The 55,986-nt window shown below is 60.2% G+C and carries 58 protein-coding genes (2 of these 58 running past the window's edge); 12 read left to right on the forward strand and 46 right to left on the reverse strand.

The genetic code is table 11. From position 1 onward, the window contains the following. From AC1DXW_RS07920 to AC1DXW_RS07935, 4 genes are all read left to right on the forward strand, one after another. On the forward strand, positions 1–125 hold the final stretch of the coding sequence (locus AC1DXW_RS07920) for an N-acetylglutaminylglutamine amidotransferase (RefSeq protein ID WP_477754909.1). The gene continues 1,648 nt to the left of window position 1, outside the view; only the last 125 of its 1,773 coding nucleotides appear in the window; its start codon lies off the left edge, out of view; it ends in the stop codon at positions 123–125. A 3-nt stretch (positions 126–128) separates the two neighbouring features. Beyond that, on the forward strand, positions 129–1,877 hold the full coding sequence (gene ngg / locus AC1DXW_RS07925) for an N-acetylglutaminylglutamine synthetase (protein ID WP_477754908.1): 1,749 nt from the start codon (positions 129–131) through the stop codon (positions 1,875–1,877). Between the two features lie 157 nt (positions 1,878–2,034). Then, positions 2,035–3,225, forward strand: a complete 1,191-nt coding sequence (locus tag AC1DXW_RS07930; protein WP_477754907.1) for an osmoprotectant NAGGN system M42 family peptidase — start codon at positions 2,035–2,037, stop codon at positions 3,223–3,225. Positions 3,226–3,439: 214 nt separating this feature from the next. Further along, positions 3,440–3,667 carry a YheU family protein gene (locus AC1DXW_RS07935; protein WP_056727184.1) on the forward strand — a complete coding sequence of 76 codons (228 nt, stop codon included), beginning with the start codon at positions 3,440–3,442 and terminating at the stop codon, positions 3,665–3,667. Between the two features lie 5 nt (positions 3,668–3,672). On the opposite strand, the gene csrA is transcribed toward AC1DXW_RS07935, so the two are convergent. From csrA to AC1DXW_RS07950, 3 genes are all read right to left on the reverse strand, one after another. Then, positions 3,673–3,858 (reverse strand): carbon storage regulator CsrA, encoded by a 186-nt coding sequence (gene csrA / locus AC1DXW_RS07940; protein WP_477754906.1) that lies wholly within the window; start codon positions 3,856–3,858, stop codon positions 3,673–3,675. 153 nt (positions 3,859–4,011) lie between these two features. Beyond that, positions 4,012–4,344, reverse strand: a complete 333-nt coding sequence (locus tag AC1DXW_RS07945) for a YnfA family protein (protein WP_223508037.1) — start codon at positions 4,342–4,344, stop codon at positions 4,012–4,014. A 64-nt stretch (positions 4,345–4,408) separates the two neighbouring features. Continuing rightward, positions 4,409–5,224 (reverse strand): SDR family oxidoreductase, encoded by an 816-nt coding sequence (locus tag AC1DXW_RS07950; protein ID WP_218427556.1) that lies wholly within the window; start codon positions 5,222–5,224, stop codon positions 4,409–4,411. A 277-nt stretch (positions 5,225–5,501) separates the two neighbouring features. Between AC1DXW_RS07950 and AC1DXW_RS07955 the strand changes: the two genes are divergently transcribed. Then, entirely contained in the window at positions 5,502–5,660 is a 159-nt protein-coding gene (locus tag AC1DXW_RS07955; RefSeq protein WP_477754914.1) for a DUF3309 family protein, read from the forward strand. A 62-nt stretch (positions 5,661–5,722) separates the two neighbouring features. Here the strand turns inward: AC1DXW_RS07955 and AC1DXW_RS07960 are convergent, their stop codons facing one another. From AC1DXW_RS07960 to AC1DXW_RS08005, 10 genes are all read right to left on the reverse strand, one after another. Further along, positions 5,723–7,816 carry an LTA synthase family protein gene (locus AC1DXW_RS07960; RefSeq protein WP_477754905.1) on the reverse strand — a complete coding sequence of 698 codons (2,094 nt, stop codon included), beginning with the start codon at positions 7,814–7,816 and terminating at the stop codon, positions 5,723–5,725. A 337-nt stretch (positions 7,817–8,153) separates the two neighbouring features. Beyond that, complete coding sequence (locus AC1DXW_RS07965; RefSeq protein ID WP_477759901.1) at positions 8,154–8,759, reverse strand: START domain-containing protein; 606 nt, start codon at positions 8,757–8,759, stop codon at positions 8,154–8,156. 96 nt (positions 8,760–8,855) lie between these two features. After that, positions 8,856–9,110, reverse strand: coding sequence for a YkgJ family cysteine cluster protein (locus tag AC1DXW_RS07970; protein WP_108215386.1), 255 nt, complete (start codon positions 9,108–9,110; stop codon positions 8,856–8,858). A 166-nt stretch (positions 9,111–9,276) separates the two neighbouring features. Beyond that, on the reverse strand, positions 9,277–9,759 hold the full coding sequence (locus AC1DXW_RS07975) for a translation initiation factor 2 (RefSeq protein ID WP_477753719.1): 483 nt from the start codon (positions 9,757–9,759) through the stop codon (positions 9,277–9,279). Positions 9,760–9,839: 80 nt separating this feature from the next. Continuing rightward, positions 9,840–11,279, reverse strand: a complete 1,440-nt coding sequence (locus AC1DXW_RS07980) for an aminotransferase-like domain-containing protein (protein WP_008050371.1) — start codon at positions 11,277–11,279, stop codon at positions 9,840–9,842. A gap of 349 nt (positions 11,280–11,628) precedes the next feature. Then, positions 11,629–12,441, reverse strand: coding sequence for an OmpA family protein (locus AC1DXW_RS07985; RefSeq protein WP_477759902.1), 813 nt, complete (start codon positions 12,439–12,441; stop codon positions 11,629–11,631). Continuing rightward, positions 12,438–12,794 (reverse strand): DUF4398 domain-containing protein, encoded by a 357-nt coding sequence (locus AC1DXW_RS07990; protein ID WP_108215383.1) that lies wholly within the window; start codon positions 12,792–12,794, stop codon positions 12,438–12,440. The genes AC1DXW_RS07985 and AC1DXW_RS07990 overlap by 4 nt, the downstream gene beginning before the upstream one ends. A gap of 9 nt (positions 12,795–12,803) precedes the next feature. Further along, positions 12,804–13,649, reverse strand: a complete 846-nt coding sequence (locus AC1DXW_RS07995) for a substrate-binding periplasmic protein (protein ID WP_477753722.1) — start codon at positions 13,647–13,649, stop codon at positions 12,804–12,806. A gap of 199 nt (positions 13,650–13,848) precedes the next feature. Beyond that, entirely contained in the window at positions 13,849–14,778 is a 930-nt protein-coding gene (locus AC1DXW_RS08000) for an electron transfer flavoprotein subunit alpha/FixB family protein (RefSeq protein WP_223534377.1), read from the reverse strand. Continuing rightward, positions 14,779–15,528 (reverse strand): electron transfer flavoprotein subunit beta/FixA family protein, encoded by a 750-nt coding sequence (locus AC1DXW_RS08005; RefSeq protein WP_150753971.1) that lies wholly within the window; start codon positions 15,526–15,528, stop codon positions 14,779–14,781. A 548-nt stretch (positions 15,529–16,076) separates the two neighbouring features. On the opposite strand from AC1DXW_RS08005, the gene AC1DXW_RS08010 reads away from it, so the two are divergent. After that, complete coding sequence (locus AC1DXW_RS08010; protein ID WP_477753724.1) at positions 16,077–17,741, forward strand: electron transfer flavoprotein-ubiquinone oxidoreductase; 1,665 nt, start codon at positions 16,077–16,079, stop codon at positions 17,739–17,741. 156 nt (positions 17,742–17,897) lie between these two features. On the opposite strand, the gene AC1DXW_RS08015 is transcribed toward AC1DXW_RS08010, so the two are convergent. Continuing rightward, a complete protein-coding gene (locus AC1DXW_RS08015; protein ID WP_477753725.1) occupies positions 17,898–18,788 on the reverse strand; it encodes an AraC family transcriptional regulator in 891 nt (296 codons plus the stop codon). 179 nt (positions 18,789–18,967) lie between these two features. Between AC1DXW_RS08015 and AC1DXW_RS08020 the strand changes: the two genes are divergently transcribed. Continuing rightward, entirely contained in the window at positions 18,968–20,020 is a 1,053-nt protein-coding gene (locus tag AC1DXW_RS08020) for an NAD(P)-dependent alcohol dehydrogenase (protein WP_477753726.1), read from the forward strand. Here the strand turns inward: AC1DXW_RS08020 and AC1DXW_RS08025 are convergent. The 6 genes from AC1DXW_RS08025 to AC1DXW_RS08050 all read right to left on the reverse strand — a co-directional run bounded on the left by AC1DXW_RS08025 (position 20,017) and on the right by AC1DXW_RS08050 (position 25,884). Then, complete coding sequence (locus AC1DXW_RS08025; RefSeq protein WP_056727198.1) at positions 20,017–20,820, reverse strand: IclR family transcriptional regulator; 804 nt, start codon at positions 20,818–20,820, stop codon at positions 20,017–20,019. The two genes, AC1DXW_RS08020 and AC1DXW_RS08025, sit on opposite strands and share 4 nt — an antisense overlap. 60 nt (positions 20,821–20,880) lie before the next feature. Beyond that, complete coding sequence (locus tag AC1DXW_RS08030; protein WP_223533892.1) at positions 20,881–22,191, reverse strand: MFS transporter; 1,311 nt, start codon at positions 22,189–22,191, stop codon at positions 20,881–20,883. 187 nt (positions 22,192–22,378) lie between these two features. Then, complete coding sequence (gene dgoD, locus AC1DXW_RS08035; protein WP_007977010.1) at positions 22,379–23,527, reverse strand: galactonate dehydratase; 1,149 nt, start codon at positions 23,525–23,527, stop codon at positions 22,379–22,381. Positions 23,528–23,575: 48 nt separating this feature from the next. Next, positions 23,576–24,196, reverse strand: coding sequence for a 2-dehydro-3-deoxy-6-phosphogalactonate aldolase (locus AC1DXW_RS08040; protein WP_477753727.1), 621 nt, complete (start codon positions 24,194–24,196; stop codon positions 23,576–23,578). A gap of 19 nt (positions 24,197–24,215) precedes the next feature. After that, complete coding sequence (locus AC1DXW_RS08045) at positions 24,216–25,208, reverse strand: 2-dehydro-3-deoxygalactonokinase (RefSeq protein ID WP_477753728.1); 993 nt, start codon at positions 25,206–25,208, stop codon at positions 24,216–24,218. Positions 25,209–25,401: 193 nt separating this feature from the next. Then, complete coding sequence (locus tag AC1DXW_RS08050) at positions 25,402–25,884, reverse strand: N-acetyltransferase family protein (RefSeq protein ID WP_477759903.1); 483 nt, start codon at positions 25,882–25,884, stop codon at positions 25,402–25,404. Positions 25,885–26,104: 220 nt separating this feature from the next. On the opposite strand from AC1DXW_RS08050, the gene AC1DXW_RS08055 reads away from it, so the two are divergent. From AC1DXW_RS08055 to AC1DXW_RS08065, 3 genes are all read left to right on the forward strand, one after another. Further along, entirely contained in the window at positions 26,105–27,310 is a 1,206-nt protein-coding gene (locus tag AC1DXW_RS08055) for an MFS transporter (protein ID WP_477759904.1), read from the forward strand. Between the two features lie 81 nt (positions 27,311–27,391). Then, entirely contained in the window at positions 27,392–27,715 is a 324-nt protein-coding gene (locus tag AC1DXW_RS08060) for a hypothetical protein (protein WP_477753731.1), read from the forward strand. A 19-nt stretch (positions 27,716–27,734) separates the two neighbouring features. Then, on the forward strand, positions 27,735–28,115 hold the full coding sequence (locus AC1DXW_RS08065; protein ID WP_477753732.1) for a Rho termination factor N-terminal domain-containing protein: 381 nt from the start codon (positions 27,735–27,737) through the stop codon (positions 28,113–28,115). A gap of 207 nt (positions 28,116–28,322) precedes the next feature. On the opposite strand, the gene araH is transcribed toward AC1DXW_RS08065, so the two are convergent. The 22 genes from araH to AC1DXW_RS08175 all read right to left on the reverse strand — a co-directional run bounded on the left by araH (position 28,323) and on the right by AC1DXW_RS08175 (position 48,303). Then, complete coding sequence (gene araH / locus AC1DXW_RS08070) at positions 28,323–29,291, reverse strand: L-arabinose ABC transporter permease AraH (RefSeq protein ID WP_477753733.1); 969 nt, start codon at positions 29,289–29,291, stop codon at positions 28,323–28,325. 12 nt (positions 29,292–29,303) lie between these two features. After that, a complete protein-coding gene (gene araG / locus AC1DXW_RS08075; protein ID WP_477759905.1) occupies positions 29,304–30,842 on the reverse strand; it encodes an L-arabinose ABC transporter ATP-binding protein AraG in 1,539 nt (512 codons plus the stop codon). Between the two features lie 65 nt (positions 30,843–30,907). Beyond that, entirely contained in the window at positions 30,908–31,912 is a 1,005-nt protein-coding gene (locus AC1DXW_RS08080; protein WP_223459570.1) for a substrate-binding domain-containing protein, read from the reverse strand. 141 nt (positions 31,913–32,053) lie between these two features. Then, the gene (locus AC1DXW_RS08085; protein WP_477753735.1) at positions 32,054–32,872 is read right to left on the reverse strand and encodes an SDR family oxidoreductase; all 819 of its coding nucleotides are present in this window, start codon (positions 32,870–32,872) and stop codon (positions 32,054–32,056) included. 273 nt (positions 32,873–33,145) lie between these two features. Next, on the reverse strand, positions 33,146–34,021 hold the full coding sequence (locus tag AC1DXW_RS08090) for an SMP-30/gluconolactonase/LRE family protein (protein ID WP_477753736.1): 876 nt from the start codon (positions 34,019–34,021) through the stop codon (positions 33,146–33,148). Between the two features lie 45 nt (positions 34,022–34,066). Next, a complete protein-coding gene (locus tag AC1DXW_RS08095; protein WP_477753737.1) occupies positions 34,067–34,783 on the reverse strand; it encodes a FadR/GntR family transcriptional regulator in 717 nt (238 codons plus the stop codon). A gap of 140 nt (positions 34,784–34,923) precedes the next feature. Next, positions 34,924–35,484, reverse strand: coding sequence for a DUF1285 domain-containing protein (locus AC1DXW_RS08100; protein ID WP_477753738.1), 561 nt, complete (start codon positions 35,482–35,484; stop codon positions 34,924–34,926). 16 nt (positions 35,485–35,500) lie between these two features. Beyond that, positions 35,501–36,109 carry a DUF4823 domain-containing protein gene (locus AC1DXW_RS08105; RefSeq protein WP_477753739.1) on the reverse strand — a complete coding sequence of 203 codons (609 nt, stop codon included), beginning with the start codon at positions 36,107–36,109 and terminating at the stop codon, positions 35,501–35,503. A 172-nt stretch (positions 36,110–36,281) separates the two neighbouring features. After that, positions 36,282–37,250 (reverse strand): GTP 3',8-cyclase MoaA, encoded by a 969-nt coding sequence (locus AC1DXW_RS08110; protein WP_477753740.1) that lies wholly within the window; start codon positions 37,248–37,250, stop codon positions 36,282–36,284. A gap of 137 nt (positions 37,251–37,387) precedes the next feature. Further along, complete coding sequence (locus AC1DXW_RS08115; RefSeq protein WP_108215361.1) at positions 37,388–38,026, reverse strand: TetR/AcrR family transcriptional regulator; 639 nt, start codon at positions 38,024–38,026, stop codon at positions 37,388–37,390. Positions 38,027–38,413: 387 nt separating this feature from the next. Next, positions 38,414–39,202, reverse strand: coding sequence for a TatD family hydrolase (locus AC1DXW_RS08120; RefSeq protein ID WP_477754370.1), 789 nt, complete (start codon positions 39,200–39,202; stop codon positions 38,414–38,416). A gap of 73 nt (positions 39,203–39,275) precedes the next feature. Then, a complete protein-coding gene (locus AC1DXW_RS08125) occupies positions 39,276–40,262 on the reverse strand; it encodes a DNA polymerase III subunit delta' (protein ID WP_477759906.1) in 987 nt (328 codons plus the stop codon). Beyond that, positions 40,255–40,887: a dTMP kinase gene (gene tmk, locus AC1DXW_RS08130; protein WP_477754368.1), complete on the reverse strand. Its 633-nt coding sequence runs from the start codon at positions 40,885–40,887 to the stop codon at positions 40,255–40,257. Before tmk ends, AC1DXW_RS08125 begins: the two co-directional genes overlap by 8 nt. 19 nt (positions 40,888–40,906) lie before the next feature. Beyond that, a complete protein-coding gene (mltG, locus tag AC1DXW_RS08135) occupies positions 40,907–42,139 on the reverse strand; it encodes an endolytic transglycosylase MltG (RefSeq protein WP_477754367.1) in 1,233 nt (410 codons plus the stop codon). Between the two features lie 3 nt (positions 42,140–42,142). Then, complete coding sequence (gene pabC, locus AC1DXW_RS08140) at positions 42,143–42,958, reverse strand: aminodeoxychorismate lyase (RefSeq protein WP_477754366.1); 816 nt, start codon at positions 42,956–42,958, stop codon at positions 42,143–42,145. Further along, complete coding sequence (gene fabF / locus AC1DXW_RS08145; protein ID WP_477759907.1) at positions 42,958–44,202, reverse strand: beta-ketoacyl-ACP synthase II; 1,245 nt, start codon at positions 44,200–44,202, stop codon at positions 42,958–42,960. The genes pabC and fabF overlap by 1 nt, the downstream gene beginning before the upstream one ends. Before the next feature lie 108 nt (positions 44,203–44,310). Continuing rightward, positions 44,311–44,547 (reverse strand): acyl carrier protein, encoded by a 237-nt coding sequence (gene acpP, locus AC1DXW_RS08150; RefSeq protein WP_003175607.1) that lies wholly within the window; start codon positions 44,545–44,547, stop codon positions 44,311–44,313. Between the two features lie 197 nt (positions 44,548–44,744). Further along, positions 44,745–45,485: a 3-oxoacyl-ACP reductase FabG gene (gene fabG / locus AC1DXW_RS08155; protein ID WP_007997043.1), complete on the reverse strand. Its 741-nt coding sequence runs from the start codon at positions 45,483–45,485 to the stop codon at positions 44,745–44,747. A 16-nt stretch (positions 45,486–45,501) separates the two neighbouring features. After that, the gene (fabD, locus tag AC1DXW_RS08160; protein WP_477754364.1) at positions 45,502–46,440 is read right to left on the reverse strand and encodes an ACP S-malonyltransferase; all 939 of its coding nucleotides are present in this window, start codon (positions 46,438–46,440) and stop codon (positions 45,502–45,504) included. A 124-nt stretch (positions 46,441–46,564) separates the two neighbouring features. Beyond that, a complete protein-coding gene (plsX, locus tag AC1DXW_RS08165) occupies positions 46,565–47,575 on the reverse strand; it encodes a phosphate acyltransferase PlsX (protein ID WP_477754363.1) in 1,011 nt (336 codons plus the stop codon). Positions 47,576–47,579: 4 nt separating this feature from the next. After that, a complete protein-coding gene (rpmF, locus tag AC1DXW_RS08170) occupies positions 47,580–47,762 on the reverse strand; it encodes a 50S ribosomal protein L32 (RefSeq protein ID WP_003179396.1) in 183 nt (60 codons plus the stop codon). 13 nt (positions 47,763–47,775) lie between these two features. Beyond that, a complete protein-coding gene (locus tag AC1DXW_RS08175) occupies positions 47,776–48,303 on the reverse strand; it encodes a YceD family protein (protein ID WP_007942001.1) in 528 nt (175 codons plus the stop codon). Between the two features lie 105 nt (positions 48,304–48,408). Here AC1DXW_RS08175 and AC1DXW_RS08180 point away from each other — a divergent pair, with 105 nt between their 5' ends. Continuing rightward, positions 48,409–48,987 carry a Maf family protein gene (locus tag AC1DXW_RS08180; protein WP_477754362.1) on the forward strand — a complete coding sequence of 193 codons (579 nt, stop codon included), beginning with the start codon at positions 48,409–48,411 and terminating at the stop codon, positions 48,985–48,987. 153 nt (positions 48,988–49,140) lie between these two features. Here the strand turns inward: AC1DXW_RS08180 and AC1DXW_RS08185 are convergent, their stop codons facing one another. Genes AC1DXW_RS08185 through rluC form a run of 3 tightly spaced genes read right to left on the reverse strand, consistent with a single transcriptional unit; the run spans position 49,141 to position 51,766 of the window. After that, entirely contained in the window at positions 49,141–50,130 is a 990-nt protein-coding gene (locus AC1DXW_RS08185) for a S49 family peptidase (RefSeq protein WP_477754361.1), read from the reverse strand. 24 nt (positions 50,131–50,154) lie between these two features. After that, entirely contained in the window at positions 50,155–50,817 is a 663-nt protein-coding gene (locus tag AC1DXW_RS08190) for an HAD-IA family hydrolase (protein WP_477754360.1), read from the reverse strand. Next, positions 50,804–51,766 carry a 23S rRNA pseudouridine(955/2504/2580) synthase RluC gene (gene rluC, locus AC1DXW_RS08195; protein ID WP_477754359.1) on the reverse strand — a complete coding sequence of 321 codons (963 nt, stop codon included), beginning with the start codon at positions 51,764–51,766 and terminating at the stop codon, positions 50,804–50,806. Before rluC ends, AC1DXW_RS08190 begins: the two co-directional genes overlap by 14 nt. 703 nt (positions 51,767–52,469) lie before the next feature. Here rluC and rne point away from each other — a divergent pair. Beyond that, positions 52,470–55,724 carry a ribonuclease E gene (gene rne, locus AC1DXW_RS08200; RefSeq protein WP_477759908.1) on the forward strand — a complete coding sequence of 1,085 codons (3,255 nt, stop codon included), beginning with the start codon at positions 52,470–52,472 and terminating at the stop codon, positions 55,722–55,724. A gap of 190 nt (positions 55,725–55,914) precedes the next feature. Here rne and AC1DXW_RS08205 read toward each other — a convergent pair whose 3' ends face one another. Further along, positions 55,915–55,986, reverse strand: the 3' portion of a protein-coding gene (locus AC1DXW_RS08205; RefSeq protein WP_477754357.1) for a nucleotidyltransferase family protein. Its footprint extends 525 nt past the window's final position; 72 of the gene's 597 nt are visible here — the last part of the coding sequence; the start codon falls outside the window, past its right edge; its stop codon occupies positions 55,915–55,917.

Genomic DNA, 55,986 nt, shown 5'->3' on the forward strand with positions numbered 1-55,986 from the left:
TGTTCAACCCCGCGATGCTCGACCGTCTGCTGACCGATCCACAGGGCCAATTGACGCCGTTGCGCGGCTCGAAGCTGTGGCAACTGGCGGCCCTCAACCTGTGGCTCAGCGAACAAGGAATCTGACGAATGAAACCTCACGCCACGGCTTTCAGCCAACGCCTGTTGCGCGGCCAGTCGCCTTCCTACGAACGCTTGCAGGCACGCCTGGCCGAAGATGGCAGTGAACTCGGTGGGGCGCCGATTGCTGTGCATTGCGGCTGGGGCCGTTTGTTGATCGGCCACACCTTTGCCGATGCGGCGAGCCTCGCTGGGGAGTTGCTCAACGAGCAGCCCGGTGAACGGGACATTGCGCTGTACGTCGCCGCGCCCCAGCAAGTGCTGGGGCTGGAGCCGACGCAGCTGTTTCTCGACCCGTCCGATACCTTGCGCCTGTGGTTCAGTGATTACCGTCAAGCGACCCGGGTGTTTCGCGGTTTCCGCATTCGCCGCGCGCAAAGCGATGCCGACTGGCAGGCGATCAATCAGCTGTATCAGGCCCGCGGCATGCTGCCTATCGACGCCACCCGGCTCACTGCGCGCCACCTGGGTGGCCCGGTGTACTGGCTGGCCGAAGACGAGGACAGCGGCGCGGTGATCGGCAGCGTCATGGGCCTCAATCATGAAAAAGCCTTCAACGATCCGGAACACGGCAGCAGCCTGTGGTGCCTGGCGGTCGACCCGCACTGTGCGCGACCGGGTGTCGGTGAAGTGCTGGTGCGGCATCTGATCGAGCACTTCATGAGTCGCGGGCTCGCCTACCTCGACCTGTCCGTGCTGCACGATAACCGCCAGGCGAAGAGCCTTTACGCCAAGCTCGGTTTTCGCAACTTGTCGACCTTCGCCATCAAGCGCAAGAACGGCATCAATCAGCCGCTGTTTCTCGGGCCAGGCCCCGAAGCCGCTTTCAACCCGTACGCGCGGATCATTGTCGAAGAGGCTCACCGCCGTGGCATTGATGTGCAGGTCGATGACGCCGACGCCGGCATGTTCACCCTCAGCCATGGCGGGCGTCGGGTACGCTGCCGCGAATCCCTGAGCGACCTGACCAGCGCCATCAGCATGAGCCTGTGCCAGGACAAAAGTCTGACCCACAAAATGCTCAAGGCAGCCGGGTTGAACCTGCCGGCGCAGCAATTGGCGGGTAACGCCGATGACAATCTGGCATTCCTCGATGAACACCAGCGCGTGGTGGTCAAGCCACTGGATGGTGAACAGGGGCAAGGGGTGGCGGTGGATTTACGTACCCTTGAGGAGGTGCAGCAAGCCATAGAAGCCGCTCGCCACTTCGACAGCCGCGTGCTGCTGGAAGGTTTCCACGAAGGCCTCGACCTGCGCATTGTGGTGATCGGTTTTGAAGTGGTCGCCGCCGCCATTCGCCGGCCGGCCGAAGTAGTCGGCGACGGCCAGCACTCCATCGGCGCATTGATCGAAGCCCAGAGCCGTCGGCGACAGGCGGCCACGGGTGGCGAAAGCAAGATCCCGCAGGACGCGGAAACCCGGCGCACCTTGCAGGCCGCCGGATACGACTACAGCAGCATTCTGCCGGCCGGCGAGCATCTGTTCGTACGACGCACGGCGAATCTTCATACCGGCGGCGTGCTTGAAGACGTCACGGCGATCCTGCACCCGACGCTGCTGGACGCCGCCGTGCGGGCCGCGCGGGCGCTGGACATTCCCATGGTCGGCCTCGACTTGATGGTGTCCGCCGCTGACCAGCCGGACTACGTGTTTATCGAAGCCAACGAACGGGCCGGGCTGGCCAACCACGAACCGCAGCCCACGGCGGAGCGGTTTGTGGATTTGCTGTTTCCGCACAGCCAGCCGGCAGTCTCTTAGTGATGTGTTGCCTGGGCGGACCCCTTCGCTGGCAAGCTCGCTCCTACAGGGGAATGCGTTCCAATGTAGGAGCTGGCTTGCCAGCGAAGGGGCCAGCCCAGGCAACAAAAATCCCCTCATCGAAACCATCGATGGCCTCAATACATCAGGAGTTTCCATGACCTGCAAAATCCCCGAACCGGACCTCGGTTACCTGCAAAAAGTCCTGCTGGAAATGCTCGCCATTCCCAGCCCCACCGGGTTCACCGACACCATCGTGCGCTACGTCGCCGAGCGCCTTGAAGAACTCGGTATTCCCTTCGAGCTGACTCGTCGTGGCACCATCCGCGCCACGCTCAAGGGCAAGAAAAGCAGCCCCGACCGCGCCGTTTCCGCTCACCTGGACACCATCGGCGCGGCGGTGCGTGCGGTGAAGGACAACGGCCGCCTGACCCTCGCGCCGGTCGGCTGCTGGTCCAGCCGCTTTGCCGAAGGCAGTCGGGTCAGCCTGTTTACCGACAATGGCGTGATCCGCGGCAGCGTCTTGCCGCTGATGGCGTCCGGGCACGCGTTCAATACCGCCGTGGATGAGATGCCGATCAGTTGGGATCACATCGAATTGCGCCTGGACGCCTACTGCGCCACCCGTGCCGACTGCGAGTCGCTGGGCATCAGCGTCGGCGATTTCGTCGCCTTCGACCCGTTGCCGGAGTTCACCGAAAGCGGCCACATCAGCGCCCGCCACCTCGACGACAAGGCCGGGGTGGCCGCGCTGCTGGCGGCGCTCAAAGCCATCGTCGACAGTGGCGAAGAGTTGATGATCGACTGCCATCCACTGTTCACCATCACCGAGGAAACCGGCAGCGGCGCCGCGGCGGCGTTGCCCTGGGACGTCAGTGAGTTCGTCGGCATCGACATCGCACCGGTCGCGCCAGGCCAACACTCCAGCGAGCACGCGGTGTGCATCGCGATGCAGGATTCCGGCGGGCCGTATGACTATCACCTGTCGCGCCACCTCCTGCGCCTGGCCAGCGACAACGAGTTGCCGGCGCGCCGCGACCTGTTCCGCTACTACTTCAGCGACGCACATTCAGCGGTCACCGCCGGCCACGACATTCGCACCGCCCTGCTCGCCTTCGGCTGCGACGCCACCCACGGTTACGAACGCACCCACATCGACAGCCTCGCCGCCCTGAGCCGCCTGCTCGGTGCGTACATCCTCAGCCCGCCCGTGTTTGCCAGCGATGCGCAACCGGCCAAGGGTTCACTGGACCGCTTCAGCCATCAGCTCGAACATGACACACAGATGGAAAGCGATACGCGGGTGCCTTCGGTGGACAGCCTGGTGGGGCAGCGGTCGGAGAACTGATTCAGGATCTTCATCGCCAGGTATACCGCTATCGTCGGAACGCCGCCCGGAGCAGGCTCGCTCCCACACTCGACCGCATTCCCATGAAAGAACTCGGTCTACTGTGGGAGCGAGCTTGCTCGCGAAGGCGTCAGACCAGACAACACAAGATCCCGTGCTGGCCGTCCTCGCCCAATCGCCGTAGCATCGCGCCATTGATCCAACCGAGGTGCCTATGCTGATCCCCCACGACCAACTTCAAGTCGACACCCTCACCCGCCTGATCGAGGATTTCGTGACCCGCGACGGCACGGACAATGGTGACGACACGCCGCTGGAAACCCGCGTACTGCGCGTGCGCCAGGCCTTGACCAAGGGGCAGGCACTGATTGTCTTCGACCCGGAAAGCGAGCAATGCCAACTGATGCTCAAGCACGACGTGCCCAAGCACCTTTTTGACTGAAGCCTTCAGTGCCCCTTGGTCTTCGTCAGTTTGTTCTGGATGCGTTCGTAGATTTCGCAGCGGTGCACTTTGACGTCCTGGGGCGCTTCGACGCCAAAGCGAATGTTGTTTCCGTTGATCGCGAGTACGCGCACGGAAATGTTGTCACCGATGGAAATGGTTTCGCCCACAATGCGAGTGAGTACGAGCATGAGGAGTGTCCTTCAGGGGTTACTGGCCCTTGAAGATGCCCGGCCCGCGGTACGCCTACAATGCTCCGACAGCAAACCAGACCGGACTGACAGCCATGACGCACCACGCTTACGGAAAGGTCTGACAACCCGGCTGATTGTAGGGCCGATCTGTCAGGACGCGGAGAATCGCGGCCCGAACAGGATGATGCTCGCGCCGATCACACACAACGCTACGCCAAGCCAGTCCGAACCCAGCGGACGAATCCGCTCGACCACGGCCAACCAGCCGATTGAGGCAACGATGTAGATGCCACCGTAAGCGGCGTAGGCGCGGCCGGCATAGGTGGCTTCGATACGGGTCAGCAGCAGGGCGAACAGGGTCAGGCTGAGGAGCGCCGGCACCACCCACCACATGCTTTTACCCTGGCGCAGCCACATCCAGAAGGCGAAGCAACCGGCAATTTCGAACAGCGCAGCGAGGAAAAACCACAGGTAATTGAGCATGCAAGCGTCTCGCGAGGATGGCCGATGGCGGCCACCCTAACCACAGCGTTGCCTGCGAGCAAGATCAGCTTGCCGATTGCCTGGCCTTGGCGCGCATTTTGTCGGCCATGACGGTCATTTCGTTGTAGAGCAGTTGCGGGTTCTTCTGCTTGAGCGCCCAGGCCATGCGGCCCTGTTCGTGGGGCAGGATCATGAACTCGCCGGCGGCGACCTGCCGGTAGATGTAGTCGGCGATGTCAGCGGCGCTGATCGGCGAGCTTTCCAGCAACTTGCCGACCTGGGCTTTCATGGCCGGGGTCGGACCGCGGAAGGAGTCCAGCAGGTTGGTCTGGAAGAACGATGGACACACCACATGCACGCCGACTTCCTGATGCGCCAGTTCGATCAGCAGGCTTTCGGACAACGCCACCACGCCCGCCTTGGCCACGTTGTAGTTGCTCATCGCCGGGCCTTGCATCAACGCGGCCATGGACGCGATGTTGATGATCTTGCCTTTGCTTTTTTCCAGCAGCGGCAGGAAAGCCTTGCAGCCCTTGACTACGCCCATCAGGTTGATCGCGATCTGCCAGTCCCAGTCCTCCAGGGACAACTCACTGAAGAACCCGCCAGACGCCACACCCGCGTTATTGACGATGACATCGATGCCGCCGAATTTGACTTCGCAGGCCTGGGCGAACGCCGTCAACTGGCTGTAATCGCGTACGTCACAACGCTGGATAAAACCATCGCCGCCCGCTTCGCGGACCAGCTTGAGGGTTTCCTGCAAACCGGGCTCGCTGACGTCCGACAAGGCCAGTTGCCAGCCTTCACGCGCCCAGCGCAGCGCGATTTCGCGACCCAGACCAGAGCCTGCACCAGTGATCATCATGCGATTTTGCATAGCAAACAGCCTTGTTGTTCTCGGAAGATGCACCGAGTGTAGCGAAGGAAATTGCCCGACCCACGCTCCATCAGATTGCTGAATGGCCCGAGCAAACCGCGGGAGCGCCTGAAGTAACTGATGCAACAAAAAAAGATAAAGACCCGTTCGAAATACTTGAAAAAAACCTGGAATTTTCCTGCAAGCGCAAGAGTCGGAATATTTAAGCAGCGCGAATTTACTTCATTCCCGCTGACCTTGATTGGCATGGTCAATTCACTGCATTTTCGACAAGGAAATAGACATGGGCACAATACTAATCATCATTCTGATCCTGTTACTGGTCGGTGGTTTGCCGGTCTTCCCACACTCCAGAAGTTGGGGTTATGGCCCATCCGGAATCATCGGCGTCGTGTTGGTGGTACTGTTGATCCTGCTCTTGCTCGGCCGAATATAAAAATCCGCCAGGCAAAAAAAAGAGGCTCTTGAAGAGCCTCTTTTCCATTGCGTCACAACTTACTACGGCGTGCCGTGAACTACACCGGCGGTGTTGTCCAGCAGACTCTTGGTCGCGGTTTGCAGGAACGCTTCGAGCTTGAGCTTCAACTCAGCGGTACCCGGTGCATCCGCAATGATCTCGGCATGCGGCGTAGCGCCCATTTCGTACTGGTACAACTTTGGCGCCATGTCCTTTTCCTTCGGCAGTACAAGGATCCGGTCGTCGCTGAGGATGGCCGTGGTCTGCTCGTTACCCGAAGGTTTGATCACACCAAAACCCTTGTCGCCTTCAGGCAGGTTGAGCAGGTCGCGGCCCCAGCACTGCTGGCGAGTTTCGCCGCCCAGGCGGCCCATGATGGTCGGCACGATGTCGATCTGGGTGCCCACGGTGTGGTCACGCTGACCGAACTTCTCCTGGATGCCCGGCGCGATCATCAACATCGGCACGTTGAAGCGGCCCAGGTCCATTTCAGTGATCTGCTGTTCGTTGCCGAAACCGTGGTCACCGACGATGACAAACAGGGTTTCCTTGAAGTACGGCTCCTTGCGGGCCTTTTCAAAGAATTGGCCCAGTGCCCAGTCCGCGTAACGCATGGCGGTCAAGTGCTCGTTCAGGCTGCCACGATTGGTCACGGGCTCGACCGGCAATGGCGTCGGCAAGGCGTATGGCGTGTGGTTGGACAGGGTTTGCAGCAAGGCATAGAACGGTTTGCCGTTTTCCCGCGCCTTGAGCTCTTGCAGGCTGCGATCGAACATATCCTGGTCGGACACGCCCCATGTCGGGTCGGAGAACACCGGATTAACAAAATCGTTGCGGCCGATGAAGTTGGTCATGCCCTGGTTGCTGAAGAAGCCCGACTGGTTGTCCCAGGCGAAATCACCGTTGTAGACATACACGTCGTCATAGTGACGGGCACTGAGCAACTGCGGCAGGCCAGACAGCTTGTGGCTGCCTTCCGGGGTCTGCATCAGGTATTCGAAACCCGGCAGGTTCGGGAAACAGCCCATGGTGGCGAACATGCCCTGGTGGGTATGGGTACCGTTGGAGAAGAAGCGGTCGAACAGCAGGCCTTCCTTCGACAGCTTGTCGAGGTACGGCGTGATGTTGCCCGGCCCGCCCAAAGCACCCACCGAGTGACCGGCCATGCTTTCCATCAGGATCACGACGACGTTCTTGATCGGCAGGGTCTTGTCGGCCGGCGGCGTGTAGTCACGACGTACGGCGGCCATGTCGGCTTCGACCAGTTTCTCGTCGGGCAACACCAGCATGTCACGCACGATTTGCTGGGCTTGCTCTTGAGGCAGGGTGGCCTTCCAGATGTTGTCGCGTTCTTCGGACATCCGGCTCTTCGCTGCGGCAACCAATTGCAGGGTGCCGTTGAGACCCAATTGGTTGGCGAAGTTCGAGTTGGTGGTATAGACGTCACCCCAACGTAGTGGCGGGCCTTGGCGCAGTGTGCCGCGCGCGGCGACCACACAAACCAGCAGGCACACCACGAATACCGCGATGCGCGCATACCACGGGGCAACCTGGCGCGTGCCGATGCTGCCACCACTGAATGGGCCACGGGGACGGGTTGCACGGTCGGCGCCCTTGAATGCCAGGCTCAGGATCCAGGTGCCCACGGCCCATGCCAGCAGGTAACGAACCACCGGGAAACCGTACCAGAGCATGCTCATCACGGTTTTCGGATCTTCCTTGACGTACTGGAAGACCAGGCCGTTGAGGCGCTGGTGGAACTCACGGTAGAAGTCCATCTCCATCAGGCCCAGGAACAGCGCAATGCTGGAGACGATCGTCAACCAGAGACGGAACAGCCCGCGTGCGGCCATGGCCCGGGCGCTGAACAGTGCCAGCAGCAAGGGAACGCTGAGATAGACCACCAGACGCAGGTCGAAACGCAGACCGTTGGCGAATGCCTCGAGAAAGGTCGAGGCCGGTGTGTCGAGGATCATCGAGCGGTTGTAAACCAGCAGCGCGACGCGCAGCAGGCTGAACATGACCATCATGACCAGGGCACACAACAGCGTGTAGGCCAGATGCGATTTGACGGTCGGTTGCAGCAGGCGACTACTAGAGGCTCGCTGCTGATTCAGGGCGTCCGGGATTGCCATGTCGTTTTAGGACCCATTGGAAGTTAAAGTTTCAAAAATACAGCTGCGCCTTGCCCTCTTTTTGGCCCGTACAAGGCCTGGGGGTTTGCGCGGTGCGCAAATGTTGCACGATCAACGGCTGCATTGCCATTGATTACTACCCTCATCCCGACTGTTTCATCCTGCATTCAGCAGTACGCAGCGCGTTACGGGAGAGCCGGCGAATTGTCTTGGAGAGTGGGTGAAAATTTCGTGCAACGCATATCCGGAAACAATTTAAAGCCTGCGCACCGGTCAAAAACGCAAACGCCCCGATCGAGTCGGGGCGTTACGAAGTCACCTTAAAAGAGCGATAAAGTTACTTCTCGGCGCGTTCCTTGAGGGCTTTCAAGGTATTGAACGGGGCATCCACCACAAACTTGTTGGCCACCATCGACGGCACGCTGCCGCCCGGCTCGGTGTGCACCTGATAGGTCACTTCGACCTGGTCGCCCTTGGGCACGAACTTCCAGAAACCGTCGACCTTGGCGACCCGGACGAAGCCTTTTTCTTCAGGAATGTATTTTGGTACGCCTTCGAGCTTGCGGGTCAGGCTGCCATCGGCGCCTTCGATGGTGGTGACGTGCAGCACCGAATCACGCGGAGTAACCGGCCACGGGGTGTTGAACTGAGTGTAGGTCCAGCTCTGGTCACCTTCGTGCTTGAGCAGCTTCTGGGTTTTGCATTCGTGAATCCAGGCGCAGGCTCCGGACACGTCTTCCTGCAACGCGCGCAGCTTGGCTATGGTGGTTTTCATCAGCGTGACGCCCTGGTAGGCCTTGTAGTCGGAGCCGGCCACTTCACTCAGGGAGATCTTGATGCCGTCTTCGTCTTTTTTGACTTTCCAGTCTTCGGCCTGGGCCGTCGAAGTGGCCAGCACAACCGTCAAACCACACAGCACAGCAATACGATGCAGCGAACCCATAGTCTTATTCCTTATTGTTTAAGTTACGTTCGTTGGGCTTGCACCTCCRATCACCATCAGGTTTTTCGGAGGTGATCGGAGGTGCAAGCCCACACATCACGCCGCCGTCATTTGCTCCCACCAGCCAATCAACCGGATCGCTTCTTCGCTGCTGCTTCCGCACACCTCGGGGTCGGCCTCGAAGGCAGAACACACCGCCGGCCGTTCCGGCTGGCCGAAAATATTGCACAGGTTATCGGAGGAAAGTTGCAGGCAACGCTCCCCTGCGGCTTTGCCGTTGGGCATACCGGGAATCGGTGAACTGATGGAAGGGGCAATGCAACAAGCGCCACAGCCCTCACGGCATTTCATGACGACAAGCTCCTCGCGACGAGCAATGTGTAAAAGGACGGGGCACAGAGTACCCGCTTAAACAGTTGTTTTAAATTACCTGCGAGCGGGTTTTTCAATGCAAACGAACATGACCGACCAGTCGCCGACAAAGCGTCTGGTCTGCGGTTCGCGGATCCTGGTGAGGTTACTGCTTGAACTCGAAATCCAGTGCCGCACCTTCGACCTCGCGGCGTTCTTCCTTTCGCAGTTGCAGCTGCATTTCATTGGTGAGCAGGCGGCCGTTGAGCTGGAACGGGCTGCTGCCGCTTTTGTCACCGAACATCTGGGGTAACAATGGTTCGCGCCTGGACAACGGCACCGTTCCGATCGGCTTCAGCTCCTGAACCATATCCTTGGGCAGGCTCAGGTCCAACTTGGCGGATGGAAGCTCGGTCTTGACAACTTCGCTGGCCGGTTTCGATTTGGAGGCAATGGGCTGGCGCTTTTTCACGGGCGTCGCCGGTTTCTCGGCCGGCGAGGCTTTTTTCACAGGTTCGGGTTTTATCGGTGCGACGTGGAAACTGCCGGTGGCCTCCTGATCCTGCTCGGTAGCCGCTACGACGAATGCCGGCTGAATACTCGCAATCAGGCAGAGCAAAAGCCAGGCGGCAGGAAAAGTCGGTTTCATGTATCCCACGGTGGGTGCAAACGGCAGAGGTGCATATGCTCCCCTGTTGCAGCCCACAAGACAAGCACCGTAGCAGCCTGTTACAAACCGCCCGCCATCTCCTGGCAGAGCTGGGTGGCCAGCATGCCCAGGGTCATCAACGCGCGCTCGGCTTCACGATTCCACGGGATGCCGCAATTGAGGCGAATGCAGTGATTGAACTGCTCGGTGTTACTGAAGATCAGCCCCGGCGCAATACTGATGCCCTGCTGCAATGCCCGCACGTGCAACTCCTGAGTGTTGACCCGTCCCGGCAGACTGACCCACAGAATGAAACCTCCGGTAGGCCGGGTCATCTGCGTGCCTTCCGGGAAATACTGCTGCACGGCCAGCTGGAAGGCGCTGAGGTTTTTCCGGTATTCCTGACGGATGAAGCGCAAATGCCGGTCGTACCCACCATTTTCCAGGTAAGCGGCAATGCCCATCTGGGTCACGCTGCACGCAGAATGCGTGCTGAAGGTCTGCAAGCGCTGGATTTCCTGCTGATACTTGCCGGCAATCATCCAGCCGATCCGCACGCCAGGCGACAGGGTTTTAGAGAAGCTCGAGCAATAGATCACCCGATCCAGCCGATCGTAGGCCTTGAGGGACTTGGTGCGCCCCTGTTCGAACATCAGCTCACCGTAGATATCGTCTTCGACAATCTGGATATCGAAGTCCGACGCCAGGCGCAGCAATTGTTTCTGCCGCTCCTCCGGCATGGTGCCGCCCAATGGATTGCTCAGACGGGTGGTCAACACCAACGCCTTGATCGACCATTGGTTGGCCGCCAGTTGCAGGGCTTCCAGGCTCATGCCCGTGGCCGGATCGCTGGGGATCTCGATGACCTTGAGGCCCAACAGGTCGGCCAGTTGCAGCAACCCGTAATAAGTCGGCGATTCGGCCGCGATCAGATCGCCCGGACGGGTCAGCACACGCAAGGACATCTGCAGCGCATCGACGCAACCGTGGGTGATCACCACTTCCGACGGATCGACCACCACGCCGGCATCGCGCATGCGGATCGCCACCTGTCGGCGCAACGGTTCGAAACCGGGGCTGAACATGTAGCTGAAGGCCCGCGGACTATGGAAACGGGTGACTTTGGCCAATTGCTGATGCAGTGCCCGCACCGGCAAATAATCGACACTCGGCACTGCAGCGCCCAGCGGGAAGACACCTTCACGACGGGATTCGACCAGGACTTGTTGAATGATGCTACTGCGGGTGACCAGGCCGGGGCGCTCGACCCGGGCGATGTCCGGCGTCGGTGCGGTGAGGGCCGGCGTCTGGTGCACGTAGTAACCCGACTGCGGCCGGGCGCGGATCAACCCCTGATCCTCGAGATTGGCATACGCCTGCAACACCGTCGCATGGCTGACATTGAGCTGCGAGCTCATCTTGCGCACCGAAGGTACGCGCTCCCCCGGCTGATAGACCCCACGGCGGATGTCTTCGGCCAGTTGTTGAGCAATACGTTGATAGAGCAAAAGATTGGTCATGACGCAGCACTCGATTTCACGGGCATTTTATTCTTGTGTGAAACAATACCGGAACAGTTTAGAAGTGTACGGGGACAGTTGCCACAATAGTCGACCATACAGTGCAGTGTCAGCAAAATCTGTACTGTTTTGCGCGGTAATCGGCAGGTATAAAAAAACCCGGCGCTGCATGGCAGGCCGGGCTGTAGGACTGTAGGACTGTAGGACTGTAGGACTGTAGGAGCTGTCGAGTGAAACGAGGCTGCGATCTTTTCGAGTTCACTTGAGTATCAAGAGCAAGATCAACAGATCGCAGCCTCGTTTCACTCCGCAGCTCCTCCAGGGTGCATAGCGCCACCCTGGAGCAGCCTTAGCGGGCAGCGCCGAGCTGGCCCTTTTCGTCGGAAAACACAATTTCCACCCGACGGTTCTGCGCACGGCCCCGTTCCGACGCATTCGCGTCCACGGGATACTCGTCGCCATAACCCTCGACCTGAATACGCTTGTCGTCGATGCCCAGGTCCATCAACACATCAGCCACCGATTGTGCGCGGTCGCGGGACAGCTTGAGGTTTTCCTGCTTGCCCCCGGTACTGTCCGTATAACCTTCGATCCGTACCACACGCTTGGGATTGAGTTGCAGGAACTGCACGATCTTCAACACCACACGGTTGGCCGAAGGTTTCAATTCCGCTTCGCCGGTGTCGAACAGCATGTCGCCCAATGTCATCACCAGGCCACGGTCGGTCTGGGTGGTCGTCAATGCCAGGATCTGCTCTTCGAGCCATTTGCCTTGCTGCTGCACGCTGAACAGTTTGGATTCACGCAGTGCCAGTTGCAGGCGCTGCCGCTCCAGTTCAAGCTTCGCCGCTTGCTCTTCGTTGAGCGCCTGATCGGTGTGTTCCCGGGCAATGGCGCTATAGCGCTGGCTCAGGTAGGCGTAATGCACCACGTCCGAACCGCTACCCCAATAGCTGGACAGGCGATCGGCACGGGCCAGGGACTCCCCGGCGCGAATCACGTCCTTGGGGGCGATTCGCAGCACATTGGAGTCTTCCTTGACCTTCTGAAAATCGGCTCCAGCCTGCTGCAATGCGGTCTCGCTGTGCTGGCTGGCGCAACCAGACAGGCTCGCGCAGCCTGCCAGGATCAAACCGCCGAGGGCTTTGCTCTTGAGGCTCATTCGGCATCTCCCAGTTGCTTTTGCAGGCGGGCGATGCGGGTGTTCAGCACGTTCAACTGCTCCTCGCTCTTGGCCTTCAACACCTTGGCTTCAGCCAGGCGCGCATCGAGTTCGGCCTGTTCGGCCCGCATCCGCGCATTCTTGAAGGATTGATCGGTCATGTTGCCCTTGGCACGATTGTACTTGTCCTCGGCCAGTTTCATTTCCGGCACATCGTCGGCGGTGGCGCCCACGGCCTTGGCCTGTTCGAGTGCCTGTTCGGTCAGGCGCATCTGTTCATTCGGCGCAGGATCGGTTGCACAACCCGCCAGGACCACAAAGGCCACGGCAGCGAAAAGAGGTCGAATACTCACTAGATATCCCTACTGTTTTGGGGCACTGACGGGTTGTTGCGAGGGTTGCTGCGGTTGTGAGCGTTGTGCCTTCCAACGCTCGATATTGCGCATCAGCACGGCTTCCGTCAGTCCGGACGCGGGCAATTCTGTCATCTTTTTGGCCAACTGTCCGCGCAACCACGGATCGTTGCAGGCCGAGTCATGGGAAATCGCCAGGTACAGGCCAGGCTTGTCGACCGGTTGCGAGCGAGTGACCAAATCACCGGCCATGCCCAGTGTCTGTGCGGTCGCCATGCCCGAGTAACGTCCTGCCAGCACAAACTCGACCTCGCCCAACAGCAGTTTCTGAAAGGCCTGGGTCAGGTTGGACGTGTGCGTGAGGGTTAACTGCTGTCCGGCAAAGGTGCTGAATTGCGGAGTCAATCGAGCCTTTTCCGACACGGCACCGGAATGGCCGTGCAGATCTTGTGCTTCGTTATAGATCAGCGTCGAGTCCTTGCGCGTCCAGACCAGATAGTCGTTTTCCAGCACGGGTGGATGGATGTAATCCAGGGAATCCAGCTCACTGACGGTCAACGTCGCGTCCGCCAGCATGTCCATGCGCCCGCTGCGCACTTCGTCCAGGGCCTGGGCGCGTTTGCCGGCATACAGCAGTTCGACCTTGAGCCCCAACTCCCCCGCCACTTGCTGCAGCAAATCGGCGCTGGCACCGATCAGGTGCCTGGGATTCTGCGGGTCTTGCCACAGGTACGGCGGTGCGTCCGGGCTGCCGGTGACCACCAGGCGTTCGCATTTGCCTGCGGCATTGGACAGTGCTGGAAATGTCGTCAAACCCAGTAGTAATGACCAGCCACATACACGACGCAAATCCATGGCAACACACTCCCGTTGAGATCGTATATATCCCTGTAGGAGCGAGCCTGCTCGCGATGGTTTCAAATGCACCGCTTGTATCCAGGATCCCCGCGTCATCGTTGACGTCCATCGCGAGCAGGCTCGCTCCTACAGGGGGACAAAGCAAAAAAAAAAACCCGGCCAAAAGGCCGGGCTCTTTATAAGTGAAGCAGCCGGATTAGACCAGCTTCTCGAACTCAGGGATGGCTTCGAACAGGTCCGCCACCAGGCCGTAATCGGCCACCTGGAAGATCGGCGCTTCTTCGTCCTTGTTGATCGCAACGATCACTTTGGAGTCTTTCATGCCGGCCAGGTGCTGGATCGCGCCGGAGATACCGACGGCGATGTACAGCTGTGGTGCAACGATCTTGCCGGTCTGACCGACCTGCATGTCGTTCGGTACAAAACCTGCGTCGACCGCGGCGCGCGAGGCACCCACGGCAGCGCCCAGCTTGTCGGCCAGGGCGTACAGGTGTTTGAAGTTGTCGCCGTTCTGCATGCCGCGACCGCCGGAAACGACGATCTTGGCAGCGGTCAGTTCCGGACGATCGGACTTGGCCAGCTCTTCGCCAACGAAGCTGGAGATGCCAGCGTCGTGGGCAGCGGCAACGGCTTCAACAGCAGCAGAACCGCCTTCAGCGGCAACCGGGTCGAAACCGGTGGCACGCACGGTGATCACTTTCACTGCAGCGTTCGATTGAACGGTAGCGATGGCGTTACCGGCGTAGATCGGGCGCTTGAAGGTGTCAGCGCTTTCTACCGAGATGATCTCGGAGATCTGGTCAACGTCCAGTGCAGCGGCAACGCGTGGCAGGATGTTTTTGCCGTTGGAAGTAGCGGCAGCCAGGATGTGGCTGTAGCCCTTGCCCAACTCTGCAACCAGCGGAGCGACGTTTTCCGGCAGCTGGTGAGCGTAGGCAGCGTTATCAGCTACCAGCACTTTAGCCACGCCAGCGACTTTCGCAGCGGCTTCAGCCACGGCGCCAGCACCCTGGCCAGCGACCAGAACGTGGATGTCACCACCGATTTTGGCGGCAGCAGCAACGGTGTTCAGCGTGGCCGGAGCCAGCACTTTGTTGTCGTGTTCAGCAATAACCAAGATAGTCATTTAGATTACCTTCGCTTCGTTTTTCAGTTTCTCGACCAGTTCAGCCACCGACTTGACCTTGATACCCGCGCTGCGTGCAGCAGGCGCTTCGACTTTCAGGGTCTTGTTGGTGGAGGCGGTGGAAACGCCCAAAGCGTCCGGAGTCAGCACTTCGAGAGGCTTCTTCTTGGCTTTCATGATGTTTGGCAGAGACGCATAACGCGGCTCGTTCAAACGCAGGTCGGTGGTGACGATGGCCGGCAACTTCAGGGAAACCGTCTGCGCGCCGCCGTCGACTTCACGGGTGACAGCAACGCTGTCGCCGCTGATTTCGACTTTGGACGCGAACGTGCCCTGACCGTAGCCGCTCAATGCAGCGAGCATCTGGCCAGTCTGGTTGTTGTCGCTGTCGATGGCTTGTTTGCCAAGGATCACCAGCTGAGGCTGTTCCTTGTCGACAACGGCCTTCAGCAGCTTGGCAACGGCCAGGGAAGTCAGGTCTTCGGCGGACTCGACGAGGATGGCACGGTCGGCACCCAGAGCCAGCGCGGTGCGCAGTTGCTCTTGAGCGGTGGACGGGCCTACGGAGACGACGACGATTTCAGTCGCAACACCTTTCTCTTTCAGGCGTACGGCTTCTTCCACGGCGATCTCGCAGAACGGGTTCATCGACATCTTGACGTTGGCAAGATCGACGCCGGAATTGTCCGCCTTGACGCGAACCTTGACGTTGTAATCCACAACGCGTTTGACAGCTACAAGAACCTTCATGGATTCCTCGTTACTCTCCGGTGAAAAGAAAGTCGCCTAGGCGAACCTGGCGGTTGATGCTCATCGGGCGCAAGGGCACCTCCAAAAACGTCGGCAAAGGTGTCAAGTGACCATCACTCATGATGTGGATGACCGTTCGTCAGTGGTGACTGACGAGTCATTCAACATCGCGGCGTGTAAACTACGCATCAAACCCGCGCGGCTCATCACTCTCTACTCCCATCGCCCTGTCTTTAGAGGTGCTCTTGAAACCAACAGTCAGCCTACGGCGAGCGCAAAACCGCCCGTATCTTGACCGGAACGCCTATTCCGGTCAATACGCCAAAATGGCCGCTCATAAGGCGCGTGACTTTGATTTCTCTGGCTTCGAGCCAATTCAAACAAACGTTTGTATTGGACGCTGAGAGTGGTGTAGATATAATGCGCCACCCAAAGAGAAAGGTGGTCAATCGATTGTCCGCTCTCGGCGTTGCGCCGGGATTCATGGATGCGACACCGAACCTCCAAATTAGAAAAAAAACTGTTGAGCCTTGAGTAGGAGATAACCTGTGGAACGCGAATACATGGAATTCGACGTTGTCATCGTCGGTGCCGGCCCCGCTGGTCTTTCCGCCGCCTGCCGCTTGAAGCAGAAGGCCGCCGAAGCCGGTAAGGAAATCAGCGTCTGCGTGGTCGAAAAAGGCTCCGAAGTCGGTGCTCACATTTTGTCCGGTGCCGTGTTCGAACCACGGGCCCTGAACGAACTGTTCCCGGACTGGAAAGAACTCGGCGCGCCGCTGAACACCCCCGTCACCCGCGACGAAATCTTCGTTCTGAAGAACGCTGAAAGCGCGCAGAAAGTTCCTGACTTCTTTGTGCCCAAGACCATGCACAACGAAGGCAACTACATCATCTCCCTGGGCAACCTGTGCCGCTGGCTGGCCCAGCAGGCCGAGAACCTGGGCGTGGAAATCTACCCGGGTTTCGCCGCTCAGGAAGCGCTGATCGACGAGAACGGCGTGGTTCGCGGGATTATCACCGGTGACCTGGGCGTCGACCGCGAAGGTAATCCGAAGGAAGGCCTGTACACCCCCGGCATGGAACTGCGTGGCAAGTACACGCTGTTCGCCGAAGGTTGCCGCGGCCACATCGGCAAGCAGCTGATCAAGCGTTTCAACCTGGACACTGACGCTGATGCCCAGCACTACGGCATCGGCCTGAAAGAAATCTGGGAAGTCGACCCGGCCAAGCACCAGCCTGGCCTGGTAGTCCACACCGCCGGTTGGCCGATGGACATCATGGGCACCGAGAACACCGGTGGCTCGTTCCTCTATCACTTGGAAAACAACCAGGTGGTCGTCGGTCTGATCGTCGACCTGTCCTACAGCAACACCTACCTGTCGCCGTTCGACGAGTTCCAGCGCCTCAAGCATCACCCGGTGCTCAAGCAGTACCTGGAAGGCGGCAAGCGCATCAGCTACGGCGCGCGTGCCATCTGCAAAGGCGGCCTGAACTCGCTGCCGAAAATGGTGTTCAAGGGCGGCGCGCTGATCGGTTGCGACCTCGGTACCCTGAACTTCGCCAAGATCAAAGGCAGCCACACCGCGATGAAATCCGGCATGCTCGCCGCTGAATCCGTGGCTGACGCGCTGTTCGCCGAGAAGGACGGCAGCGAAGAACTGACCACCTACGTCGACAGCTTCAAGAACAGCTGGCTCTACGAAGAACTGTTCGCCAGCCGCAACTTCGGCCCGGCGATCCACAAGTTCGGCGCCATCGTCGGTGGCGGTTTCAACTGGCTGGACCAGAACATCTTCGGCGGCAAACTGCCGTTCACCCTGCACGACACCAAACCGGATTACGCTTGCCTGAAACTGGCGGCCGACTGCAAGAAGATCGACTACCCGAAACCGGACGGCAAGATCAGCTTCGACAAACTCAGCTCGGTGTTCATCTCCGGTACCAACCACGAAGAAGAGCAGCCGTGCCACCTGAAGCTGGCCGACGCGAGCATCCCGATCGGCAAGAACCTGCCGCTGTACGATGAGCCGGCACAGCGTTACTGCCCGGCCGGAGTGTATGAAGTGATCACCAAGGAAGACGGCGAGAAGCGCTTCCAGATCAACGCCCAGAACTGTGTTCACTGCAAGACTTGCGACATCAAGGACCCTGCACAGAACATCACCTGGGTCGCGCCGGAAGGCGCCGGCGGCCCGACTTACCCGAACATGTAAGCCGAACCGCTGAACATCAAGGCTCCCTACATGGGGGCCTTTTTGTTGCGTGCGATTGTAGGAGCGAGCTTGCTCGCGATGGAGTGTCATTCAGCATTAATGTTGACTGACACTCCATCGCGAGCAAGCTCGCTCCTACAGTAGGGGTGCTAAACCTCAGGCTGCGCGCTCATCACCCGGATTACGCTCGAAGTACCGCTTGTACTCGCGACTGAACTGCGACGTGCTCTGATACCCCACCCGATGCGCCACCTGCGCCACGCCCAGCCCCTCGCCCAGCAACAACTGCTGCGCCCTGAGCAGACGCAATCGCTTCAGATACTGCACCGGCGACAACAAGGTGCTGCGTTTGAAATGCTCGTGAAAGGTCGACGCACTCATGTTCGCGCAACTGGCCAGGGTCTCGACGTTCAACGGTTCGGTGTAATGCGCATGCAGATGACTGAGGGATGCCGCGATCCGGGCGAACTGCCCCTGCTGCTCAACCAGCGCCCGCAATACATCGGCTTGCGGACCGCGCAATGCGACGAACAGTAACTCGCGCAAACGCGCTTGCCCCATGATCTGGCATTCCAGCGGATCGTGCAGGCAACGCAGCAGCCGCTCGACACAACCGCGCATGGCATCATCGAGCACTGCCGAGGTCATGGACTCAGGCGTTTGCGCCGGAATATGCCGCCCCGGCGCCAGGCCTATTGCCAATACCAGCTCGCCCAGCATCACCCGGTCGATCGCGACAGAAACGCCCAGCATTGGCCCGCTCGGCGCGGCAAAGGTTTCACACTCGAACGGCACCGGCAGTGCCTGAATCAGGTAGTGCCCTGCGCCATATTCCAGAGTGCGCGGCCCCAGGTACGCCAGTTTACTGCCCTGGGCGATGATCACCAGGCTCGGCTCGTAGATCTGCGGTCCACGGGCCACATCGCAACTGGCCCGCAGAACCTGCACGCCCGGCAATGCAGTCGGGACGAAACCGTTGCGAGTGGACAGCGGCTCGATCAGCGAAACCAGGCTGGCATTGGCATCAAGATGACGGGTCAACTGCATGAAAAAAACTTCGAAAAAAAGGGATGAAAGCATCATCGCAGGTCTGATCGCCAATGGAATCGCTCAAGGAGCGATGCCGGAGGAATAGGCATGACACCCGGAGGAATCGCCATGGCTGCTACCGGGTTCGGCGCCCAGAATGCGCCACCTCACCCGTCAGCGATTTTGCGAGGTTCACCATGTACACCGCCATCGGATACGCCGCCCAGTCGGCCACCACTCCCCTCGCCCCTGTGAAATTCGAACGCCGCAGCCCACGGGCCGACGACGTTGCCATCGAGATTCTCTACTGCGGCGTCTGCCATTCCGACATCCATCAGGCCCGCAACGAGTGGGGCATTGCCGTTTACCCGCTGATGCCCGGCCACGAAATCGTCGGCAAAGTGACCGCCGTTGGCGCGAACGTGACCCGACACAAGGTCGGCGATCTGGTCGGCGTCGGCTGCATGGTCGATTCATGCCGCCATTGCGAGGCGTGCCAGGCCAACCTGGAGCAATACTGCCTCGAAGGCCCGACCATGACCTACGCCACCCCGGACCGGGTCGATGGCAGCAACACCATGGGCGGTTACTCCGACAGCATCGTGGTCAGCGAGCACTTTGTGGTGCGTATCCCGGAAAAACTGGCCCTGGCCAGCGCCGCGCCAATCCTGTGTGCCGGCATCACCACCTACTCGCCGCTCAAGCACTACGGCGTGAAGGCCGGCGACAAGGTCGGGATTCTCGGCATGGGTGGCCTGGGCCACATGGGCATCAAGTTCGCCAAGGCCATGGGCGCCGAAGTGACGCTGTTCACCCGTTCGGCAAGCAAGGCCGAAGAGGCTCGCCGTCAGGGTGCGGACCATGTGATCGTGTCCACCGATGACGCCCAGATGCAGGCCGCCGCCGGTCACTTCGACTTCCTGCTAGACACCATTCCGGTGCAGCACGACCTCAACCCCTACCTCGATACGCTACGTTTCGACGGCGTGCATATTCTGGTGGGTCTGATCGAACCGGTGGAGCCGCCGGTGCATGCGGCCAAACTGGTATTGGGACGTCGCGTGCTGGCGGGTTCGCTGATCGGCGGCATCGCCGAAACCCAGGAAGTGCTGGATTTCTGCGCCGAGCACAACATCACCTGTGACATCGAAATGCTCGACATCCGCCAGATCAACGAGGCTTACGCCCGCATGATCGCCGGTGACGTCAAGTACCGCTTCGTCATCGATATGGCGACCCTCAAGGTTTAAACCTTGAGGCCAAGCTCCGCCGACAGCCGGGCTGTGACCCCTTTGATCAGGGGAATCAGCTCGGCCATTTTCTCCAGCGGCATGTACGGCACGGTACTGGCGATGCTGATGCCGGCGACGATGCGTTTGCTGGCATCGCGAATCGGCGCCGCCACGCAGCGGATCGACGGTTCGTTGTCCTCCAGGTCGAAGGCGTAACCGCCGGCCACGTACTCGACCATGCGCTGCTCGAACTGCTCCCAGGATTGCTCCGGGTGCTGCGGCCAGAACTGGTTTTTCCCACCCACCGGCAGGCTGACTTCGTACAGGCGCTGCCACTCTTGCGGCGAATCATCGAGCATCAGCGCCTTGCCGATGCCAGTGCGTGCCAACGGCATGCGATGGCCGACCCGCGAACGCATTTCCGGGCCATTGCGCCCCGGATTCTTGTGCAGGTACAGCACTTCGTCGCCTTCACGGATCGCCAGGTGAATGGTGTCGCCGGTCAATGCCGACAACTCATCCAGATACGGCCCGGCCAGGGTCACCAATGGCAACTCTTCTCGGGCCTGAAAGCCCAACTCGATCAGTTTCGGCCCCAGCAGATAACCGACTTGCGGCACCACCCGCAGATAACGCTCGTCCACCAGGCAACTGGCCAGGCGATGGGTGGTGCTGCGCGTGGTGCCGATCAGCCGGGCGATTTCCTTGAGATCGCGGGCGCCGCTGGCCACGGCATGAACCACACCCAACCCGCGAAGCAGGGTCTGGGTGCCGGTCGGCGCGGCGTCCTTGGCGATTTTTGGGGCGTCTTCCTGCATATCCAGCCTTTACCGTTGAGCGAGTGAACGGGCGGCATTATGGTCGCCCGCGTGCCACGACTACAACTTGATACGCTCGACCTTGCCCACCAGCAAGATGTAGGACAGTGCACCGATCAATGCCAGCACCGAGATGTAGGTGATTGCCGGAGCAAAAGAATCACCCGTCGCGAGGAAGCCGATCACGATAGGCGTGGCAATCGCCGACAGGTTGCCGATGAAGTTGAACACCCCGCCGGTCAGCCCGAGCAAGCGTGCCGGAGCCAAGGTCGACACCAACGACCAGGTGATCGAAGCCAGGCCATTACCGAAGAATGCCAGCGCGAGGAAGGCGATCACCAACGGCGTCGACTCGACAAAGTTGGCGCCGATGATCGAAGTGGAAATCAGCAGGCCGCTGATGATCGGCAATTTGCGGGCGAAACCAACCGTGTAACCGCGACGGATCAAAAAGTCCGAGAAGAAACCGGAACACAGCACACCGATAAACGCGGCGAGAAACGGCAGCGATGCCAACAGGCCGGACTTGATGAAGTCCATGCCGCGATATTTCACCAGGTAGGTCGGGAACCAGGTGAGGAAAAACCACAGGGTCGAGTTGAGGCAGAACTGCCCGAGGTAGATGCCCCAGAGCTTGCGCTTGGTCAGGACGATGCCCAGGTCGGTCCAGCTGAATTTGGCTTTGACCTTGGCTTGTTCGGCCTGGATATCCACCAGCCCACCGCCCTCGCGGATCAGATCAATCTCTGCGTCATTGGCGCCTTTGAAATCCCGCGGCTCGCGATACACCGCGTACCAGATCACCGCCCACACAATGCCCACTGCGCCGGTGGCGACAAACACCATGTGCCAGCCGAATTCGTGCTGCAGCCAGGCCAGCACCGGTGTCAGGAAGGCCAGGCCGACGAATTGCCCGGAAGTGTAGAAACCGATGGCCGTCGCGCGCTCGCGCTCGGGGAACCAGGTGGTGACCACGCGGCTGTTGATCGGATAGGCCGGCGCTTCCAGGGCACCGACGGCCATGCGCAACACGAACAGCGCGATGAAGCTGGCGGCGAAGCCGAGCATCACCGTGGCCACCGACCACAGCAGCAAGGCGACGCTGTACAGAATCCGTGGCGGCACGCGATCCACCAGCCAGCCACCGGGAATCTGCATGGCGGCGTAGGTCCAGCCGAACGCGGAGAAGATCAGGCCGACGTGGATCGGGTCGATGCCCAGGTCACTGGTCAATGCCGGGGCGGCAATCGACAGGTTGCTACGGTCCAGGTAGTTGATCACCACGGTGATGAACAACAGCACCATGATGAAAAAACGCTTGCGGCTGGGCGTCACCAACGACGCCTGCCCGGTGAGGGTTTGCGGTTGCATGGGGGGTGCCTCTTCTTATGGTTATTGAGGTCGATTTTGAAGACGTACGCTAACCCCCTGTGGGAGCGAGCTTGCTCGCGATGACGGCGGCACATCCGACATTGATGTGACTGACAGGACGCTATCGTCGGAACGCCGCCCGGAGCAAGCTCGCTCCCACAGGGATAGGTGGTGGATCAGAGATCTCTCACCACTCGGCAAAACTGCCATCGGCGTGGCGCCAGATCGGGTTGCGCCAGCGGTGGCCGATGGCGGCGCGTTCGATCACGTATTCCTCGTTGATCTCGATTCCCAGGCCCGGGCCGTTCGGGATCTTCACGAAGCCCTGGTCGTAGTCGAACACCCGTGGGTCTTTGACGTAGTCGAGCAGGTCGTTGCTCTCGTTGTAATGGATGCCCAGGCTCTGTTCCTGGATGAACGCGTTGTAGCAGGCCGCGTCCAGTTGCAGGCACGCCGCCAGCGCAATCGGGCCCAGCGGGCAATGCAGCGCCAGCGCCACGTCGTAGGCTTCGGCCATGTTGGCGATCTTGCGGGTTTCGGTGATGCCACCGGCGTGGGACGCATCCGGCTGGATGATGTCGACGTAGCCTTCGCTGAGCACACGCTTGAAATCCCAGCGCGAGAACAGCCGTTCACCCAAAGCGATCGGCGTGCTGGTCAGCGGCGCCAGCTCTTTCAGCGCTTCGTAGTTTTCGCTGAGCACCGGCTCTTCGATGAACATCAGCTTGTACGGGTCAAGCTCCTTCATCAGCACCTTGGCCATGGGCTTGTGCACCCGGCCATGGAAGTCCACGCCGATGCCGACGTTCGGGCCGACGGCATCGCGCACGGCAGCGACGTTGGCCAGGGCCTGGTCGACCTTGTCGAACGTATCGAGGAATTGCAGTTCTTCGGTGCCGTTCATTTTCACCGCGGTAAAACCACGCTCGACCGCTTCTTTCGCCGCACGCGCGGTATCCGCCGGACGGTCGCCGCCGATCCACGAATACACACGAATCTTGTCCCGCACCTGACCACCCAGCAGGTCGCTGACCGACACGCCCAGCGCCTTGCCCTTGATGTCCCACAAGGCCTGGTCGATACCGGCCAGGGCACTCATGTGGATTGCGCCGCCGCGGTAGAAACCGCCGCGATAGAGCACGGTCCAGATGTCTTCGATGTTGCGCGGGTCTTTGCCGATCAGGTAGTCGGACAATTCTTCAACGGCAGCGGCGACGGTGTGGGCGCGGCCTTCGACCACGGGCTCACCCCAACCGGTGACGCCCTCGTCGGTTTCGACCTTGAGGAAGCACCAGCGCGGCGGAACGATGAAGGTGGTCAGTTTGGTGATTTTCATCTTTTGGCTCTCTTATTAGATGCAGCGCGCTCGGCGCTCAAAGAAGTCTTAGCGAAGGGCTTTCCAGGCAGCGACGTACGCCTTGGCATTGGCCGCCACTTGTTCCGCCGTCATGCCCGGTTTGAACAGACCGGAGCCGAGGCCGAAACCTTTGACGCCAGCGTCGATAAACACCTGCATGTTGTCCGGCGTGATGCCGCCGACCGGCGCCAGAATCGTTCCCGCCGGCAGCACTGCCAGCCAGGCTTTGACGACCGCCGGCCCCATCTGCTCGGCCGGGAACATCTTCAGCACATCCGCTCCTTCAGCCAGTGCCGCGAAGGCTTCGGTCGGCGTGGCGACACCCGGCGACAGGTAAAGCCCCGCCGCTTTCGCCGCGCGCAAGACCTTCGGATCGCTGTGGGGCATGACGATCACCTGGCCGCCCGCGGCTTTCACTTGCTCGACCTGCTCCGGCGTCAACACCGTGCCGGCACCGATCAGGCAATCGGCGGGCAAGGTACTGCGCAGGATGCGGATACTTTCGTACGGCTCAGGGGAATTGAGCGGCACTTCGATGACGCGAAATCCGGCGGCGTACAGGACTTCGCCGATGGCGGCCGCTTCCTGCGGGCGCAGGCCGCGCAGGATCGCAATCAGGCCGTTTTGCGCCAGGGCTTGTTTGAGCATGTCAGACCTCCAGTCAGGTTTAACGGGATGCGGTGCGCGTGACCAGGCCGGCAGCCAGCGCCAGTTGCCACAATCCGCATTCGGTGGCCTGTTCGGCCAGGGTCACCCGGGCAAAACCGCAGGCGTCGAGCGCACGGCTGTAGCGGGCACAGAGTTGGGTGTTGCCGATGAGGATGATCCAAGGCAGGTGCACGCTGTTGCGCCGGCGCCGCTGGACGTTGGCCAGGGCTGCCAACTCGTGGCCGATCAACAGGCCGGACAGGTAGTCCGCCTGGGCGGTGGCGCTCAATTCGCCGGTCAGCCCGAGACTGCGGGCGCTGAACATCGTCGACAGCGGACCGGTTTCACCGTCCGCCGACAACGCGACCTGCACGCCGCGATCAAACGCATCGCCATCGAAGGACCCGCCACGCTGCTGGGTGCGTCCGAGAATGCTGTGCTCGCTGAGCACGGCGAAGACTTCGCCGGTCATGAACGTATCGAAATGCACGATGCAGCCGTCGGCCACTTCCACCCATTTCGAATGGCTGCCCGGCAGGCCGATCAGCAGATCAGCACCCACCTCGCTCGTCAGGTTTTGCAGCACGCCGAGCACCTGGGTTTCTTCGCCGCGCATCACGTTCGGCAGAGGCGAACGCTCGATGACGCCTGGCACGATGTGCACATCGATGCCGCGCAGGCTGCGCACGGTTTGCAGGGAAGTACCGAGCGTGGCGACGTTCGCCGGCGTGTCGCGGTAGGCCGCTTCGCACCAGCCCTGGGCGCTGCCGACCATGCCGCAGGCAATCACCGGCAAATCCGGCTGGGCATCGAGCCAGTCACCGCAAGCCTCATCGAATGCCAGTTCAAAACCATCGGCGCATTCCCGGCCGCCAATGATTCGCGGCGCTTTCGGCAGCTGCATGATCCCCGACGACAGCGAACGCTGTTCGAGGACCAAGCCACCTTCAGCCAGTTTGTAAGCACGTAATGAGGTTGTCCCCCAGTCGAGCGCGATCAATTGCGCCTGCATCGCTTCACCTGTTTTGGTTTTTGGCAGTGAGTGAGCGGGACTATAAACCCTGGTGTTGCAAAATCTCAATATATAAATATCAATCCCATATTGTGAGACAATACAAAAAAAGATCGCAGCCTTCGGCAGCCCCTACAGGGAAACGCGAATTCCTGCGTAGGAGCTGCCGAAGGCTGCGATCTTTTAAGAAGTTTCAGTTACCCGATGCGAAATCCCGCAACACCGCTCCATCCATCCGATACCGAACCCACTCCTCCTGCGGCTGCGCGCCCAGGGATTTGTAGAATTCGATGGCCGGGGTATTCCACTCCAGCACGCTCCACTCGAAACGACCGCAGTCGTTGGCGCAGGCGATTTTCGCCAGATGCCGCAGCAGGGTCTTGCCCGCACCACCGCCGCGCTGTTGCGGGGTGATGTAGAGGTCTTCAAGGTACAGGCAATTGCTGCCCAGCCAGGTGGAATAGCTGAAGAAGAACACCGCGAAACCTATGGGTGCACCGTCGCGCAGGCAGATCAGGCCATGGGCGGTGGCGCCTTCGCTGAACAGGCTGCGCTCGATATCGGCAACGCTGGCGATGACTTCATGGCGGGCACGTTCGTAGTCGGCCAGTTCAGTGATGAACGCGAGGATTTGCGGTGCGTCACTGGGGGTCGCCGGGCGGATTTCGATCGTCATGGACGTGCCTTGTCAAAAGTGGAAAACGCCATACTAAGTCGGCGCGGTACTTGTGGCGAGGGAGCAAGCTCCCTCGCCACAAAAGCTGAATCACCACAACAGTGCAGATGCTTTACTCCGGCCAACACTAACCTTGGAATCGATAACCTCGGACCTAACATCCGCGCCGTGCGTGGTTAGATAGATGCGCTGCTCATTTAGCCGGTCAAGGAACCGCGTCATGTCTACCGCAACCCCCCCTGTCTCAAGCAAGTTGTTCGGTCTGTTTTGCCTCGCCAGTTACCTGTTGTCGTTGTCCTACGGTTCGACGTTTTTGCTGTCGTTGCTGATCGGCTCTCGCGGCGGTAACGAACACGACGCCGGCAGTGTGATTTCGGCGGCGATGCTCAGCACCTTTGCGGCGGTGATTGTTTCCGGTCATTTGTCCGACTTGCTCGGTGCCGCCCGATCGGTGGCGCTGTTCGGTGTATTGCTGGTAGCGGCCAGCCTGGGCTTCGCCCTGACCCCGGGCTTCGGTCATCTGCTGTTGTTTTTCGGGCTGCTGCTGGGCCTGGGCTGGGGCGTGTTCTACACCCTCGGGCCGATCATCGTGGCGAGTCTGGTGACACCCGCGCAGCGCGCCAGATACTTCGCCCTGCTGTCGGGCAGCATGATGACCGGGATCGGTAGCGGCCCGTTGCTCGGTCGCGCGGCGAGTGCACTCGGTTATCCGGTGACGGCGGCGTTTTACCTGGCGGCGCTGGCCAGCCTGATCGGCGTATTGCTGTTCTGGCGCCTGGATCGACAACTGAAACCGGCGCCCGCGCAATCTGGCAGCGTGTCGCGGATTTCCTGGCGCGCAGCGGCTCAGGTGCTGTCGTCCAGGGCCGTATTCCCGATCATCATGGTCGGTCTCGGCGGCTGCGTGTTCGGTGGTCTGTCGAGCTTTCAAACCAGTTATGCCGCGGCGCGCTCGCTCGACTATTCGTTGTTCTTCCTCGGCTTCATGAGCGCGGCGATCAGCGGCCGCATGCTGGTTGCCGGTTTCGTGGTCAAGCGCGATCCATTCCGTGCATCGTGCGTGCTTTCGGGGTTGATGCTGGCATCGATCGTGATGTTCGGTTTTGTCGTCGACAGCAGCTTCAGCTACGTGCTCGCGGCGGCGATGCTCGGGATCGGTTACGGCCTGACCTACTCGGTGATCAACGGTCTGGCCGCCAATGAAGCGCCGAACGGCACCACTGCGCAATCCTTGCTGCTGTTCAGCCTGTCGTACTTCATCGGCGTGTTCGGCTTTCCCTTGCTGGCAGGGAAAATCATCGTCGAGCAAGGCATGGCCACACTATTGCTCACGGTGCTGGCGGTGGCTGCGCTCAACTGGATGATCACCGTGGGCCGCTTGATCTGGCGTAGAGCCACAGCGGTCAGGGCATTGGAGCAGGCCTGAGCCGTTCGTCGCTAACAATGCACCCATCCGGATCGAAGGCGGACTAATCAGGTAAGGACTCTACCCGTTGGAGACAACACCATGATCCTGTCCAGGTTGACTGCCCTCGCCCTCGCCGCCCTGCTGTCTTCTGCCGCGTTCGCCGGGACCATCGGCTCGAGCACCGGCCCGACCAACCCGGTTGAAAAGCCCAGGGCACCGGCGATCCAGAGTGCTCCAGGCATGAACACCGATGGCACGACGATCGACCACAACCTCCCGCCTGCCACCGGCACCGACCCGCGAACCCAGGGCAATGACATGGATCGTCAGGGCGGGACTAATCTGCCGGACAAAAAAAAGCCCGGCAGTGGTGGCCTCGGTTCAAGCACCACCGAGGACGAGGAAAGCAATATGAGCCAGTAATGAAGCCAGGAGAAATCCCATGCCTCGTGGAAGTAAAACCAAATACACGGCCGAGCAAAAACGCAAGGCGCAACACATCGAAGACAGTTACGAAAGCAAAGGCCTTTCAAAGAACGAAGCCGAAGCCCGCGCTTGGGCGACAGTGAATAAACAGTCCGGTGGCGGCGAACGGGCCGGTGGGTCGGGGCGCAAGAAACCGGCCAGTGCAAAGTCGGCAAATCGCAAGGAGTCGGCGCGTCGAGCGGTGGCCACTCGTGAGGGGCACTCACGCGATAGCGCTGCATCCAGAGAGGCCCAGACGGTCGATAGTTTGAGGAAGGAAGCACGAGCGAAGGACATTCCCGGGCGGTCCTCGATGCGCAAGCAAGAGCTGATCGAGGCGTTGCGCAAGGCGGGTTAAGACCAACTGTTTTGTGTCGAAGCGGATGCCCTCATCGCGGGCAAGCCCGCTCCCACAGGGGACCGCGTTCGTCTGAACAACCCGGTCAACTGTGGGAGCGAACGTGCTCCGGGCGGCGATCCGACGATGAGGCCGGCAAATCCAACATCAATGTTGGCTGATATTCCGTCATCGCGAGCAAGCTCGCTCCCACAGGTGTAATGGGCGTCAGCGTTGTTTCAGGCGGTCAATGACGACAGCCAACAGCAGAATCGAACCCCGAATCACATACTGATAAAACGTATCGATGTTCTTCAGGTTCATCGCATTCTCGATGATCGCCAGAATCAGCACCCCGGCGATCACGTGCCGGATCATGCCGATCCCGCCACTCAACGACACCCCGCCCAGCACGCAGGCCGAGATCACCGTCAGCTCGAAACCCTGACCGATCATCGGTTGTCCGGAGGTCATGCGCGATGCCAGGATTACCCCGGCCAACGCACCGATCACGCCATGCACGGTAAAGATGATGATCTTGGTCCGGTCGACATTCACACCGGCCAGCAGCGCCGCTTCCTGGTTGCCGCCAATGGCCATGGTGTTGCGCCCGTAGGTGGTGTAGTTCAGCAGCCAGCCGAAGAACAGGAAGCAGATGATGGTGATCAGGATTGGCACCGGCACGCCGAACAACTGGCCGTTACCGAACACAAAGAACGATTCCTGGGACACCCCCACCGCTTTACCGTTGGCGAAGATGTAGGCCAGGCCGCGTACGATTTGCATGGTCGCCAGCGTGGTGATCAGCGCGTTGACTCGCAGCTTGGCAATCACGATGCCGTTGATCAGCCCGACGATCAGGCCCATCACCAGCGCCGCACAGACTCCGAGAAACACGCTGTCGGTGTCGCGCATCACCACCGCCGCGACTACTCCGGCGCAGGCAATCACAGAGCCCACCGACAAGTCGAAATGCCCGGACGCCAGGCAATACAACATGGTGCACGCCGCGATCCCGGTGGTGGAAATCGCCAGGCCCAGGCCACGCATGTTCAGCGGCGAAAGGAAGTTGTCGATCATCAGGGTACAGAGCACGAAGATTCCGACGGCGGCCAGCAGCATTACCCAGTCATCGAGAAAACGCCGCATATCCAGGGGTTTGCGCGTGGTCGGCAGGGTGTTGTCTTGGGTTGTCATCATAGTCACCTCTCAGTTCGCCACGCCGTCGTCGCGTTGGCGCGGCAAAGCCAGTTGCAGCAGGTTGGATTCATTGGCCTGGTCGCGGCTCAGCTCGCCACGCAGGGCGCCTTCGCACAGCACCAGGATGCGGTCGGAAATACCCATGACTTCCATCAAGTCACTGGACACCACAATCACCGCGATCCCCTCGGCCGCCAGGTTATGGATGATCTGGTAGATCTCGGCCTTGGCACCGATGTCGATGCCGCGGGTGGGTTCGTCGAGCAGCAGCACTTTCATCGGCATCGACAGCCAGCGGCCGAGAATGGCCTTCTGCTGGTTACCGCCGGAAAGAAACCTGATCTGCTGCCCGGCGTGGGGCGTTTTCACCTTGAGCGCCTTGATCTGCTGGTCGGCGTTGTCCTTCTCCCACAGCCCGCGCAACAGGCAACCGAAGGTGGAGTTGGCGCCGCGGGCGCTGATGTTGATGTTCTCGGCGACGCTGGCCAGCGGCAGGATGCCTTCCTTCTTGCGGTCCTCGGGGCACAACAGGACCCCGGCGGCAATCGCGTCCCGGGGTGAACGCAGCTTCAGTTCATGGCCACGAAGTTTCAGCTGTCCGGCGCTGTGGCGCGCCAGGCCGCTGAGCAAGCGCAACAGCTCGGTGCGACCGGCACCGACCAGCCCGAACAGCCCGAGGATTTCGCCCTTGTGCACCTCGAAACTCACCGGCTCACGCAACCCCGGCCCAAGCAAACCGTCGACCTTGAGCGCCACGGCGCCGCGCTGACGGGGGCGGTAATCGTAGATGTCCTGAATGTCACGACCGACCATGCAGGTGACCAGTTGATCGTGGGTCAACTGGCCCATGTCCTCGAACGTGCGCACGTATCGCCCGTCCTTGAACACCGTCACAGCATCACAAATGCGAAACACCTCTTCCATGCGATGGGACACGTAGAGCACCACTTTGCCCTCGTCCCGCAGCCGGCCGATGATCGCCATCAAGCGCTCGATCTCCCGCGCCGAAAGGCTGCTGGTGGGTTCGTCGAAGGCAATCACATGGGCGCCACGGGACAAAGCCTTGGCGATTTCCACCAATTGCCGCTGGCCGAGGGACAGGCGCCCGACTTTCTCTTGCGGGTCGATTTCATCGGCCAGGCCTTTGAGACAGGCCAGTGCCTGCTGGCGCAGGGCACCGCGGTTGATCAAGCCGAAACTGGCCGGCAGATGCCCGAGAAACAGGTTCTCCGCCACGGTCATTTCCGGCACCAGATGCAGCTCCTGATGGATCACCGCGACGCCACTGCCGATGCTGTCGGCGGTGGACTTGAAGTCCATCGCCCGCTCGCCGATCTGCAAGGCACCGCTGCTGGGCGTATAGGCCCCGCCGAGGATTTTCAGCAGCGTCGACTTGCCGGCACCGTTCTCGCCCATCAAGGCATGAACCTGCCCCGGATGGGCGACGAAGCTGATGTTGTCCAGCGCCTTCACACCGGGAAAGGTCTTGCCGATCCCGTTGAAGCGCAAGCTGCCGCTGTGTTGTTGTGTATTTGTTTGCGCGTGCATAACCCACCTCTTCAAACCGGTCAGGCAGCCCCGTCGCCGAGGCCGCCGCTGAAATCAAACGGTCGTCAGTTCCACAGGCCGATCTTTTCCAGTTCCTGCTTGAAGTTGTCGCGGGTGATCAGCGTCACGTCGTCCATGGCGGTGAATTTCGCCGGTTCAGTGCCGGTGGTGACCCACTCGTACATCATGCTCGCGGTGTTGTAGCCCTCGATGTGCGGGCTTGGCAGCATCGAGCCGTAGAAGCCGCTGTCGGGTTTCTTCAGCTCGCCGATGGCGTCGGTACCGTTGATACCGATGCCGATCACGTTGGCCGCAGCGAAACCGGCGCTCTCGGTGGCGCGCACGCCGCCGAGGACGGTGTTGTCGTTCATGCCACCAATGATCAGGTTCTTCGCCGCACCCGGCAGTTTCACCAGGGCGGAGTTGGTGGCGTCCATGCTGCCTGGTACGTCGAGGGTCTTGAGGGCCGCGAACAGGATGTGGTCTTTCGGCATGCCGGCGTCTTCGAGTGCCTTGACCGAGCCGTCGGTGCGCTTCTTGCCAGTGTCGAGTTCGTTGTAGGTGTTGATCACCGCATAGGTGTCTTTCCAGTCCCAGCCGCGCTTCTTCGCCTCGGTGGCCATGGCATTGCCCTGCTTCTGGCCGACTTCGAACGCGGCCATGCCGAGGTACGGCACATCCTCCATGAACTTGCCGCTGGCATCGACGAAACGGTCATCGACGGCAATCACCTTCAGCCCGTTGAGTTTGGCCTTGGCCATGATCGCAGGTCCCAGGGACACGTCCGGCGGGCAGATCACGAAGCCTTTGGCGCCGTTGGCCGCGAGGCTGTCGATGGCAGAAAGGGTTTTCTCACCGTCCGGCACGGCGATCTTGATCAGGGTGAAGCCCTTCTCTTTCCCGGCCTTTTCGGCAAAGGCCCATTCGGTCTGGAACCAGGGTTCTTCCGCTTGCTTGACCAGAAAACCGATTTTCACTTGCTCGGCCGCCAGCAGCGTGCTGCTCAGGCTGACCGCCGAGACCGCCAACGCGGCACAGCAAAGGGAACGGATAGCATGACGACGATTCATAAGCTGACTCCTTGTTATTGTTCTTGAGCGTTCTTTGAAAGCGTTCTTTGTAAACAAAGGACGGTAAAACCGTACTGCCAATAGTCATATCGTATGATGATTGTATTTCAGACGTAGTAATGCGCCTGAAAGCCCGATGACTCAGTCGTGGTACATCACCGAGCGCCCGCCATCGATAGTGATGCACGAGGCATTGATGAACGGCGCTTCATCGCTGGCCAGGAACACGGCGGTCATTGCCACTTCGATCGGCTGACCGATGCGACGCGGCGGGTGCAGGTCAAACGCGCGTTGGCGTTCGGCGTGGGGGTCGGCGAAACCGTTCCAGTAATCGATGTTGATCTGGGTTTCGATATAGCCCGGCGCGATGGCATTGACGCGGATGCCCTTGGCCGCATATTCGATGCCCAGCGCGCGGGTCAGGCCGAGCAGGCCATGCTTGGCCACCGGGTACGGAAAGCAGCCCGGAATGATGTGGGAGGAATGGGTGGAGGCAATGTTGATGATGCTGCCGATGCCCTGCTCGATCATCTGTGGCAGCACCGCCTTGCAACCGTACCAGGCGCCATCGAGGTCGATGGCAAAGCAGCGATGCCAGTCTTCTTCGGTCATTTCCAGCGGGTCACGGAATACGTTGACCCCGGCGCAGTTGACCAGCACGTCGATCCGGCCATGCAGGTCAATCGCCAGCCGGGCCATGGCGTGCAGATCCTGTTGACGCGACACGTCGGCCTTGATCGCCACCACATCGGCGCCTTTGTCTCGCCAATGTGCTGCGACTTTCTCGACTTTCTCGGCCTGAATGTCACTGATGATCAGCCTGGCCTGCTGGGACGCGAAGGTCGCCACAATCGCTTCGCCGATACCCTGGGCGGCACCGGTCAGCAACACGACCTTGTTTTTCAGGCGTTCGCCCTTGGGCGGTTCGGGCACCGGTGGCAATGACAGTGGTTCAGCCATGGATCAAGACTCCTGTTCGAAGACACGACGAAAACCGGGCATCTGTCGATGTCCGGTCAAAAGGCGCTGGGTAGGAAACAGGTGAGTGCGAAAACGTTTCAGCTCGGAAACGCTCTGAGGCACAGGCTCCGCAAGGGAGCACGGGGGAACTTCGCTGCATCACTTCACCTGTTTTGTTTTTTTGAGTGTGAGTGCATGTAACTGGTGAGGCCGACTATAAACCCGGCCCGCGACAAATCTCAATATATATATTTGCATCCCATACTATGGGATTTACCCAGCAAAACGCGTGCATTGCTTTCCAGGCACATCCACTGGAATCGACAACACGGCCCCATCCAACGGATGGCCCAGCGGACTGGCTGCGCTGGTGATGTACAGGGTTTTCAGGTCTGCACCACCAAACACGCAACTGGTGGGACGACTGATCGGCAATTCGATGATCCGATCGACTTTGCCGCCAGGGCTCAACCTGAGCAGGCAGCTGCCGTCCCAACGGGCATTCCAGATAAAACCTTCGGCATCCATCGCCGAACCGTCCGGGCCGCCACGTTCGTGCGGACCAAACCAGAGCTGCGGCGCATCGAGGGCTCCGTCGGTACGGATGAAATGTCGATACAAGGTGCCGTCGAGGCTGTCGCCGAAATACACGGTGGTGGCGTCATCGCTCCACAACAGCGTGTTGGGAATGCCCAGGTTACGCAGCAGCGGCGCGACCCGCCCGGCGCGATCGATGCGCAACAGTCCACCGGAACGGCGGACGATGGGCAGGTCTTCACCGTGTTCTCCGATGTTGTTTTGCATGGTGCCGAGCCAGAGCTGGCCCTGGGCGTCGCAGCGGGCTTCGTTGGGGCGGTTGCCCGGTTGCGGATCGGCCACGCAGAACAATGTCAGGCGCGGTTCCAGGCCAGGAGAGTCGAGATCGAGCCGATAAACCCCACTGCTCAATGTCACCAGCGCATCGCCGCTTTCGCAGGGAATGAAGGACGACACATGCTCCGGCATCTGCCAGATCTGCACATTGGAGCCGATCAACCGCAACGCCTGTTTACCCGCGATATCCACCCAATACAGCGCCTGGGTCGGCGCATCCCAGAACGGGCCTTCACCCAGTTTCGCCCGATGCCCGGTAACCGCCGTCAAAGTCATGAAACCTCCTGCAGGGTTCTTGTTTTCATGTGGGGATTTTCGTTGTCAGCTGGCCTTTTTATCGGCCATGACTTGCGGGTAGTAGCGTTTGATCGCCAGGTCCGCGTTATCGATCAGGGTCATGCAGGCCCAGACACCCCGGGCGGTATCACGGGCCGCGATAGCCTCGGCCAGGTCCCGGTGAATCGGCAAGGTGCGGCGCAGTTCATCCGGGTCGGCGGCGGACACTTCAAAGGCCACCGCCAGCAACGCGCCGAGAGCGGGAACCATTTGCTCGATGAATTGATTGTGGCTGGCAGCGAGGATGCACTCGTGGAAGAGCTGGTCGGCACGGTTGTAATCGATGCCGCTGTCCACAGCCTGTTCCAGCGCGTTGCAGGCCAGCAGGATCGCGTTCACCTGTTCGCCGGTTGCACGCTCGCAGGCCCAGCGCACGGCCATCGGTTCGATGGTACGGCGCAGGTCGAGCAGATCGTCGACGAAGTTTTCCGGCAAGCCGCTGCGCGACAACCAGCCGACGACTTGTGGATCGAAGAGGTTCCAGCGCCGCACCGGCAACACCCGCGTGCCGACCTTCGGGCCGACTTCGAGCATGCCTTTGGCAACCAGGGTCTTGATGGCTTCACGGATGACCGTGCGGCTTACACCAAGTTGTTCGCCGAGGTCGGCTTCGACCTTGAGTGACTCACCCGGCTTGACCTGCCCCGTGGCGAGCCAGCATCCCAGCCAATCAACGGTCGAAGCATGAAAGCTGCTGGACATGGACACCTCAAAGCCGTATGTGATGGAAGCTCACGCTAATCATCATACGATTGGATGTCAAATAAAAAAGATCGCAGCCTGCGGCAGCTCCTACAGGGAAATGTGGACTCCTGTAGGAGCTGCCGCAGGCTGCGATCTTTTCAAGGCTCAAGACCGATGGGGAAGAACTCGCCGCCACTCCAGACACCGAGCCAGCGCTGGCCGTCGATCTCGCGGCTCACCGCCAGCTCCACCAATTGATAGAACACGTTGCGATGGATCAAGGCTTCAAGATTGCTGCGCACATGCACATAAGGGGCCGGTTCCTGCGTTACCGGATCGATGACCACGCGCATCGGATGCTCGGCACCGGCCTCGGTGGTTTCATCGACGTTGGTGGTAAAGCGCAACACCTGCGCCTCGCCCTCGCCTTCCACGTCCACCGCAATCGCCACGAACGGCGCATCGGCGACCTTGATGCCGACCTTTTCGACCGGCGTGATCAGGAAATAATCATCGCCGTCGCGGCGAATGATGGTGGAGAACAGCTTGACCATCGGCTTGCGCCCGATCGGCGTGCCCAGGTAATACCAGGTGCCGTCGCGGGCGATGCGCATGTCGATGTCGCCGCAGAAATCGGGATTCCACAGGTGCACCGGCGGCAAGCCTTTGGTCTTGGGGATTTGCCCCAGCAGGTCGTTGGCTTTTTGCGGGCCACTCATGGTGTTCTCCTTGAAATTACTGGTCGCTGAGCCCCAGCAGGCTGCGCGCATATTGTTCCAGCGGCGGGCCCATCAGGTCTTCGGGTTTTTTATCGTGGAACGTCAGTAAACCGCCACGACTCTTGATGGTCGCAGTATCAATCAAATACTGGGTGCTGGTCTCGATCAACATGATCTGAATCATACCGCTGTCGATGCCGAGACGATCCAGGGCTTCCTGATCCAGCCACTCGTCCGAGTTGCCGATACGGTCGTCAGACTTGGCAAATCGGGTGTAGAGCAGATAGTGCGCACCGGCGGCACGGGCTTCGCCCATGGCATGGTCGAGGCCTTGGGGCGTACGGGCACGGCGGACCATCGGGAAGTATTCGACGAAGCCATCGAACGCGACTTCGGCAATCACGTTGGGCCGTGGGTAAACGGAGCTGCCCGCAGGCATGAAAGCGCCCTGGGCGATGTAGACGAACGAGTCCGGCTGAATGCGCAGATTGTTTACGCGACGACTGTCGCTGTGATCGAGTAACCCCGCATCGCTCATATGGTAACGAGTCCCTTCGGCCATATCGCTGACGTTCATGCAGCCACCAAGTGCCAAAACGGCCAGCAGCAAAACCAGGCTACGCATCCTATCCTCCCAGAGGCCGGTGTCGGAAAACCGGCGAATGGCCGTAGGATGCAGCTTTTGCGCCAGCTCATGAGCATTGTTGACTTATCTATAGCCATCGCGAGCAAGCTCGCTCCTACAAGGATTTACGCAAAACCTTGTGGGAGCGTGGCTTGCCCGCGATGAGGCCGGTTCAACCGCCGATAATCTTCATGACAGTCGCGCCACCAGAGAACGCCACTTCCTGCTTGTCCCCCAAGGCCTTCACCAGAAGCCTCTGCAAGGCCGGCAGCGCCTGGTGGCGCGGCTTGTCCAGCAGGTCGCCGATGTAATGGCGATTACTCGACGACAGGCAGCCATGCAGCCACCCGGTGGAGGATAAACGCAAGCGTGAACAGGTACGGCAGAAAGGCACACTTTCATTGGCGATCACGCCGAAATAACCCAGGCCGGGAATTTCATAGCGAACGGCCGTCGCATCGACCGGGGCATCGGCCTGCAGATACTCGTAGCGCTCGCCGATCAGGCTCAGCAATTGCTGGAGGCTGACGAACTGTTGCAGAAAAGCATTGGAATCGTTGGCCAGGTGGCCCATGCGCATCAGCTCGATGAAGCGCAGTTCATAACCGCGCTCCAGGCAGTAGTCGAGCAGCGGCATCACCTGATCAAGGTTCTGCCCGCGCAGCGGTACCATGTTGACCTTGATCTTCATGCCGGCCGCACTGGCCTCGTTCATGCCGTCGAGCACGGTGGCCAGGTCGCCGCCCCGGGCAATGGTGCGGAACGCATTGGCGTCGAGAGTATCGAGGGAAACGTTGAGGCGCCGAATGCCGGCGTTCACCAGCAGTGGCAGTTTCTTCGCCAGCAACTGGCCATTGGTAGTCAGGCTGATATCTTCCAGGCCCATCTGCCCGACCGCCGTCATGAACGCTTCGAGTTTCGGGCTGACCAGCGGCTCGCCGCCGGTAATGCGCAGACGCTCGATCCCCGCCGCTTCAATCAGATAAGCCACACCGCGCGCCATGGCTTCGGCCGACAACTCATCCTGCGCAGCCACCAGCCGCTTGCCGTTGGGCACACAGTAGGTACAGGCGTAATTGCAGGCTGAGGTCAGACTGATTCGCAAGTTGCGAAAACGCCTGCCTTGACGGTCAACGATCATGGTCACTCCGGCGGAAGAATATCGGGCCGCTAAAACTTGACCCAGAAATCAAGTTTTAGCAAGTCCTCTACCTGAGTATATTCCTGCGGCACTGCGCCAAGTAGCGAAATCATGGCGCAATAAGGCAACTGAATGGCTCAGCTGCCGGGCGTGTCGGTGTCACGCTTGCGCTTGTTGCCCATGCGCACGCCGATGTCCATCAGGAACTGGAAGAAACCTTCCTGATCTTCCAGCACGTTGCTCCAGAACGGCGAGTGGTACAGCGCGACAGCACCGTGCACCAACGCCCAGGCCGCGCAGTAATGGAAGTAAGGCGGTACATCTTCCAGCTTGCCTTCACTGATCCGGCCTTTGATCAGCAGGGTCAGGCGTTCGAAGTTCGAGGCACGGATCTTGTGCAGTTCCTCGATCATCTCCGGCACCTGGTTGCCCTTGACCACTTTCTCTTCGAGGCGGTCGAACAGGCGATAGCGTTGTGGATCGCGCATGCGGAATTCGAAGTACGCCCGGGACAAGGCTTCCTTGTCCTTGTCGACATCGGCCGAATGCAGCAGTGTGTTCAAATCGCGCTCGTAGTCGAGCATCAGGCGCAGATAGATTTCCGCCTTGGACTTGAAGTGCTTGTAGATCGTGCCTTTGCCGATACCGACGGCATCAGCAATCATCTCGACGGTGACACTGTCTTCACCTTGTTCGAGGAACAGCTTGAGCGCGGTATCGAGAATTTCCTGCTCGCGGCGACGAAATTCACGGACCTTACGAGGTTCTTTATGCATAAGAAAAGGTCTGTCGGGGTCAAAATTCGAAGCCGCGTATTATGCCTAACTTGCGCCAAAATGCACGGATCATCCGACCATATCTGCGCTTTCTGGTCATTCTGCGCACGTTTACAGGGTGATGAGAACTCTTCCGAAGCGCACGTATTCCAAATTTGTTTAAAAACCCTGACCCGCAAACTGGACTAGGCGCAATCCTGATCAATACTTGAACTGTCGGCGGGGCATCTCCCCCAAGTGTCACGCCGATATTGGTACCGACGGACCGCGTACCATTGTTTTACTCCTAATGGTCTTAACCCGGATTCACCCCCCAGAACCCGGGTTTTTTTTGCCTGCGATTTAACCTTGTGGGAGCGAGCCTGCTCGCGAAAGCGGCTTCGAACCCTAAACTGATTTCACATGCGCCAACGGAAACAACCGCTTGAAGTTCTCAGTGGTCTGCTCGGCAAACCGCTCGTAGGGCTCACCACGCAACATTGCCAGAAATTCCGCAACTTCACGCACGTACTGCGGCAGGTTTGGCTTGCCGCGATGGGGAATCGGCGCCAGGTACGGCGAGTCGGTTTCCACCAGCAATCGGTCGGCCGGCACCTTGCTGGCCACATCACGCAACGCATCGGCATTGCGGAAAGTGACAATCCCGGACAGGGAAATATAATAGCCCATGTCCAGTGCAGCCTTCGCCATTTCCCAGTCTTCGGTAAAGCAATGCAATACGCCTGCCTGGGGCAAGGCCGCTTCACGCAACAAGTCCAGGGTATCGGTGCGGGCCCCACGGGTGTGGATGATCACCGGTTTGCCGGTCTGCTGCGCCGCTTGCAGGTGCAGGCGAAAGGATTCCTGCTGCAACTGCGCCGCTTCCGGCTCGTAGTGGTAATCCAGGCCGGTTTCGCCGATGGCGACCACCCGCGGGTGATTGAGCTCCTGCAACAGCCAGTCCAGCGCCGGCGCGGCCCCCGGCTGCACATCCAGAGGGTGCACGCCCACCGAGCAGTCGACGTCGTCATAACGTTCGGCCAGGGCTTTGACGTCGGCCGCGTTGTCCGCGCTGACACCGATACACAGAAAGTGCCCTACCCCGCGCTGTCGGGCAGCCTCCAGGGCGGCATCCAGGGAGCCGCCGTGGGCGGCCAGGTCGAGGCGATCAAGGTGACAATGGGAATCTACGAGCATAAAAGGGCTGCAACTTGTATCGAATGGGTGGGACGGGCGGATGTTCTGATACTCGGAGTCTAGGCGCGGACAGTCATCTTTGGCCAGGCAACGACGCCCATTGCACCAGCAATGCCTCCAGTAGCAAGGCCGGATTGAGGTTGGCCTTGCTCAAGACTTTCTGTCGCTGGGCGAGAATCCAGTCCTGAATATCGAGGACTTTGCCCTGGGCGCTTTTCTGCGCCAGGTATTGCACGACCTTGCGCATGTCGGCAAGGCCCAGGCCAGCTTCGTCCTGGGTCAACTGATAGCGCAGGATCAGGCTCGACCAATCGCAGAACCAATCGAACAGGCGCAACATCGGAATGTTTTTCCACTCTTCGGCCAGTTGCGTCGGCGACTGCTGTTGCTTGAGGAGTTTTTTCACCCCTTCCACCACTTGCATGCGTTGCTCACGCACGCCCTGGGCCTGAAGATTGACCGCCGCCAGTGGCGAACCGGCGGCCAGTGTCAGCAGTTCGACGCGCTCTTCTTCGGAACACTCCGGCAACGCCTGGGCCAGCCACTTCAAGCTCATGGTCTCGCCCGGCAGCGGACAGGCCTGCTGCACGCAGCGACTCTTGATGGTTGGCAATAAACGGCTCGGCTGATGGCTGACCAGCAACAACACTGTATCGCCGGACGGTTCTTCAAGGCTTTTGAGCAAGGCGTTGGCGGCGTTGATGTTCATCGACTCGGCTGGTTCGATCAGCACCACTTTGCGCCCGCCCAACTGCGCAGTCTGCACCACGAAACCGACCAGGTCGCGAACCTGATCGACCTTGATCGCCTTGTCGGCTTCTTCCGGTTCCAGGATGTAGTTATCCGGGTGGCTGCCAGCCTTGAGCAGCAGACAGGATTTGCATTCACCGCAGGCTTGCAGCGCGTTCGGGCGCTGGCACAGCAAGCTGGCCATCAGGCGCTCGGCCAGTGCCCGCTTGCCGATCCCGGCCGGGCCATGCAGCAGGTAGGCATGCGCATGCTGGGCGCGACCAGCCAGGTGCTGCCAAAGGTTTTCCTGCCACGGATAGGCCTCAGCCACGGTTCAACTCCAGCAGGCGCGGCAGCAAGGCATCCAGCGATTGCTGAACCTGTGCCAACGGTTGGGCCGCATCGACCAGCACATAACGCGCCGGATCCGCCTCGGCGCGCTTGAGGAAGGCACTGCGTACGGCATCGAAAAAGGTCCGGCCTTCGAGCTCGAAGCGATCCAGACGACCGCGGGCACTGGCGCGGGCCAGACCGACCTCGACAGGCAGATCGAAAATCAGCGTCAGGTCCGGACGCAGTTCACCCTGAACGAAGGTTTCCAGGGTCGCGATGCGCTCCAGCGACAAGCCACGGCCGCCGCCCTGGTAGGCGTATGTCGAATCGGTAAAACGATCACACAAGACCACGGCACCGCGGGCCAGCGCCGGGCGAATCACCTCGGCCAGGTGCTGGGCACGCGCCGCGAACACCAGCAGCAACTCGGCGTCCGGGCTCATGACTTCGTCGACCGGGGCCAGCAGTACTTCACGGATGCGCTCGGCCAACGGCGTGCCACCCGGCTCGCGGGTCAGCACCACCTCGATGCCGGCGGCGCGCAAGCGCTCGGCCAGGTATTCGCGGTTGGTGCTCTTGCCGGCGCCTTCCGGGCCTTCCAGAGTAATAAACAAGCCAGTCACAGGCAGTCCTTAGTCAGAGTCATTGCGGGCTTTTCGGTGCGTTGGCATCGGGTTCCGGCATTTCAGGGGCTGGCGCAGGATCTTGCGCCGGCACTTGCGGTAGCGCCTCGGGAGCCGTGTTCGGTGAAGCGGCCGGGATCGGAGCCAACTCTTGCGAAGACTTGGCCTCCTGCGTACCGGTTTGCTCAGCCTCGGTTGGCGGCGTCTCGGGCGTGGAGGCGGGCGCCGGGCTGGAGCGGTAATCGGTACGACGCTTGAGCTGGAATTCCTTCACAGCATTGTTGTGAGCGTCCAGGTCGTCGGAGAACACGTGAGTGCCATCACCGCGCGCCACGAAGTATAGGCTGTTGCCCTCCACCGGATTGAGTGCCGCATGGATGGCTTCGCGACCGACCATCGAAATCGGCGTCGGCGGCAGGCCCGCATTCATGTAGGTGTTATAGGGCGTCGATTCCTTGAGGTGAGCCCGGGTCAGCTTGCCGCTGTAGCGGTCGCCAAGGCCGTAGATTACCGTCGGATCGGTCTGCAGCAGCATGCCCATCGCCATGCGTCGTACGAACACGCCGGCAATTTGCCCGCGCTCCTGCGGTACGCCGGTTTCCTTCTCCACCAGCGAGGCCATGATCAGCGCCTGGTAGGGTTCGGTGTACGGCGCATCCGCGGCGCGCTGCTCCCATTCCTTGGCGAGCACTTCGTCGAGGCGCTCGTAAGCGGTTTTCAGCAGCTCGATATCGGACATGCCGCGCACGTAACGATAGGTGTCAGGGAAGAAGCGCCCTTCCGGGAAAATCCCGCTGTGGCCGAGCTTGTCCATGACCTGGCTGTCGCTCAAACCGTCGAGGCTATGGTCGAGCTTCTCTTCTTTGGCCAGCGCTGCGCGGACCTGACGGAAATTCCAGCCTTCGACCAGGGTCAGGCTGTACTGAACCATTTCCCCGCGTTTCCACAGGTCGATCAGGCCTTCGACGGTCATGCCCGGCTTCATGCGGTATTCACCGCTGTGCAGGGGTTGCCTGGCGAGGTTGAAGCGCCAATATACCCGCAGCCAGAATGCGTCCTTGATGACGCCATTGGCTTCGAGTCGGTAGAAGGTGCGGGTCGGCGTGGTGCCCTTGGGCACATCCAGCAATTGCTCCTGGGCAATGTTCAGCGGCTGTACCAGCGCCGAATGAATTTTCCAGGCTGAAGCACCCAACAGCAGCCCTGCCAGAACCAGTCCGGTTTCCAGCAGCAGCAAGAATTTACGTCTCACGTATCAAGCATCCAGTAGCGCACGGGCAATGATTTGGAGTTTACGGGTGAGCGGCCCAACCGGCCAGTGAAGAGCAGCACAGGCGCGCACCGGCCAAACGCCATACACGCTGTTGCAGACAAAGACTTCGTCAGCCCATTGCAGTTGTTCGAGGGGAATGTCGGTGATTTGCGTGGGGATTCCCAGCGACCTGGCCTGGGACAATATTTCGCCACGCATCACGCCGGCCACGCCGCAGCGCTTGAGGTCAGCGGTGATGAGTGCGCCATCACGCACCAGGAACAAATTGCTGAACACGCCTTCAATCACGCGCCCGGCCTGATCGAGCATCAAGCCTTCGGCATGCTCGGTGTCCTGCCATTCGGCACGGGCGAGGACTTGTTCAAGACGGTTCAGGTGCTTGAGGCCGGCCAGTAATGGCTGTCTGGACAATCGCGTGGAGCAAGGAAACAGACGAACACCCTGCTCGCCATGCACGGCAGGGTAAGCAACGGGTGGATTGCCTTGCAGAATGCGTCGGGCCTGAGCCGAAGGATCCGGGGCGTAACCGCGCAGACCATCGCCACGAGTGAGGATGAGCTTGAGCACCCCGTCACCCAGTGCCGCGGCGTAGGCCAGCAGTTCGCTGCGGATCAACGCCTGATCGGCGGCAAGCGCCAGACGCGAACAGCCGTCCGCCAGACGCGACAGATGCCGGTCCAGCAATACGGGCTGCCCGTTGCGCACGGCGATGGTCTCGAACAGACCATCGCCATAAGCCAGGCCGCGATCCTTCAGCGACAAAGCGTCAGCCGGCTGACCGTCGACCCAGCTGTCCATCAGCCTGCGAACCGGCGGAACACCAGCGAGCCGTTGGTGCCGCCAAAACCGAAGGAGTTGGAAACGACCACATCGATATCCATGTTGCGCGCCGTGTGCGGCACGAAATCAAGGTCGCAGTCTTCGTCCGGCTCATCGAGATTGATGGTCGGCGGCGCTACCTGGCTGTTGATTGCCAGCACGCTGAAGATCGCCTCGACCGCGCCCGCCGCACCCAACAGGTGACCGGTCATGGACTTGGTCGAACTGACGGCCAGCTTGTAGGCGTGCTCGCCGAACACCGACTTGATCGCATTGACTTCGGCCAGGTCGCCTGCGGGAGTAGAAGTGCCGTGGGCATTGATGTACTGCACTTGATCGCCATTGATTTTGGCATCGCGCARCGCATTGGTGATGCAGCGCGCAGCACCGGCGCCATCGGCTGGCGGCGAAGTCATGTGGTAGGCATCGCCACTGGTGCCGAAACCGATCAGCTCGGCGTAGATGGTCGCGCCACGCGCCTTGGCGTGCTCGAGCTCTTCCAGCACCAGCGCACCGGCACCGTTGGACAGCACGAAGCCATCGCGGCCCTTGTCCCATGGACGGCTGGCGCGGGTTGGCTCGTCGTTGCGGGTCGACAGCGCGCGGGAGGCACCGAAGCCGCCCATGCCCAGGCCGCAGGCGGCCATCTCGGCACCGCCGGCAATCATCACGTCGGCTTCGTCGTACATGATGTTGCGGGCCGCCATGCCAATGCAGTGAGTACCGGTGGTACAGGCCGTGGCGATGGCGTAGTTAGGTCCCTGTGCCCCCAGATGGATCGACAGGAAACCGGAAATCATATTGATGATCGAGCCTGGCACGAAGAACGGAGAAATCCGTCGTGGGCCGGTCTCGTGCAGCGTGCGGGCGGTTTCTTCGATATTGGTCAGTCCGCCAATACCCGAGCCCATGGCCACGCCGATGCGTTCACGGTTGGCGTCGGTGACTTCCAGGCCGGAATTGCGTACCGCCTGAAAACCTGCGGCCAGACCGTATTGAATGAACAGGTCGAGCTTGCGGGCTTCCTTGACCGACAGGTATTCCTCGACATTGAAGCCCTTTACCGAGCCGCCAAAACGGGTGGAATAGGCAGAAAGGTCGGCGTGTTCGATCAGACCAATGCCACTGCGGCCAGCCAGAATGCCCTGCCAGCTGCTTGGCACATCCGTGCCCAGTGGCGACAACATACCCATACCGGTGACTACGACGCGTCTACGCGACACAGCACTCTCCTTTTTCAAATGACGACTTTGCATCAGGCCTAAAGAAAAAACCGCACGCCGTGATGGCAGTGCGGTTTTTCCATGACAGCGAGCAACGATTACAAACTATTACGCCTGGTGGCTAGTAACGTAGTCGATTGCAGCTTGTACAGTAGTGATCTTCTCGGCTTCTTCGTCAGGGATTTCGGTCTCGAATTCCTCTTCCAGAGCCATCACCAGCTCAACGGTGTCAAGGGAGTCGGCACCCAGGTCTTCTACGAAGGAAGCAGTGTTGACCACTTCTTCTTCTTTAACGCCCAGTTGCTCAGCAACGATTTTCTTGACGCGCTCTTCGATGGTGCTCATACCTTGTTTTCACTCCTAATGGACAAATTCAGGCGGCTGGCCAGTGGGTAAGTGTATAGAAAGACTTTTCAGCTTTTCAACTGAAAGCTTCACTCCTCAAACCCGGTGACCCTATGCCTATAAAATAGATTGCAGCTTTATAACGGATTTTAGACAGCTCGTATGACATTTTTTTGAAGCAATCCGTCACATTTGAATTACATGTACATCCCGCCGTTCACCGGGATTGTAGCTCCGGTAACGTAAGCCGCACCGTCCGACGCAAGAAAAGCGACCACGGACGCGATCTCTTGAGCCTGCCCCAGACGACCCAGCGGAATCTGCGTCTGCAAGGCTTCACGCTGCGCCTCGGGCAGTTCACGGGTCATATCGGTATCGATGAACCCAGGGGCCACCGAGTTTACCGTAATCGAACGCGAACCGACTTCACGCGCCAGAGCACGGCTGAAACCTTCCAGACCAGCCTTGGCGGCAGCGTAGTTTACTTGGCCTGCGTTGCCCATGGCACCCACAACCGAACCAATACTGATAATTCGGCCCCAACGGGCTTTGGTCATGCCGCGCAAAACGCCCTTGGACAGGCGGAACAGACTGTTCAGATTGGTATCGACAACGTCATGCCACTCGTCGTCTTTCATGCGCATCATCAGGTTATCGCGGGTGATGCCGGCATTGTTGACCAGGATCGCCGGCGCACCGAACTGCTCCTGAATGCTCGCCAGAACAGCCGCCACGGACTCGTCGCTGGTGACGTTGAGTTCCAGGCCAGTGCCTTGAATACCGTTTTCCTTCAGGGTCGCGGCAATGCGCTCGGCACCCGACGCGGAGGTCGCGGTACCCACAACGATGGCGCCCTGACGACCCAGTTCCAGGGCGATGGCCTGGCCGATGCCACGGCTCGCACCGGTGACCAGTGCAACTTTACCTTGCAGACTCATGCAAGCTTCTCCTGATTCAGGCCAACGCTGCACGGGCGGCAGCGAAAGCATCTGGGGTATTGAGGTTGGATGTCGACACGCCTTCGGCGCAACGTTTGTTCAGACCCGCCAGCACTTTGCCCGGGCCGCACTCGACCAGGTTGGTCGCGCCCTTGGCTGCCAGCGCCTGTATGGATTCGACCCAGCGTACCGGCTTGTACAGCTGTTCGAGCAAATCACGCTTGAGGGTTTCCAGATCGGCCGGCACCTGGGCACTGACGTTCTGTACCACAGGAATCTGCGGTGCCTGCCAGTCGATCTCGGCGATCGATTCGGCGAAACGCTCGGCAGCCGGGCGCATCAGCTCGCAATGGGACGGCACGCTGACCGGCAACGGCATGGCGCGCTTGGCGCCACGCGCCTTGCAGCCTTCAATGGCGCGCTCGACGGCAGCCTTGGCACCGGCAATGACCACCTGGCCCGGTGAGTTGAAATTCACCGCACTGACCACTTCGCCTTGCGCCGCTTCGGCACAGGCTGCCAGTACGTCGGCATCGTCCAGGCCCAGGATGGCAGCCATACCGCCTTGTCCGGCCGGCACGGCTTCCTGCATCAGCTGGCCACGACGTTCGACGAGCTTCACTGCATCGCCCAGGCTCAGGCTGCCTGCCGCGACCAGCGCGCTGTATTCACCCAGGCTGTGCCCGGCAACGTATGCCGGGCGCGCACCACCTTCCGCCAGCCATAGACGCCACAGGGCGATCGAGGCAGTCAGAATGGCCGGCTGGGTTTTATCGGTTTGATTGAGTTGCTCTTCCGGCCCTTGCTGGGTCAGTGCCCACAGGTCGTAACCCAGTGCATCGGAAGCTTCTTTGAATGTTTCGAGAACAACCGGATGTTGCGCGCCCAGCTCGGCCAGCATGCCGAGGGACTGCGAACCCTGTCCCGGAAAGACGAATGCGAGGGAAGCAGACATGTAACAAGCCCCTAATGATCTTGTCGTCGGAGAATTGGCGTCCCGCTTGGGGGCGCAAGAAACTGACAGTTGGATGACCCATCGAACCAACCGGTCACATTTAAGCATTGTCCGACGAAAACGCCTAAAGCAATAAATCCTCCAGACGACCGTGAATGCGCTCGGGCAGGTTTTCCTGAATTTCGATCAGTGCGCGCTGAATGGCGCTCTGAAAACCCTGCACTCCGGCAGAACCGTGGCTCTTCACCACGATCCCCTGCAATCCGAGAAAGCTCGCGCCGTTATGCCGGGCAGGTGCCAGATCGGCCTGCAGACGCCTCATCAAGGGCAGCGCCAGCGCGCCGACCACGCGAGAGGCTACGTTCTTTCTGAACAACGCCTCGATGCGCCCGGCAATCATGGTCGCCAGGCCTTCGCTGGATTTGAGCAGGATGTTGCCGACAAAACCGTCACACACCACCACATCCGCTTCGCCGCGGTACAAACCGTCGCCTTCGACGAAACCGATGTAATTGATGCCGCGAGCGGCCTGTAACAAAGTGGCGGCCAGCTTGACCTGCTGGTTGCCCTTGATATCTTCGGTGCCGATATTCAGCAACGCCACCCGTGGACGGGTGATGCCCAGAGTCTCCGCGGCAACCGAGCCCATGACTGCAAACTGCAACAGATGCTCGGCACTGCAATCGACATTGGCGCCCAGATCGAGCAACTGGCAATAACCTTTCTGCGTCGGAATCGCCGCCACCATGGCCGGACGATCAATACCCGGCAAGGTCTTGAGCACGAACCGCGACAACGCCATCAACGCCCCGGTATTGCCGGCACTGACACAGGCCTGGACCTTGCCGTCGCGCAACAACTCCAGGGCTACACGCATCGACGAGTCAGGTTTGCCACGCAAGGCCTGGGTGGGTTTTTCGTCCATGGTAATGACTTCGCTCGCCGGGGCAATCGACAGGCGCGCGCGATCCACAGCCGAATGGCCAGCGATCAATTCTTCAAGTAGGGAGGGTTGACCGACGAGGGTCAGGTGCAGCGAGGGTGTAGCAGACAGGCAAGCAAGGCTGGCCTGAACAATGCTGCGGGGACCGAAGTCCCCGCCCATTGCGTCAATCGCGATGACTTGAGCGGACAAGTGATTACTCGTCAGCGCCCTTGTCGATCACTTTACGACCACGGTATACGCCTTCTGGCGATACGTGGTGACGCAGGTGAACTTCACCGGTGGTTTTTTCTACAGACAGGGTGCTAGCCTCGAGAGCGTCGTGCGAACGGCGCATGTCACGGGCAGAGCGGGATTTTTTGTTCTGCTGAACAGCCATAATTGATTAACTCCTAAACGTTTGGGTCACGCTTTAACTGCGCCAATACACTGAACGGGTTGGACCGCGTTACCTCGTCCTCGCTCGGTTCGGGCTCATCTGCTCCCGCCGGCTGCTGGCATTCTTCCGGATGATGAGCAGGCACAATGGGCAAGGCGAGCAGAAGCTCCTCCTCGATCAGTGACTGCAGATCCAAAGGATCTTCGCCCAGTTCCAGCACGTCATAACCTTTCGGCAACGACTGGGTATTCGCACCCTCCTTCACCACGGCGTAACTGCATTCGCTGTGGATCGGCAGGGTGACCAGCTCAAGACAACGCTGGCAAACCATTTTGACTTCAGTGTCGATAAAGCTGTGGATGACCACAGATTTACGTTCATCTCGTTCAAAAACGAATTTAGCCTGCACCGTACCGACATTGTCGGAAAGCGGGTCGCAGAGTCTCTCCAAATCGGCCAGCAGCATTTCACCTTGAAGGGTGGTGCCACGATCAGCCAATTTGCGCGGGTCAACGTGAGGTGGAATCGGGTCATTCAACATAGGCGCAGCATTATAGGGATGCACCCGCCCATGTCAAAGGAAATTCAGCCCTGTCCGTCACTTGGAAGCCTCGCTAGAATTCGCACCTGCCTTATGGAGATGCGCATGCTGCCTTTATTACTCGCTTCTGGCTCGGTCTATCGCCGGGAATTGCTGGCCCGCCTGCAGCTGCCTTTCACGTGCAGCTCGCCGGATATCGACGAAAGCCATCGCCCTGGCGAATCCGCCATCGAGCTGGTCAAGCGCCTCGCCGAAGAGAAAGCGCGCGCCCTGGCCGACAGCCATACCGCTCATCTGATAATCGGTTCCGACCAGGTCGCCGTGCTGGGAGAGCGAATTATCGGCAAGCCCCACACTTTCGAAAAAGCCCGCGAACAACTGCTGGCCGCCAGCGGCACACGCGTGACGTTCCTGACCGGCCTGGCCCTGCTCAACAGCCAGACCGGGCACTGCCAGGTCGATTGCGTGCCGTTCACCGTACACATGCGCACACTCGACGCACCCCGCATCGAACGCTACCTGCACGCCGAGCAGCCCTACGACTGCGCAGGCAGCTTCAAGGCCGAAGGGTTGGGGGTGAGCCTGTTTCAAAGCACGCAAGGCCCTGACGCCACCAGCCTCGTCGGCCTGCCACTGATTCGCTTGACCGACATGCTCCTGACCGAAGGCGTGCAAATCCCCTGAAGTTCAAAAGATCGCAGCCTTCGGCAGCTCCTACGCGGGCCGGTTTCACCCATGAATCGCGGGCACACCCAAATCCTGTAGGAGCTGCCGCAGGCTGCGATCTTTTGATTCTAAAAAAAACCGGCTGATGCCGGTTTTTTTATCACAAGAGACTCAGCGCAGCGACGGACCGTTAAAACCCATCCACATCGCCAAATGCTCAGCCACGCTGGCACCGAGTTTTTTCGAGAAGCGATCGAACGGCGACTCCTGAACGGTAAAGTCCACCAGCTCTTTCTCGCCGATCACATCCCGCGCAACCGAACTGGCATTGCCCAGCCCGTCGATCAACCCCAGCGGCAACGCCTGCTCGCCGGACCAGACCAGACCGGAAAACAGCTCCGGATGCTCCTTGTCCTTCAGGCGATCGCCACGCCCTTGCTTGACGCTATTGATGAACTGCTGGTGGGTCGTATCGAGCACGCCCTGCCAGAAGGCGGTTTCTTCCGGCTTCTGTGGCTGGAACGGATCGAGGAATGACTTGTGCTCGCCAGAGGTGTAAGTGCGACGCTCGACGCCCAGCTTCTCCATGGTGCCGACAAAGCCATAACCGGCTGCCGTCACACCGATGGAGCCGACCAGGCTCGCCTTGTCGGCGTAGATCTGATCCGCCGCGCTGGCGATGTAGTAGGCACCGGAAGCCCCCAGGTCGGAAATGACCGCATACAGCTTGGTGTCCGGGTGCAGGCCGCGCAGGCGACGGATCTCGTCATAGACATAACCCGACTGCACCGGACTGCCGCCCGGGCTGTTGATGCGCAGGATGACGCCCTTGACCTTGTCGTCCTCGAAAGCCGCGCGCAGGCTGCCAACGATATTGTCTGCGCTGGCCGGCTCCTTGTCGGCAATCATGCCTGTCACATCGATCAGCGCCGTGTAATTGGCACTGCGGGTAGCGGCCTTTTCCATATCCATCAGCGGCGAAAACAGGGCAATTGCGCCGAACAGATACACAAAAGTCAGCAGCTTGAAGAATATCCCCCAGCGACGGGACCGGCGCTGCTCCTGCACGCCGGCCAGCAGTGTCTTCTCCAGCAACTTCCAGCTTTTGTCGTCACCGCTCTCTGCGCTCGCCTTGGCGGGCGCCTTCCATTCGTCGGTCATGCCATCCACCCCAAAAACAACCGGTTAAGCCCGCTGACTCAGCCAGGCATGCAATTCTGAAAAACGGTCGATGGCCAGTCGCGGCTCATACAACTTCAACGCATCGATCGATTGGGCGCCATAACTGACGGCCACCGAGCCCATGCCGGCGTTGCGTGCCATCTGCAGATCAAAGGACGAATCACCGACCATCAACGCCTGTTCCGGGCGAACCTCGCAATGGGCCAGGATTTGCTCGAGCATCAGCGGATGGGGCTTGCTGGCGGTCTCGTCGGCAGCGCGGGTGATATCAAAGTAATTCTCCCAGCCATGGGACTTCAACACCCGATCCAGCCCGCGACGGGCCTTGCCGGTCGCCACAGCCAGATGATAGCCCTCGGCACGAAACGCCTCGAGCGACTCGACCACACCCTCGAACAGCGGCGAAGGCACAGCCTCCGACGCAATGTAATGCTCAGCATAGTGCTCACGGAACGCGATCAGCTCGGCATCAGCGATTTCGGGGTACAGCGTGCGGATCGCTTCCGGCAAGCCCAGGCCGATGATGCCCTTGACGGCAAAATCATCGCGCAGCTCAAATCCGGAGCGCTGCGAGGCAACGTGCATTGCCTCGACAATCCGGCCAATGGAATCGGCCAGAGTGCCGTCCCAGTCGAAGATCAGCAGCTTGTAATCAGATGGGCGCACTCAATCGCTCCACGGTCTTGGCCCACATCTCGTCGACCGGCGCTTGCAGCTTCAGCTCACCGCCATCGGGAAGTGGCACGGTCAGCATGTAGGCGTGCAGGAACAGACGCTTGCCGCCCAGATCGCGGATTTCCTTGCTGAAACCTTCGTCGCCATACTTGGTGTCGCCAGCGATGCAATGCCCGGCGTGCAGAGTGTGGACACGGATCTGGTGAGTCCGGCCGGTAATCGGTTTGGCCTCGATCATGGTGGCAAAGTCGCCGAAGCGGCGCAGGACCTTGAACACGGTCACGGACTCCTTCCCCTCCTCCTCGTCGACCTCGACCATGCGCTCGCCGGAACGCAGATTGCTCTTGCCCAGCGACGCACGGACTTGCTTGATCGAGCTCGCCCAGTTACCGCGGACCAGCGCCATGTAGCGCTTGTCGACGCCATCACCGCGCAACGCGGTGTGCAAATGGCGCAACATGCTGCGTTTCTTGGCGATCATCAACAGGCCGGAGGTATCACGGTCGAGACGGTGAACCAGCTCGAGCTCTTTGCAATCGGGGCGCAACTGACGAAAGGCTTCGATCACCCCGAAAGTCAGGCCGCTACCGCCATGAACCGCAATGCCCGCAGGCTTGTTGATCACGATCAGGGCCTTGTCTTCGAAGACAATCGAGGCTTCGAGTCGCTGCAGCAACCCCTGCGCCAGTGGCACCGGCTCGTCGCGCTCGGGCACACGAACCGGCGGCACGCGCACGATATCGCCCGCCTGCAACTTGTACTCGGGCTTGATCCGACCTTTGTTCACACGCACTTCGCCCTTGCGCAAAATGCGGTAAATCAAGGTCTTGGGCACGCCTTTGAGTCGGGCGAGAAGGAAATTATCAATACGTTGGCCGGCATATTCCGGCGAGACCTCAAGCAGTTGTACGCCTGGAGTCGGGGGGGTAGTCGTCGTCATGCCGCGGATGATAACAATTTTTTATGGAATTGAAGCACTTAATCATTACTGCTATAGTCGCGAACGTCGCCAAAAGCGGCCTGGACAGCGGACCAACGGTCAAAAACCGGCCCTGACCAACGCAATTCACCAGGACGCGAGGCCGTCCTACGGGGCTTTCGCTACGTAACGGTGGAGTTTGCAGGTGTAACGAGCGCAGGTGACATGAGGCCTGAATCACGCCACAAAGCAGAGTTTTCCACTCGTTTTGCGCGCCATATTCACGGCCAGTTCACAAAGTGCAGTCAGCTGCGAATGACCCCGAGCGAAGGCATCGGAAACAACGCCTAAATTAGCCATGATGCGTGACCTCCCCCTTTCGGAGCTCACGGTAAATGCCAACCCGCTGCGGATTCTGCGCGCGGCAGCACCCGAATTATCAGGGATACGTGTAGGGTGGAGATGCACAACCGCCGGACTGTGTAGCAACAGGCTTTCTCAAGACGCTTCATCTCGTCCACAGCCGCTGGTTGATTCCTCCTCCTGACTGAGTGCTTAAGTAGCCACAGCAAGCAGGACGCGTACGTCGCGATGAAGGCCCACATTGGCCGGACTTCGCTGGACACGGGAAATGGCCAACCACTCCCGACGCACCTGACACCGACCGTGAGAAGTCGTGTGTGCCGAACGCCGTTTCCGGCAGCCCGGAAACCGACGGTACTACATGAAAAGAATGCTGATTAACGCAACTCAACCCGAAGAGTTGCGTGTTGCACTGGTAGATGGCCAGCGCCTCTACGACCTGGACATCGAATCCGGTGCACGCGAGCAGAAGAAGGCCAACATCTATAAAGGCCGGATTACTCGCATCGAACCAAGCCTCGAGGCTGCCTTTGTCGATTTCGGCTCTGAGCGCCACGGCTTCCTGCCCCTCAAAGAAATCTCCCGCGAATACTTCAAGAAAGCCCCGGAAGGTCGCGTCAACATCAAGGACGTCCTGAGCGAAGGCCAGGAAGTCATCGTTCAGGTCGAAAAAGAAGAGCGTGGCAACAAGGGCGCCGCCCTGACCACCTTCATCAGCCTGGCCGGTCGTTACCTGGTGCTGATGCCGAACAACCCGCGTGCCGGCGGTATCTCCCGTCGCATCGAAGGCGAAGAGCGCAATGAACTGCGTGAAGCCCTGAACGGCCTGGTTGCACCGGCCGACATGGGCCTGATCGTGCGCACTGCCGGCCTGGGCCGCAGCAGCGAAGAAATGCAGTGGGACCTCGACTACCTGCTGCAACTCTGGACTGCCATCAAGGAAGCCTCGCTGGATCGTTCCGCGCCGTTCCTGATCTACCAGGAAAGCAACGTGATCATCCGCGCGATCCGCGACTACCTGCGCCAGGACATCGGCGAAGTGCTGATCGACAGCGTTGAAGCCCAGGACGAAGCCCTGACCTTCATCCGCCAGGTGATGCCGCAGTACGCCAGCAAGATCAAACTGTACGAAGACAGCGTTCCGCTGTTCAACCGTTTCCAGATCGAAAGCCAGATCGAAACCGCTTTCCAGCGTGTCGTCGAACTGCCTTCCGGCGGTTCCATCGTCATCGACCCGACCGAAGCCCTGGTGTCCATCGACATCAACTCGGCGCGCGCCACCAAAGGCAGCGACATCGAAGAAACCGCCCTGCAGACCAACCTTGAAGCGGCCGAAGAAATCGCCCGTCAGTTGCGCTTGCGCGACATCGGCGGCCTGATCGTCATCGACTTCATCGACATGACCCCTGCCAAGAACCAGCGCGCCGTGGAAGAGAAAGTCCGCGAATGCCTGGAAGCCGACCGCGCTCGCGTGCAAGTCGGTCGCATCTCGCGCTTCGGCCTGCTGGAAATGTCCCGTCAGCGCCTGCGTCCGTCCCTGGGCGAAAGCAGCGGCATCGTCTGCCCGCGTTGCAACGGCACCGGCATCATCCGTGACGTTGAATCGCTGTCCCTGGCGATCCTGCGCCTGATCGAAGAAGAAGCCCTGAAAGACCGTACCGCCGAAGTTCGTGCACAAGTGCCGATCCCGGTGGCTGCGTTCCTGCTCAACGAAAAACGCAACTCGATCACCAAGATCGAACTGCGCACCCGCGCCCGCATCATCATTCTGCCGAACGATCACCTCGAGACGCCGCACTTCGAAGTGCAGCGCCTGCGTGATGACAGCCCGGAAGCGGCCACCAACCAGTCCAGCTACGAAATCGCCGCTGCCGCTGCCGAAGTGGAAGAAGTCCAGCCAGCCGCTGCAACCCGCACCCTGGTTCGCCAGGAAGCGGCGGTCAAGACGGCGCCGGCCCGCGCCAATGCTCCGGTTCCGACCGAAGTTGCCGCTCCGGCCCCTGCTCCGGCTGCCGTGCCAGAGCCAAGCCTGTTCAAAGGCCTGGTTAAGTCGCTGGTGAGCCTGTTTGCCACCAAGGAAGAGCCTGTCGCGCCGGTTGTGGTTGAAAAGCCTGCTGCCGAGCGTCCAGCCCGCAACGAAGAGCGTCGCAACGGTCGCCAGCAAAGCCGCAACCGTAATGTTCGCCGCGATGAAGAGCGCAAGCCTCGCGAAGAACGTGCACCGCGTGAAGAACGCGCCCCACGTGAACCGCGTGAAGAGCGCCAACCACGCGAAGTGCGCGAACCTCGCGAGACCCGCGAAGAAACTCCGGCAGTCGCCCGCGAAGAACGCGCACCACGCGCTCCTCGCGAAGAACGTGCCCCGCGCGCTCCGCGTGAAGATCGCAAGCCACGGGGTGAGCGCGAAGAACGCGTTCGTGAACTGCGCGAGCCTCTGGATGCCGCTCCGGCTACTCCGGCTACTCCGGCTGCTCCAGCCGCCGCTGCTACCGCTGAAGAGCGTCCAGCTCGCCAGCCACGTGAAGAACGCGCGCCACGCCCTCCGCGTGAAGAGCGTCAGCCACGTGCCGAACAAGCTGCCGCAGCCGAAGCTGAAGAAGAACTGACCACCAACGAAGAGCAACTGCAGGAAGAAGGTCAGGAAGGCGCCGAAGGCGATCGTCCACGCCGCCGCTCCCGTGGCCAGCGTCGTCGCAGCAACCGTCGCGAGCGTCAGCGTGACGCCAACGGCAATGTGATCGAAGGTTCGGAAGAGTCCGAGTCCGGCGAAAACGCTGAAGCACCAAGCGTTGCCGATCTGGCCGCCGGCCTGGCTGTCACCGCAGCGGTTGCCAGCAGCGTGATCAGCGCTCCAGCTGAAGCGCAAGCCAATGTGCAAGCCGAACGCGCCACTGCCGCTACCCTGGAAGCAGCTCCGGTTGAAGCGCCAGTCGTTGAAGCGACCACACCGGTCGAAGTCACCGCCTCGCCGGAAATCGAAGTAGCGCCAGCGCCAGAAGCTCAGCCAGCTGTTGAAGCGGCTGCCGAGCCAGCGCCAGTGGTAGAAACTCCTGCCGTGGCTGCAGAAGCGGTTGTTGAAACCGTGACTGAAACCGTGCGTGAAGTTCGCGAAGAGCAAACCGCATTCAACTGGGTTGCCGAGCCAGCCGTCGCTGAAGCCGCTGAAACCCAAGTGGCTGAAGCCATGGTTTCCGAGCCGGTGGTTGCTGCTGCAGAACCGGCTCCAGCGCCGGTGGTTGAAGCTCCAGTCGTTGAAGCACCGGTCGTTGCCGAAGCACCTGCACCGGTAGTCGAAGCCGCTCCTGTCAGCGCCCTGACGCCAAGCGGCCGTGCGCCTAACGACCCACGTGAAGTGCGTCGTCGCAAGCGTGAAGCCGAGCGTCTGCAGAAGGAAGCTGAACTGGCTGCCGCTGCTGCTCCGGCTGAAGCGGTTGTTGCTGCCGAGCCTGCACCGGTTGCTGCTGAAGTGGTTGAGGCAGCGCCAGCCCCGGTCGCTGAAGTGGCTGCCGAGCCGGTTGAGTCGGTGATCCACGAAGCGCCGCGCTCCGTTCAGAAAACGGTAGAGCAACACGAGCAAGCCGAGGAAAAAGAACACGAGCCTAAACCTCTCGTCTGATTCCATCGGCCACTGAAAAGCCCCGCCTGGTGATCCAGGCGGGGCTTTTTTATATCAGGACTTCACGACAATCCATTGTAGGAGCGAGCCTGCTCGCGATAGCGGTGGATCAGATTGCATCTCTGCTGGATGCCAGATCGCTATCGCGAGCAAGCTCGCTCCTACAGGGGATCCAGGTAGATCTGAAGATCTATGCGGGGCTAAAGATCAATGCCTGCGGCACATCCACATCCCACACCACACCAGGATCATCCACTGTCAC

The sequence above is a fragment of the Pseudomonas sp. P4_C4 genome, from assembly GCF_056402055.1.

Excerpts from the sequence above, each read along its gene's own strand:
- AC1DXW_RS08100 (WP_477753738.1), bottom strand. The coding sequence starts at position 35,484 with ATGAGTGGCCCGCAAAAAGCCAACGACCTGCTGGGGCAAATCCCCAAG.
- pabC (WP_477754366.1), bottom strand. The coding sequence starts at position 42,958 with ATGGACAGCTGGGTCGACGGTCAGCCGGCTGACGCTTTGTCGCTGAAG.
- AC1DXW_RS07960 (WP_477754905.1), bottom strand. The coding sequence starts at position 7,816 with ATGGCAATCCCGGACGCCCTGAATCAGCAGCGAGCCTCTAGTAGTCGC.
- rne (WP_477759908.1), top strand. The coding sequence starts at position 52,470 with ATGAAAAGAATGCTGATTAACGCAACTCAACCCGAAGAGTTGCGTGTT.
- AC1DXW_RS07975 (WP_477753719.1), bottom strand. The coding sequence starts at position 9,759 with ATGAAACCGACTTTTCCTGCCGCCTGGCTTTTGCTCTGCCTGATTGCG.
- AC1DXW_RS08090 (WP_477753736.1), bottom strand. The coding sequence starts at position 34,021 with ATGACTTTGACGGCGGTTACCGGGCATCGGGCGAAACTGGGTGAAGGC.
- AC1DXW_RS07995 (WP_477753722.1), bottom strand. The coding sequence starts at position 13,649 with ATGGATTTGCGTCGTGTATGTGGCTGGTCATTACTACTGGGTTTGACG.
- AC1DXW_RS07970 (WP_108215386.1), bottom strand. The coding sequence starts at position 9,110 with ATGAAATGCCGTGAGGGCTGTGGCGCTTGTTGCATTGCCCCTTCCATC.
- AC1DXW_RS08020 (WP_477753726.1), top strand. The coding sequence starts at position 18,968 with ATGTACACCGCCATCGGATACGCCGCCCAGTCGGCCACCACTCCCCTC.
- AC1DXW_RS08055 (WP_477759904.1), top strand. The coding sequence starts at position 26,105 with ATGTCTACCGCAACCCCCCCTGTCTCAAGCAAGTTGTTCGGTCTGTTT.
- AC1DXW_RS08185 (WP_477754361.1), bottom strand. The coding sequence starts at position 50,130 with ATGACCGACGAATGGAAGGCGCCCGCCAAGGCGAGCGCAGAGAGCGGT.
- AC1DXW_RS08105 (WP_477753739.1), bottom strand. The coding sequence starts at position 36,109 with ATGCGTAGCCTGGTTTTGCTGCTGGCCGTTTTGGCACTTGGTGGCTGC.
- AC1DXW_RS07930 (WP_477754907.1), top strand. The coding sequence starts at position 2,035 with ATGACCTGCAAAATCCCCGAACCGGACCTCGGTTACCTGCAAAAAGTC.
- fabG (WP_007997043.1), bottom strand. The coding sequence starts at position 45,485 with ATGAGTCTGCAAGGTAAAGTTGCACTGGTCACCGGTGCGAGCCGTGGC.
- AC1DXW_RS07965 (WP_477759901.1), bottom strand. The coding sequence starts at position 8,759 with ATGGGTTCGCTGCATCGTATTGCTGTGCTGTGTGGTTTGACGGTTGTG.
- rluC (WP_477754359.1), bottom strand. The coding sequence starts at position 51,766 with ATGACGACGACTACCCCCCCGACTCCAGGCGTACAACTGCTTGAGGTC.
- AC1DXW_RS07935 (WP_056727184.1), top strand. The coding sequence starts at position 3,440 with ATGCTGATCCCCCACGACCAACTTCAAGTCGACACCCTCACCCGCCTG.
- AC1DXW_RS08040 (WP_477753727.1), bottom strand. The coding sequence starts at position 24,196 with ATGCTCAAACAAGCCCTGGCGCAAAACGGCCTGATTGCGATCCTGCGC.
- AC1DXW_RS08050 (WP_477759903.1), bottom strand. The coding sequence starts at position 25,884 with ATGACGATCGAAATCCGCCCGGCGACCCCCAGTGACGCACCGCAAATC.
- araH (WP_477753733.1), bottom strand. The coding sequence starts at position 29,291 with ATGACAACCCAAGACAACACCCTGCCGACCACGCGCAAACCCCTGGAT.
- rpmF (WP_003179396.1), bottom strand. The coding sequence starts at position 47,762 with ATGGCTGTTCAGCAGAACAAAAAATCCCGCTCTGCCCGTGACATGCGC.
- AC1DXW_RS07945 (WP_223508037.1), bottom strand. The coding sequence starts at position 4,344 with ATGCTCAATTACCTGTGGTTTTTCCTCGCTGCGCTGTTCGAAATTGCC.
- AC1DXW_RS08110 (WP_477753740.1), bottom strand. The coding sequence starts at position 37,250 with ATGATCGTTGACCGTCAAGGCAGGCGTTTTCGCAACTTGCGAATCAGT.
- AC1DXW_RS08180 (WP_477754362.1), top strand. The coding sequence starts at position 48,409 with ATGCTGCCTTTATTACTCGCTTCTGGCTCGGTCTATCGCCGGGAATTG.
- AC1DXW_RS07985 (WP_477759902.1), bottom strand. The coding sequence starts at position 12,441 with ATGAGCCTCAAGAGCAAAGCCCTCGGCGGTTTGATCCTGGCAGGCTGC.
- AC1DXW_RS08030 (WP_223533892.1), bottom strand. The coding sequence starts at position 22,191 with ATGCAACCGCAAACCCTCACCGGGCAGGCGTCGTTGGTGACGCCCAGC.
- AC1DXW_RS08045 (WP_477753728.1), bottom strand. The coding sequence starts at position 25,208 with ATGCAGGCGCAATTGATCGCGCTCGACTGGGGGACAACCTCATTACGT.
- AC1DXW_RS08025 (WP_056727198.1), bottom strand. The coding sequence starts at position 20,820 with ATGCAGGAAGACGCCCCAAAAATCGCCAAGGACGCCGCGCCGACCGGC.
- AC1DXW_RS08015 (WP_477753725.1), bottom strand. The coding sequence starts at position 18,788 with ATGCAGTTGACCCGTCATCTTGATGCCAATGCCAGCCTGGTTTCGCTG.
- AC1DXW_RS07980 (WP_008050371.1), bottom strand. The coding sequence starts at position 11,279 with ATGACCAATCTTTTGCTCTATCAACGTATTGCTCAACAACTGGCCGAA.
- AC1DXW_RS08065 (WP_477753732.1), top strand. The coding sequence starts at position 27,735 with ATGCCTCGTGGAAGTAAAACCAAATACACGGCCGAGCAAAAACGCAAG.
- AC1DXW_RS08060 (WP_477753731.1), top strand. The coding sequence starts at position 27,392 with ATGATCCTGTCCAGGTTGACTGCCCTCGCCCTCGCCGCCCTGCTGTCT.
- AC1DXW_RS08175 (WP_007942001.1), bottom strand. The coding sequence starts at position 48,303 with ATGTTGAATGACCCGATTCCACCTCACGTTGACCCGCGCAAATTGGCT.
- AC1DXW_RS08095 (WP_477753737.1), bottom strand. The coding sequence starts at position 34,783 with ATGTCCAGCAGCTTTCATGCTTCGACCGTTGATTGGCTGGGATGCTGG.
- fabD (WP_477754364.1), bottom strand. The coding sequence starts at position 46,440 with ATGTCTGCTTCCCTCGCATTCGTCTTTCCGGGACAGGGTTCGCAGTCC.
- AC1DXW_RS08080 (WP_223459570.1), bottom strand. The coding sequence starts at position 31,912 with ATGAATCGTCGTCATGCTATCCGTTCCCTTTGCTGTGCCGCGTTGGCG.
- AC1DXW_RS08120 (WP_477754370.1), bottom strand. The coding sequence starts at position 39,202 with ATGCTCGTAGATTCCCATTGTCACCTTGATCGCCTCGACCTGGCCGCC.
- csrA (WP_477754906.1), bottom strand. The coding sequence starts at position 3,858 with ATGCTCGTACTCACTCGCATTGTGGGCGAAACCATTTCCATCGGTGAC.
- dgoD (WP_007977010.1), bottom strand. The coding sequence starts at position 23,527 with ATGAAAATCACCAAACTGACCACCTTCATCGTTCCGCCGCGCTGGTGC.
- AC1DXW_RS08115 (WP_108215361.1), bottom strand. The coding sequence starts at position 38,026 with ATGCATAAAGAACCTCGTAAGGTCCGTGAATTTCGTCGCCGCGAGCAG.
- araG (WP_477759905.1), bottom strand. The coding sequence starts at position 30,842 with ATGCACGCGCAAACAAATACACAACAACACAGCGGCAGCTTGCGCTTC.
- AC1DXW_RS08000 (WP_223534377.1), bottom strand. The coding sequence starts at position 14,778 with ATGACTATCTTGGTTATTGCTGAACACGACAACAAAGTGCTGGCTCCG.
- ngg (WP_477754908.1), top strand. The coding sequence starts at position 129 with ATGAAACCTCACGCCACGGCTTTCAGCCAACGCCTGTTGCGCGGCCAG.
- AC1DXW_RS08005 (WP_150753971.1), bottom strand. The coding sequence starts at position 15,528 with ATGAAGGTTCTTGTAGCTGTCAAACGCGTTGTGGATTACAACGTCAAG.
- AC1DXW_RS07950 (WP_218427556.1), bottom strand. The coding sequence starts at position 5,224 with ATGCAAAATCGCATGATGATCACTGGTGCAGGCTCTGGTCTGGGTCGC.
- AC1DXW_RS08085 (WP_477753735.1), bottom strand. The coding sequence starts at position 32,872 with ATGGCTGAACCACTGTCATTGCCACCGGTGCCCGAACCGCCCAAGGGC.
- acpP (WP_003175607.1), bottom strand. The coding sequence starts at position 44,547 with ATGAGCACCATCGAAGAGCGCGTCAAGAAAATCGTTGCTGAGCAACTG.